Annotated in this window: 70 protein-coding genes (2 of these 70 running past the window's edge); 5 read left to right on the forward strand and 65 right to left on the reverse strand. The window is 35.5% G+C overall.

Going from position 1 to position 56,568, the window contains the following annotated elements:
- From JC2156_RS05670 to JC2156_RS05860, 40 genes are all read right to left on the reverse strand, one after another.
- A protein-coding gene (locus JC2156_RS05670; RefSeq protein ID WP_006845668.1) for a peptidoglycan recognition protein family protein crosses the window boundary here: on the reverse strand, positions 1-168 show its 5' end (the start). It extends 729 nt beyond the left edge of the window; the window shows 168 of its 897 coding nt (coding positions 1-168); it begins with the start codon at positions 166-168; its stop codon lies beyond the left edge, outside the window.
- Between the two features lie 12 nt (positions 169-180).
- Positions 181-690 carry a phage holin family protein gene (locus tag JC2156_RS05675; RefSeq protein ID WP_006845669.1) on the reverse strand — a complete coding sequence of 170 codons (510 nt, stop codon included), beginning with the start codon at positions 688-690 and terminating at the stop codon, positions 181-183.
- 15 nt (positions 691-705) lie between these two features.
- Positions 706-3,492: a pyocin knob domain-containing protein gene (locus JC2156_RS09050; RefSeq protein ID WP_006845670.1), complete on the reverse strand. Its 2,787-nt coding sequence runs from the start codon at positions 3,490-3,492 to the stop codon at positions 706-708.
- Positions 3,485-4,027, reverse strand: a complete 543-nt coding sequence (locus JC2156_RS05685; RefSeq protein ID WP_006845671.1) for a putative phage tail protein — start codon at positions 4,025-4,027, stop codon at positions 3,485-3,487. Before JC2156_RS05685 ends, JC2156_RS09050 begins: the two co-directional genes overlap by 8 nt.
- Positions 4,020-5,177, reverse strand: a complete 1,158-nt coding sequence (locus JC2156_RS05690) for a baseplate J/gp47 family protein (RefSeq protein ID WP_006845672.1) — start codon at positions 5,175-5,177, stop codon at positions 4,020-4,022. Before JC2156_RS05690 ends, JC2156_RS05685 begins: the two co-directional genes overlap by 8 nt.
- Positions 5,174-5,545: a DUF2634 domain-containing protein gene (locus tag JC2156_RS05695; RefSeq protein ID WP_006845673.1), complete on the reverse strand. Its 372-nt coding sequence runs from the start codon at positions 5,543-5,545 to the stop codon at positions 5,174-5,176. The genes JC2156_RS05690 and JC2156_RS05695 overlap by 4 nt, the downstream gene beginning before the upstream one ends.
- Positions 5,545-5,883, reverse strand: a complete 339-nt coding sequence (locus JC2156_RS05700; protein ID WP_006845674.1) for a DUF2577 family protein — start codon at positions 5,881-5,883, stop codon at positions 5,545-5,547. The genes JC2156_RS05695 and JC2156_RS05700 overlap by 1 nt, the downstream gene beginning before the upstream one ends.
- Positions 5,880-6,899 carry an XkdQ/YqbQ family protein gene (locus JC2156_RS05705; RefSeq protein WP_006845675.1) on the reverse strand — a complete coding sequence of 340 codons (1,020 nt, stop codon included), beginning with the start codon at positions 6,897-6,899 and terminating at the stop codon, positions 5,880-5,882. Before JC2156_RS05705 ends, JC2156_RS05700 begins: the two co-directional genes overlap by 4 nt.
- On the reverse strand, positions 6,896-7,600 hold the full coding sequence (locus JC2156_RS08600) for a hypothetical protein (RefSeq protein WP_006845676.1): 705 nt from the start codon (positions 7,598-7,600) through the stop codon (positions 6,896-6,898). The genes JC2156_RS05705 and JC2156_RS08600 overlap by 4 nt, the downstream gene beginning before the upstream one ends.
- Before the next feature lie 2 nt (positions 7,601-7,602).
- Positions 7,603-10,842, reverse strand: coding sequence for a tape measure protein (locus JC2156_RS08605; protein ID WP_006845677.1), 3,240 nt, complete (start codon positions 10,840-10,842; stop codon positions 7,603-7,605).
- A gap of 66 nt (positions 10,843-10,908) precedes the next feature.
- Positions 10,909-11,052, reverse strand: a complete 144-nt coding sequence (locus JC2156_RS08910) for a hypothetical protein (RefSeq protein WP_006845678.1) — start codon at positions 11,050-11,052, stop codon at positions 10,909-10,911.
- Positions 11,053-11,093: 41 nt separating this feature from the next.
- Positions 11,094-11,504, reverse strand: coding sequence for a phage tail assembly chaperone (locus JC2156_RS05720; RefSeq protein ID WP_006845679.1), 411 nt, complete (start codon positions 11,502-11,504; stop codon positions 11,094-11,096).
- A 14-nt stretch (positions 11,505-11,518) separates the two neighbouring features.
- Positions 11,519-11,968, reverse strand: a complete 450-nt coding sequence (locus JC2156_RS05725) for a phage tail tube protein (RefSeq protein ID WP_006845680.1) — start codon at positions 11,966-11,968, stop codon at positions 11,519-11,521.
- Between the two features lie 10 nt (positions 11,969-11,978).
- Positions 11,979-13,418, reverse strand: a complete 1,440-nt coding sequence (locus JC2156_RS08610) for a phage tail sheath family protein (protein ID WP_006845681.1) — start codon at positions 13,416-13,418, stop codon at positions 11,979-11,981.
- Entirely contained in the window at positions 13,418-13,570 is a 153-nt protein-coding gene (locus JC2156_RS08915; RefSeq protein ID WP_006845682.1) for a hypothetical protein, read from the reverse strand. The genes JC2156_RS08610 and JC2156_RS08915 overlap by 1 nt, the downstream gene beginning before the upstream one ends.
- 9 nt (positions 13,571-13,579) lie before the next feature.
- A complete protein-coding gene (locus JC2156_RS05735) occupies positions 13,580-14,011 on the reverse strand; it encodes a phage tail terminator family protein (RefSeq protein WP_006845683.1) in 432 nt (143 codons plus the stop codon).
- Positions 14,011-14,451 (reverse strand): HK97 gp10 family phage protein, encoded by a 441-nt coding sequence (locus JC2156_RS08615; protein WP_006845684.1) that lies wholly within the window; start codon positions 14,449-14,451, stop codon positions 14,011-14,013. Before JC2156_RS08615 ends, JC2156_RS05735 begins: the two co-directional genes overlap by 1 nt.
- Positions 14,451-14,840, reverse strand: a complete 390-nt coding sequence (locus JC2156_RS08620; protein ID WP_006845685.1) for a hypothetical protein — start codon at positions 14,838-14,840, stop codon at positions 14,451-14,453. The genes JC2156_RS08615 and JC2156_RS08620 overlap by 1 nt, the downstream gene beginning before the upstream one ends.
- A complete protein-coding gene (locus JC2156_RS05750) occupies positions 14,807-15,235 on the reverse strand; it encodes a head-tail connector protein (protein WP_006845686.1) in 429 nt (142 codons plus the stop codon). Before JC2156_RS05750 ends, JC2156_RS08620 begins: the two co-directional genes overlap by 34 nt.
- A 7-nt stretch (positions 15,236-15,242) precedes the next feature.
- Positions 15,243-15,695, reverse strand: a complete 453-nt coding sequence (locus tag JC2156_RS05755; protein ID WP_006845687.1) for an Ig-like domain-containing protein — start codon at positions 15,693-15,695, stop codon at positions 15,243-15,245.
- A gap of 65 nt (positions 15,696-15,760) precedes the next feature.
- On the reverse strand, positions 15,761-16,666 hold the full coding sequence (locus tag JC2156_RS05760; protein ID WP_006845688.1) for a hypothetical protein: 906 nt from the start codon (positions 16,664-16,666) through the stop codon (positions 15,761-15,763).
- A 15-nt stretch (positions 16,667-16,681) separates the two neighbouring features.
- A complete protein-coding gene (locus JC2156_RS05765; RefSeq protein WP_006845689.1) occupies positions 16,682-17,248 on the reverse strand; it encodes a phage scaffolding protein in 567 nt (188 codons plus the stop codon).
- Between the two features lie 136 nt (positions 17,249-17,384).
- Positions 17,385-17,567, reverse strand: a complete 183-nt coding sequence (locus tag JC2156_RS05770) for a hypothetical protein (RefSeq protein ID WP_006845690.1) — start codon at positions 17,565-17,567, stop codon at positions 17,385-17,387.
- A complete protein-coding gene (locus JC2156_RS08625) occupies positions 17,567-19,237 on the reverse strand; it encodes a minor capsid protein (RefSeq protein ID WP_081482763.1) in 1,671 nt (556 codons plus the stop codon). Before JC2156_RS08625 ends, JC2156_RS05770 begins: the two co-directional genes overlap by 1 nt.
- Positions 19,215-20,648 (reverse strand): phage portal protein, encoded by a 1,434-nt coding sequence (locus JC2156_RS05780; RefSeq protein ID WP_006845697.1) that lies wholly within the window; start codon positions 20,646-20,648, stop codon positions 19,215-19,217. The genes JC2156_RS08625 and JC2156_RS05780 overlap by 23 nt, the downstream gene beginning before the upstream one ends.
- A gap of 16 nt (positions 20,649-20,664) precedes the next feature.
- Positions 20,665-21,960, reverse strand: coding sequence for a PBSX family phage terminase large subunit (locus JC2156_RS05785; protein ID WP_006845698.1), 1,296 nt, complete (start codon positions 21,958-21,960; stop codon positions 20,665-20,667).
- A complete protein-coding gene (locus JC2156_RS05790; RefSeq protein ID WP_006845699.1) occupies positions 21,938-22,747 on the reverse strand; it encodes a terminase small subunit in 810 nt (269 codons plus the stop codon). The genes JC2156_RS05785 and JC2156_RS05790 overlap by 23 nt, the downstream gene beginning before the upstream one ends.
- Before the next feature lie 373 nt (positions 22,748-23,120).
- Positions 23,121-23,672 (reverse strand): YfbU family protein, encoded by a 552-nt coding sequence (locus JC2156_RS05795; protein ID WP_006845701.1) that lies wholly within the window; start codon positions 23,670-23,672, stop codon positions 23,121-23,123.
- A 337-nt stretch (positions 23,673-24,009) separates the two neighbouring features.
- Positions 24,010-24,576: a YfbU family protein gene (locus tag JC2156_RS05800; RefSeq protein ID WP_006845702.1), complete on the reverse strand. Its 567-nt coding sequence runs from the start codon at positions 24,574-24,576 to the stop codon at positions 24,010-24,012.
- 101 nt (positions 24,577-24,677) lie between these two features.
- On the reverse strand, positions 24,678-25,076 hold the full coding sequence (locus JC2156_RS05805) for a DUF722 domain-containing protein (protein ID WP_006845703.1): 399 nt from the start codon (positions 25,074-25,076) through the stop codon (positions 24,678-24,680).
- A 201-nt stretch (positions 25,077-25,277) separates the two neighbouring features.
- Positions 25,278-25,454 carry a hypothetical protein gene (locus tag JC2156_RS08920; RefSeq protein ID WP_006845704.1) on the reverse strand — a complete coding sequence of 59 codons (177 nt, stop codon included), beginning with the start codon at positions 25,452-25,454 and terminating at the stop codon, positions 25,278-25,280.
- A gap of 221 nt (positions 25,455-25,675) precedes the next feature.
- Entirely contained in the window at positions 25,676-26,128 is a 453-nt protein-coding gene (locus JC2156_RS05820; protein WP_006845705.1) for a hypothetical protein, read from the reverse strand.
- On the reverse strand, positions 26,097-26,564 hold the full coding sequence (locus JC2156_RS05825) for a RusA family crossover junction endodeoxyribonuclease (protein WP_006845706.1): 468 nt from the start codon (positions 26,562-26,564) through the stop codon (positions 26,097-26,099). Before JC2156_RS05825 ends, JC2156_RS05820 begins: the two co-directional genes overlap by 32 nt.
- On the reverse strand, positions 26,561-26,767 hold the full coding sequence (locus JC2156_RS05830; protein ID WP_006845707.1) for a hypothetical protein: 207 nt from the start codon (positions 26,765-26,767) through the stop codon (positions 26,561-26,563). The genes JC2156_RS05825 and JC2156_RS05830 overlap by 4 nt, the downstream gene beginning before the upstream one ends.
- On the reverse strand, positions 26,754-27,647 hold the full coding sequence (locus JC2156_RS08630) for a hypothetical protein (RefSeq protein WP_006845708.1): 894 nt from the start codon (positions 27,645-27,647) through the stop codon (positions 26,754-26,756). Before JC2156_RS08630 ends, JC2156_RS05830 begins: the two co-directional genes overlap by 14 nt.
- 13 nt (positions 27,648-27,660) lie before the next feature.
- Positions 27,661-28,122 carry a single-stranded DNA-binding protein gene (gene ssb, locus JC2156_RS05840; protein ID WP_006845709.1) on the reverse strand — a complete coding sequence of 154 codons (462 nt, stop codon included), beginning with the start codon at positions 28,120-28,122 and terminating at the stop codon, positions 27,661-27,663.
- Positions 28,115-28,810: a hypothetical protein gene (locus JC2156_RS05845; RefSeq protein WP_006845710.1), complete on the reverse strand. Its 696-nt coding sequence runs from the start codon at positions 28,808-28,810 to the stop codon at positions 28,115-28,117. Before JC2156_RS05845 ends, ssb begins: the two co-directional genes overlap by 8 nt.
- A gap of 13 nt (positions 28,811-28,823) precedes the next feature.
- Positions 28,824-29,642, reverse strand: coding sequence for a recombinase RecT (locus tag JC2156_RS05850; RefSeq protein WP_006845711.1), 819 nt, complete (start codon positions 29,640-29,642; stop codon positions 28,824-28,826).
- Positions 29,643-29,671: 29 nt separating this feature from the next.
- On the reverse strand, positions 29,672-29,926 hold the full coding sequence (locus JC2156_RS05855) for a hypothetical protein (protein ID WP_006845712.1): 255 nt from the start codon (positions 29,924-29,926) through the stop codon (positions 29,672-29,674).
- Between the two features lie 2 nt (positions 29,927-29,928).
- Positions 29,929-30,132: a hypothetical protein gene (locus JC2156_RS05860; protein WP_006845713.1), complete on the reverse strand. Its 204-nt coding sequence runs from the start codon at positions 30,130-30,132 to the stop codon at positions 29,929-29,931.
- Positions 30,133-30,247: 115 nt separating this feature from the next.
- On the opposite strand from JC2156_RS05860, the gene JC2156_RS05865 reads away from it, so the two are divergent.
- Complete coding sequence (locus tag JC2156_RS05865; RefSeq protein WP_006845714.1) at positions 30,248-30,631, forward strand: hypothetical protein; 384 nt, start codon at positions 30,248-30,250, stop codon at positions 30,629-30,631.
- Here the strand turns inward: JC2156_RS05865 and JC2156_RS05870 are convergent.
- The 3 genes from JC2156_RS05870 to JC2156_RS05880 are packed head-to-tail and all read right to left on the reverse strand — an operon-like array spanning position 30,599 to position 31,841.
- Entirely contained in the window at positions 30,599-30,823 is a 225-nt protein-coding gene (locus JC2156_RS05870) for a hypothetical protein (RefSeq protein WP_038241201.1), read from the reverse strand. The genes JC2156_RS05865 and JC2156_RS05870 overlap by 33 nt on opposite strands.
- Positions 30,823-31,584, reverse strand: coding sequence for a phage antirepressor (locus JC2156_RS05875; protein WP_006845715.1), 762 nt, complete (start codon positions 31,582-31,584; stop codon positions 30,823-30,825). Before JC2156_RS05875 ends, JC2156_RS05870 begins: the two co-directional genes overlap by 1 nt.
- 11 nt (positions 31,585-31,595) lie before the next feature.
- Entirely contained in the window at positions 31,596-31,841 is a 246-nt protein-coding gene (locus JC2156_RS05880) for a hypothetical protein (protein WP_006845716.1), read from the reverse strand.
- 258 nt (positions 31,842-32,099) lie between these two features.
- Here JC2156_RS05880 and JC2156_RS05885 point away from each other — a divergent pair, with 258 nt between their 5' ends.
- The 4 genes from JC2156_RS05885 (at position 32,100) to JC2156_RS05900 (ending at position 34,917) form a co-directional block, all read left to right on the forward strand.
- Complete coding sequence (locus JC2156_RS05885; protein WP_006845717.1) at positions 32,100-32,465, forward strand: helix-turn-helix domain-containing protein; 366 nt, start codon at positions 32,100-32,102, stop codon at positions 32,463-32,465.
- Positions 32,466-32,468: 3 nt separating this feature from the next.
- The gene (locus JC2156_RS05890) at positions 32,469-32,888 is read left to right on the forward strand and encodes a hypothetical protein (protein ID WP_006845718.1); all 420 of its coding nucleotides are present in this window, start codon (positions 32,469-32,471) and stop codon (positions 32,886-32,888) included.
- A gap of 59 nt (positions 32,889-32,947) precedes the next feature.
- Positions 32,948-33,694, forward strand: a complete 747-nt coding sequence (locus JC2156_RS05895; RefSeq protein WP_006845719.1) for a DUF5067 domain-containing protein — start codon at positions 32,948-32,950, stop codon at positions 33,692-33,694.
- A 152-nt stretch (positions 33,695-33,846) separates the two neighbouring features.
- A complete protein-coding gene (locus tag JC2156_RS05900; protein ID WP_006845720.1) occupies positions 33,847-34,917 on the forward strand; it encodes a site-specific integrase in 1,071 nt (356 codons plus the stop codon).
- Between the two features lie 273 nt (positions 34,918-35,190).
- On the opposite strand, the gene JC2156_RS05905 is transcribed toward JC2156_RS05900, so the two are convergent.
- From JC2156_RS05905 to JC2156_RS06010, 22 genes are all read right to left on the reverse strand, one after another.
- Positions 35,191-35,436: a type B 50S ribosomal protein L31 gene (locus tag JC2156_RS05905; protein ID WP_006845721.1), complete on the reverse strand. Its 246-nt coding sequence runs from the start codon at positions 35,434-35,436 to the stop codon at positions 35,191-35,193.
- A gap of 131 nt (positions 35,437-35,567) precedes the next feature.
- Positions 35,568-37,403 (reverse strand): translation elongation factor 4, encoded by a 1,836-nt coding sequence (lepA, locus tag JC2156_RS05910; RefSeq protein ID WP_006845722.1) that lies wholly within the window; start codon positions 37,401-37,403, stop codon positions 35,568-35,570.
- A 187-nt stretch (positions 37,404-37,590) separates the two neighbouring features.
- Positions 37,591-37,947 carry a 50S ribosomal protein L19 gene (gene rplS / locus JC2156_RS05915; RefSeq protein WP_006845723.1) on the reverse strand — a complete coding sequence of 119 codons (357 nt, stop codon included), beginning with the start codon at positions 37,945-37,947 and terminating at the stop codon, positions 37,591-37,593.
- Between the two features lie 160 nt (positions 37,948-38,107).
- The gene (locus tag JC2156_RS05920; protein ID WP_006845724.1) at positions 38,108-38,650 is read right to left on the reverse strand and encodes an NADPH-dependent FMN reductase; all 543 of its coding nucleotides are present in this window, start codon (positions 38,648-38,650) and stop codon (positions 38,108-38,110) included.
- Positions 38,651-38,783: 133 nt separating this feature from the next.
- Positions 38,784-39,737, reverse strand: a complete 954-nt coding sequence (locus JC2156_RS05925) for a 3'-5' exoribonuclease YhaM family protein (RefSeq protein ID WP_006845725.1) — start codon at positions 39,735-39,737, stop codon at positions 38,784-38,786.
- Positions 39,730-42,057, reverse strand: a complete 2,328-nt coding sequence (locus JC2156_RS05930; RefSeq protein ID WP_006845726.1) for an ATP-binding protein — start codon at positions 42,055-42,057, stop codon at positions 39,730-39,732. Before JC2156_RS05930 ends, JC2156_RS05925 begins: the two co-directional genes overlap by 8 nt.
- Positions 42,047-43,255 (reverse strand): metallophosphoesterase family protein, encoded by a 1,209-nt coding sequence (locus tag JC2156_RS05935; protein ID WP_006845727.1) that lies wholly within the window; start codon positions 43,253-43,255, stop codon positions 42,047-42,049. Before JC2156_RS05935 ends, JC2156_RS05930 begins: the two co-directional genes overlap by 11 nt.
- 96 nt (positions 43,256-43,351) lie before the next feature.
- Positions 43,352-43,690 carry a YlbF family regulator gene (locus JC2156_RS05940; protein WP_006845728.1) on the reverse strand — a complete coding sequence of 113 codons (339 nt, stop codon included), beginning with the start codon at positions 43,688-43,690 and terminating at the stop codon, positions 43,352-43,354.
- 12 nt (positions 43,691-43,702) lie between these two features.
- Entirely contained in the window at positions 43,703-45,847 is a 2,145-nt protein-coding gene (locus JC2156_RS05945; protein WP_006845729.1) for a transglycosylase domain-containing protein, read from the reverse strand.
- Positions 45,848-46,306, reverse strand: a complete 459-nt coding sequence (locus JC2156_RS05950; protein ID WP_006845730.1) for an arginine repressor — start codon at positions 46,304-46,306, stop codon at positions 45,848-45,850.
- A 200-nt stretch (positions 46,307-46,506) separates the two neighbouring features.
- Positions 46,507-48,324 (reverse strand): FtsX-like permease family protein, encoded by a 1,818-nt coding sequence (locus JC2156_RS05955; RefSeq protein ID WP_006845731.1) that lies wholly within the window; start codon positions 48,322-48,324, stop codon positions 46,507-46,509.
- Positions 48,325-48,347: 23 nt separating this feature from the next.
- Positions 48,348-49,097, reverse strand: a complete 750-nt coding sequence (locus tag JC2156_RS05960; protein WP_006845732.1) for an ABC transporter ATP-binding protein — start codon at positions 49,095-49,097, stop codon at positions 48,348-48,350.
- A 257-nt stretch (positions 49,098-49,354) separates the two neighbouring features.
- Positions 49,355-49,606, reverse strand: a complete 252-nt coding sequence (gene rpsT, locus JC2156_RS05965) for a 30S ribosomal protein S20 (RefSeq protein ID WP_006845733.1) — start codon at positions 49,604-49,606, stop codon at positions 49,355-49,357.
- 50 nt (positions 49,607-49,656) lie between these two features.
- Positions 49,657-49,926 carry a 30S ribosomal protein S15 gene (gene rpsO, locus JC2156_RS05970; protein ID WP_006845734.1) on the reverse strand — a complete coding sequence of 90 codons (270 nt, stop codon included), beginning with the start codon at positions 49,924-49,926 and terminating at the stop codon, positions 49,657-49,659.
- 152 nt (positions 49,927-50,078) lie between these two features.
- Complete coding sequence (holA, locus tag JC2156_RS05975; RefSeq protein WP_006845735.1) at positions 50,079-51,101, reverse strand: DNA polymerase III subunit delta; 1,023 nt, start codon at positions 51,099-51,101, stop codon at positions 50,079-50,081.
- The gene (locus tag JC2156_RS05980; protein ID WP_006845736.1) at positions 51,091-53,253 is read right to left on the reverse strand and encodes a DNA internalization-related competence protein ComEC/Rec2; all 2,163 of its coding nucleotides are present in this window, start codon (positions 53,251-53,253) and stop codon (positions 51,091-51,093) included. The genes holA and JC2156_RS05980 overlap by 11 nt, the downstream gene beginning before the upstream one ends.
- Positions 53,254-53,393: 140 nt before the next feature.
- Positions 53,394-53,951 carry a helix-hairpin-helix domain-containing protein gene (locus JC2156_RS05985; protein ID WP_006845737.1) on the reverse strand — a complete coding sequence of 186 codons (558 nt, stop codon included), beginning with the start codon at positions 53,949-53,951 and terminating at the stop codon, positions 53,394-53,396.
- A gap of 227 nt (positions 53,952-54,178) precedes the next feature.
- The gene (locus tag JC2156_RS05990; protein ID WP_006845738.1) at positions 54,179-55,069 is read right to left on the reverse strand and encodes a DUF4097 family beta strand repeat-containing protein; all 891 of its coding nucleotides are present in this window, start codon (positions 55,067-55,069) and stop codon (positions 54,179-54,181) included.
- A gap of 2 nt (positions 55,070-55,071) precedes the next feature.
- Positions 55,072-55,725: a DUF1700 domain-containing protein gene (locus JC2156_RS05995; RefSeq protein WP_006845739.1), complete on the reverse strand. Its 654-nt coding sequence runs from the start codon at positions 55,723-55,725 to the stop codon at positions 55,072-55,074.
- Positions 55,718-56,050: a PadR family transcriptional regulator gene (locus JC2156_RS06000; RefSeq protein ID WP_006845740.1), complete on the reverse strand. Its 333-nt coding sequence runs from the start codon at positions 56,048-56,050 to the stop codon at positions 55,718-55,720. Before JC2156_RS06000 ends, JC2156_RS05995 begins: the two co-directional genes overlap by 8 nt.
- Positions 56,051-56,245: 195 nt before the next feature.
- Positions 56,246-56,539: a DUF1292 domain-containing protein gene (locus JC2156_RS06005; protein WP_006845741.1), complete on the reverse strand. Its 294-nt coding sequence runs from the start codon at positions 56,537-56,539 to the stop codon at positions 56,246-56,248.
- Between the two features lie 2 nt (positions 56,540-56,541).
- Positions 56,542-56,568 carry the 3' portion of a DUF1292 domain-containing protein gene (locus tag JC2156_RS06010; RefSeq protein ID WP_006845742.1) on the reverse strand. The gene runs 267 nt beyond the window's last position, so only the last 27 of its 294 coding nucleotides appear in the window; the start codon falls outside the window, past its right edge; the stop codon is at positions 56,542-56,544.

The raw sequence follows: 56,568 nt of genomic DNA on the forward strand, positions 1-56,568 counted from the left end.
CGAAGTGAATGCTCCAGAGCCAACTACCCACGTTCCAATAGCTCCTTCTTTGCTGGTAGTAGCATTATGATGGATTACCACGAAGTCGATTGCTCGTGTTCGTAATCCACCATTATATACTGGTCGAGGGTCTAAACTAGTTGCTAAATTTGAAAATACTTCTGTCATTATTGTTTCCTCCTATTTAAATTTGTCGTCATCATTTCGACTACCATACGTTTGAGATACATTAATCTTTTGATCTTTTTTTGCTGAATTAGGTTCAGTTTCGATTTTGCCTAATTTAACGTGATACTCATCTTCAATAAATTTTTCTAGCCAATCTGGTGGATTATATCCAGCTAATTTTGCGTTGGCCAAGATTGATTTTACCCAATACCAAGCAATTAAAATGAAGACTAGGAAAGCAATTAGATCGAAAATAGCCGGGTTAAAATTAATCGCCAATCCAGCAATATGATCTGGCGCCAAAGATAATGGAATTTCCACAATCCAAATTAATACTGGCATCAGTGCCAATGGAATTGATTTAATTAATCCACCTAATCCGCCTCCACTTGTAATTGCTACACCTCGACGTCTTCGCCAAGTATTCGCAAATACTGTGTCAATCATCATAAATAAAAACAGGACCGTAGATTCCGTGGCCCCGTTTAAATTCATATACATTATTTTTAAAAATTGTTCCATTCTACTTCCCTTTGACTAATGTGTAGGATAAAAGCCACTCGTATCAACTCCCGCTGATATAGTGTAGTCCTTATCATCATTTTCTCTCAACGATAGCTGCTTATAATAAATATCTCTTGAATCTTTCTTTAATAAAAAGAATCCATGAAATCCCGATCTAAGTGTGACGCCCCCAATACCAGCCCATGAAGTCCATGGGATTCTAATATCATAAGGCGGAAGCGGTACTCCTGCTGGAATTTGAACTCCAGCTTTTTCACCACCATTACTTGGCGCCATGTGCAACGTTCCAGCAACTGTTACTCCAACCCCAGTATCAGTTACATGGAATTGAAGTGCATTAGTAGCTCCGAAAAAGTTTACAGAATACTCTTTCATAGAGAGTGCAGCATTTTTATGGACGGCATTTGGATCAGTGATAGAAATATCACTTGTTCCATTAAATGCAACCCCGTTAATTTTACGAGCTGTGGTTAATTTATCAGCACTTACTGCCTTAGTAGCAGTTGCAGCGTTACCAGTAGTACTTTGATTACCAGCGACATTCACACCAGGTAAGTTAATGTTAGCTGTTCCGTTGAATGAAACACCACCGATTGTTCTAGCTGTAGCAAGTTTTGTGGCACTAGATGCATTACCATCTAAGTTACCTAGCATATTTCCGTTAGAACTAATACGACTAACCCACTTCCCTGAATACCATTGTTGAAGATTACCTGAAGAATCAAACTGCCATGTTGCTCCAGTTGTACCTCCTGCATTATATCCAGAATGAATGATAACAGAGCCGTCGGAAGCTAGTAATAGTTGCTCGTTGCTAGGCCCCACATCTTTCAACGCAGCAGGTCTCGCTCCTCCTGCGTTCAAAAGATTCATGTAAGTTAGAACAGACTCACCTCCCCCAACCATTGTAGTTCCACCAGCACCTAATCCAAGCATATGTCCAAAGGAATCATACATTACCTGCAAAACAGGACTACCACTTTTTGTAGGATGCGTCGCATACATCAGAGTATTCATCTTGTCAGCTTCAAGAGCGTCAAAATAGATGGCCTGATGATTGATCATATGAAGATTATTTTCGAAACTCTTAACCCCTTTTATGGTCTCGTTACCATTTTTATGCACAGTATTTGTATCATCCCCAATCGACGTCCAAGACGACAATATTCCATTGTTAACTGTTGCTAAACTATGTTTTCCTAACTGATAGTCGTGAGCAACTAGAACCCCATTCTGTGCATTATATCCAGGAATGACTTCCAGAACCCAATAATTTCCAAATCCTGTAGGCTTGTTAGCTATTGCCATATTAGAGGCGGACCAACGACCTGACCATTTTGGAATGTCTGTAAGGATAGATTTTATATCAGAGAAGTTACCTGACATAGCCCTAGGAAAATCAAAAAGAACCTTGACCCAACGGCTCCAAGTCCCACCCGTATTATATCGAGTATAAGTATCTGAACTGTTGTAGACGCTTAAAGTTTGTTTAGTACCATAACCTGATTTAGTAGGCGTTCCATCATCATCAGCACCGTTTCTCTCTACTACCATAGAAAAAGCATACTTAGTTGGGCTATTCTTAAAAGTTGCCACAGTTGCATTTTGAGATGCATGATAAAATCCTAGCTTCACTATAGTATTCAAATCTGAATTAGAACTAATTGAACGTCCTAAAGGATCAGCCAAACCATCACTCCGTCCAGTACCACCGTTAGCAATAGGTAATACACCAGTAACTCCAGGGGTAACATTTGCTGTTCCGTCAAATATTGCTGTATTGGTTGAAGATAAATCAGTTCGAATATATCGCCCAGGATTTAATTTACTAGCACTCGGCGCATTACCAGTTGTATTACCAGTTCCACCATTAAAAGGTGTCAGTACACCAAATACACCAGGGTATGCATCTTCAGTGCCATCAAAATTTATTGGATTATTAGAGGCTAAATCAACCTGAACTTTACGACCTTGACTTAATTTATCAGCACTAGAAGCACTAGGTGTCTTACCATTATTTGTACCCGTTCCACCGTTAGACACAGGCAATATACCGGACACTCCAGGAGTTATATCAACTGTTCCATCAAATTTAGCTGCACTAGTTGAAGCTAGATTAGTTGTAATATTACGTCCGGTCAACAACTTAATTGCTGCTCCAGCTGTACCTGAAATATTTCCAAGAATCTTTTGAATGAACGTCTTAGGGCCATCAATAGATTGTTCTCCAGTAATTTTAACATTATTTTTATCAGCTTCTTCTAAAGCGGTTATTTTACCATCTTGACCAACATCTCGTTCATCTTGATGTTTTTTATAATCATCAAATTCTTCATGTAAAACTTCAACATTTGGATCAATTGTTGTATTAACAATAGCGGTATTGCTAATTACTATCTTAACCTTGAACGTATATTCAACACGCTCATCTGGTTTTTCTTCGGACATGTACCATGGATTTACAGCGGTTGTTGCAGCTGCCAAATATTCTGATCCATTGTACTCTGCGATTAAGTATAACGTATTCATTTGGTAAGCATCTTTTAGTCCGCTATTAGTAAAGTTAGCAGCAACAGTTATGGTATTTTGGTCAATTTTAATCATCCCTACCAGTGCACTTTGATTAACCTTGATTGTTCCAATTGCGCTGTTTGTTAAAGTTTGCAAATCTGATTGCTTATAAACATCAGATGACGCAATAATCCGTTTAAAAATAATTTGATTCTTTGCATTTGTCGCCGCCTGTTGGGCGTTCATTTGCATTTGAGTGATGTACCATTTGTTATAACTTTCAGCCATTGGTTTCCCCCTTATTCGTATTAATTCGGCTATACATTCCAGCCACACCAGTATAAATAGTTGTATTTTCTGAACTTTCTCCACTATTAATTGCAGTAAACGAAAGATTTGCAGGAAGCAAAGCCCTTAATAATGAAGTTAATCTTTTTGATGCTCCCATATCTGTCGAATAAAAATCGACATTAACTTTAAAATTAGGCCCATCTACAGTTAGATTTGCATTTATATTAAGTGACGTTAAAAGCTTTCTTAAGTATCGAATAGTAATTCTATTTGCAGGTAAAATTAAAGCCAAGACATTGTATCGCCTTGACTCCAAATCCATACTATTATCGCTTTTAATTCCAACAAGTGTTTCCCATACTCCGATCCCTTTTTCATCTGCCGTCATGACAAATTGATTAGCTGCTTGCTCCTCCATAACTACTTCAAGTTCATCAAGTATTGGTTGTTCAACCGATAAAATAGTATTCATTTCCAAAACTTCATCATAATATGTTGGCATTAAATCAATTAGCCTTATCAATCTAGGCATGTACAGTCACCTCACCAGTAATTGGAACTTCCTGCTTTTTAGCATCCATTTTAATAATCTCATCAACTTCCTTACCATTAATTAATACCTTTTGAACGTTGATAATTGAAGTTGTATTTTTTAAAATGGCAGCTGTTATTTGTGATCGATAAATTATCATTGTATAAATTCTAGTATCTGTTGCATTAGCCCAATTTAACTTAACTTCATTTTCTATATAATCCTTAACAGCTCCTTTAACCTCATTTGCCACATCTTCAGGATCAATCCCCGTCGCTGTTTCAATTGTAAGATCCACGGCTACTGCATGAATTTCAGGTGCAACAACAGTTACAGTATGGCCAATTGGGGCAATTCCATATCCATCGCCACTTAATTCTATCGGATCAAGTATCTCTTGTTCTTCTTTGACTAGAGTATCACTGGCAGGTTTTAAATCATTATCAAGGATCACCACTTTAACTGTCCCGCCACCATTCCAAGTTGGATAGATTTGAACAGCACCAATATCATCATTTTCACCAACAAATTTTAAATAATCCGCAACGTTTCCTCCGTATTCGGCAACGCTTGAATAATCCAAAATACGTGCTCGATAATCATCATCATTCTCCGCCTCTCGTGCTGGGACAGTAATTTCGATAATTTCAGCATAGCCTAATCCATTCATATTAGTTATTGGTAGAATTTGTCCAAGATAATAATTACCATTACCTCCAGCAGCTTCGGCTTCTAATTCAGCCTGACCATCAACAATATTTTCGCTAACTTGATAATAAATTAGTTCTGTTTGATCATTTGTAATTGACGAGAATCGAGTTCCAACTTCAGGATTATAAGGATTACCTTCCATGTCCTTAAACGATGCTTTGACCCTAGCTTTTGTAGCTATATTGCGAACAATTCCCCTCTCAGCGCCACGCCAATCTAATGCATCCCCAATTGCCGTTTGAGTGTAAGTATCTAGTAAAACATTCACCATATTGATGTTTTGTTCAGCAAGTGCCCAAGATACAGGAGCCAAAGCGTCATAAATAACAGACCCTTCACGAACGTCCATATTTACAGGAACACGTTCTAACATAATATCCATAAAATATTGAAAATTATGTTTTTGCAATTCACTTAATAAATCATTAGGCGTTGTCATTTACTAACCTCCGTTTCTTTTTTAAATTCACCAAAAATAGTAGTAATAGTCAGTTTAACTAACAAATCTGTATTACTTGTTTGTTCAATAGAATTGACAGAAATATCAATAATTCTGTCATCAACAGAAAGTGATTCAGTAATCATACGTTCCACTTCGCTTTTAGCATAATCAATTGGTTGACCAATTAATTGAAATACGTCAGTTCCGTATTGTTGACTAAGCCATGGCACTTCAAATCTCGGTGTTCTCAATACTTTATCGATCGCTTGGTTCATCGCCTCAGCTCCATCAGCAATCATGACAATTCGACCGTTAGAAACTCGATAAGTTCTTGAAGGTAATGGCGTTGTATCTAACTCAGACATTAAACTACCTCCATAATCACAAATCGTTGTCCACTAGAAACTCTAAGCATTCTCACTTTATCGCCACTTGTCATACCATTCCAAATTTTAACTGTCCCTTCAGCAAATTTATTATCTTCATCCTTAATTGGAATCTTAACGTTCACAGATAATGGTTTAGCCAACATGCTCACTTCTAAAAATTCAGCAGTTAATGTCATTCTAGAATCAACTAATATCTTTAACGGTGAGGTACTGATTACTTGGCCAAAAACTTCATCAGTATAATCAGTCTCTTTTCCACCTTTACTATTTAACTTTGACAACAAATAATTACCAGCATTATTTTTTTGGGTCATAGTAAATCAACCTCGATTTCCATAGTGTGTCCTTTGTCAAATGTATGTGTAACTTGTGTAGCAAACACTCGTCTGTTTTGACCAACACCAATAGCGTTAGTCGCATACATATCAACATAAAAAATCGTCCCTGCTCTAAAGCGCATGTCACCAATGGCACTTAGAGAGAACGATATTTTTTCCTTATTTTTTTCATTTAATAAACTTTTAGCCTTATCTAACATTTGAGATGAATTCGTATTGCTATCGGCATTTTCTGTCATAAATAATGGTCCGTATTTATCCATTGATTCATAATCACTAGCTGTTTTTGATGTACGTTGTTTTGTCTCTGAATCTTCATTAGTAACAGTGACTTGATTATACAAATCCTCAATATCGGCTTTAAATGTAAAATCAATTGCCCCATTTCTATCTCCAATTAACAGACCATAATCCAAATAACTAGCATCTTCATGGATCAACTTACCATACTCATCTGCATAAATAACAAATTTCCCATCATGATTGGCATATTCAATTGCTTTAGATAGCATATCGAAAAAAGTAACTCCATCAGATACTTCTGCCGGTGCAGCAGTCAAACTACTATGCCTTATTTCGTAAGGCAATCCTAATGTTTCAGCGATAGTTTTGAGGCGTTGACTAGATGTCGTCGCCCCCCAAACAATCGTACCAGTACCTTTTAAATAGCGCATATTGTCATATGCAGTGATAGCCCATTTTACATCATCCGATAACTCTCGAACGAATACTCGACCAGTAAATACCCGTTTACCAGCAAAGTCCATAGTAACCAAATCTCCACTGTTAGGAATATAGTTATATGAATATGATCTCAAGGTTGTGAATGTCAAAGTTGTGGCACCATCAATCGAATACTGTAACTTAACATCTGAAGCGTTCCGGATCATGTCCATATCTTCGTTATACGCTGAATTCCAAACAGTTAACCTAGTGATTTTTTCAGTAAAATGTGATTGTTGATTTGAAAAATAACCATTACTAACCATCATGCTAACCTCACTGATTCTGCACTGACCCAACCACGCCAACCACCATCCATCATCGTTACATGATATGGGTAGGCACGTCCGGGAGCCGTAAAGTTAACCTTTCTTGTAGCATTGGCTTCCGTTAATCCTGGCCCGCTTCCATATGAATCACGATGTAATTGACCGTTCACTATTACCACTGAACCCACTCCAATATTTCCACCACTTGATCTAGGATTTTGTACCTGCGTTGGTCTTGCATGTTGCGATTTTGGAACTGGAGCCTGAGTTAATATTAATGGTGCATAATCGACCCATTGTACTAATTTAAGCGATACGGTGTACATACCAGCCTGTTCATTAAGAGTTGGTTCATAACTCTCAATTGTAAATACATCATTGAAAAATGTATCTGTAATGACGAACCTAGCCACTTCATGATTTTCAAAAATATCATGTAACATATCTTGATATTTATTACCGCTATCCCATTCTAATCTAGAAGCCGTAATATATGACTTATTAGCCCGTAAATCTACGGGCAAACGAATATCTAGATCAATACGAGATAACTTTGTATTTCCAAGCCGTGTAATTTCGCCTAATTGAATAACATCAATTTGAGAATTGCCGGATTCTTTACTGTAACTAATCGTTTCAGGAACCATTGGCATCTCATGAACTGATCCATCTTTTCTAGTTATAAATAAACTAATTGCCATTTTTACCCCCTAGCAAAAGATAAATTACCGTCTTCTCTCTTCAGCAAAAAATCTTCTATTTCTTGAATCATTTGTTCAGTACTACGTTCAGGATCAGGCGTAACAACTTGAATCGCTCCCTTTTCAATAACAATTGAACTTGTTTTTGAATTTCTTTCATCATTTTGCACACTATTACCCGTAATAGATGTGGGCTTTAATTGTGAAGTTGACACACCAACCTCACTCGTCCTTGCACTAATACCTACATTGTATTGACTATTTAACGCTGTTAACTGTTGCAAGAATCCACTCAATGCATTTGTTGCTTGAATAAACCCGTTAGCCAATGTTGATCCAACATTTGTAACTTCTGCCATCTTATCAATTTGTGGTGCTGCCAATGTAGGTGTAGATACAGCAGAAGCTGCACTATATGCTTTTTCTGCCATATTTGTAGAACTTTTAGCAACCATTGAAGCTGATCCATCAATTCCAACGGCCATACCAGCGCCTACATAATAACCAACTTGATCACGCATTACACGAGATGGTGAGTGAATATGCAAGAAACTCTTAGCAGCATCAACGGCTGATTTTGCCATCTTTCCTGCCGCAGCAACAGCATCTCCAATAGCTCCCTCAATACCCTTAACAAATCCCATAACAAAATCTGTACCAGCACTTATTAAGGAGCTCCCAACATTTTTAACTGCATTAACAGCTTGGTGAATACCATTACTAACAGCCGTAACCACATTACTCATAGCCGAAGTAACAGCTGAAACAATTTGACTAAATATCGACACAAATGTAGAAAACATCATCATCACAGCAGTGGATACCATAGCAATAGCAGCAGCCGTAACCATTAAACCAGCGCCTAATACCATAAATCCAGCACCAGCAACCATAGCTCCTGCTCCGACAACCATTAATCCAGCGCCAAGTATCAAAGAAGCCACACCTAGCAATGTGAATTCAAGAACTAATACAATTGACATAGCCATCATAAGTATTGCTGAAGCAGAAAACATTACCATTCCCATTGTCGCCATCATTAAACCAGATGCAACCGTCGGTAAGGTAGCAGACATCATTGTTAGCCCAAGGGCAACAATCATAATGGTTACACCTACCAGTGCAATTCCAACTGCGAAAACCATTGTGGCAACTCCTAGCAAAACCATACCCACAGCTGCTATTGTTGCACCAACTCCAAGTATTAGAAGACCAGCTGATAAAACAACCAATCCAACACCAGCAGCTAATGCACCAACTCCGAATCCAATTGCAGCCAATCCTAATGCTGCTAATCCCAATGCGGCACTAAGTCCATATTGAGAAATTATTGGTAACTGAGTTGCCAATAACGCCATTCCAGCACTAGCTATTCCAACACCTATTCCAGCCATCAAAATAGCAGCGCCAAATGCCAACATTCCAATTGATGCAGCTGTTAAGGCAGGTCCAACTAATGCCATAACAATAGCTAATCCACCAATAACTACACCAAATGCTGCCATTGCAATAGCTCCCTGCGTTCCGGTTTGCGCCAATGGTGCCATAGCTAATGCCATCATAGATATAGCTAAACTAAATGCTAAAATACCAGTCATACTGGTCTGTAATTTTGTACCCATAGAGCCTAAAACTGCCGCCATAATACTAACTGCAGTACCAAAAGCAATCATTGCAATAGCACCTTGTGATCCCGTTTTAGACAATGGAGTTATAGCAGCTGCAAGTAATGCTAATGATGCAATTATCAATGCAATACTGGCTCCTTTCATCAATCCATTTAATCCATTTTTAAGACTATTTGTGCCTTTAGCACCATTTTTAAGACCACCAGCCATTCCCTCGGCAGCAGTCTTAGTAGATGACATAGCTTTTTTAAAACCTAAAAACTTTTTTACTAATCTGGCGATGCCAATTGCTCCGATAACTCCTCCAAGAGCTTCAAGTGCAAATCCGAAATTACCAAGCGATCCCTTAGATTCTGATAATTTACCAGCTAACTCACCAATCTTTTGAATGGCTTTATCAACAGCATCATGGAAAGGTTTTACATTTTGGTATGCATACATAAATGCGGTGGCCAAACCAACTATTAGCGAAATAATGGGGTGCTTCATAATTGCTCCCATCACCGTCGAAATACCAGACAAAGCTTTATTAAAAGCTAATACTCCTCCAGAAGCACCAATCAATACGCCAGCCACTGGGGCAGCGGCTTTTACAAATTTAAATATTCCACTTGCTAATGGAGCTATCCAATCTGAATGATCTGAGGCGTAATTAATTAACTTGCTAATAGTATTCAATACTTTATCAACGCCACCAGCTATTGCATCCCAATTCATATTTCCAATGGCGCTACCAATTGCCGACACTGCCTTAATACCAGCATCGCTAATCTTTTTAAATGATGGTTGTAATTTATTGGAAAGCTCTTCCTTGACACCATCCATAGCTTGGCCAACTGTTTTAAATTGAGTAGCCATTTTGGTGAAATCCTTATTATTTCCAGTTTTAGAAATTGCATCAAAGAAATCCTGTGTTTTAACTTTTCCATTCTGTATATCAGCAATTAATTCAGCAGCGGATTTACCCATGGATTTAGCAACAGCAGACATTCCAGCTGGAGACTGCTCCAACATAAGTTTAAAGTCTTCCCATGCAACCTTAGGCTTAGCAGCCATCTGAGTGGCCTGTTGACTCAACGTCTTCATTGCTTGTGTAGGATCTTCTGAAGCGGCAGCTAATCCACCAAAACCTTTAACTAATTTACCAGTATTCTTAGTTCCAACGGCGGCTAATTGTGCATAAGTCGACGCCATATCTGAAGCAGAATAGATGGTTTTAGTTGCATAATCTTGCATGGATGACTTAGCTTTGGCGATTTCTTTTGGACTCGCACCCATCTGATTCATGTTTCCTTCGAATGTTTGCCATGCCTTTGAAGAACTATTTAGCTCTTCAATCATTCCATGAATACCAGTCGTAACTAATCCAATACCTTTGGTAACACCAGACCCAATTATATTTGCTCCCAAAACGGACTTAAAAATACTACCTGTCTCATTGGCAGCTGAACCAACTTCATTAAGCCCATTTTTGGTTCCATTCATGCTCGATGTAGTACCTTTGCTAAAGGCACTCATTGATGATAATCCCTTTCCTAACGATGAATTAATCGATCCTAAAGTGTTTGTAAAATTATCAACCAAGCTTAATCTTGTTGAGACTTCTTTAGCCATTTAAACTCCTTTCTACAAAAAAAGAGCATGAGTAGGAACGAATATCCCTCCCATGCTCTTAGTTCGTTAATGATGTTTTACTTTTGATTTAGCTCTTTGCTCTTCTCTTTTTTGTTCTTCATCATGCCTTTGGAATCCAGCAATAATTAACGCCTTCTCCTCTACAGTAAATGAAAGCCATTGAGAGGGTGTCCAACCAAATTCAAACATTGCACGCCAATAATAATTAAACTCTAAACCAGAGTGCTTACTTATTTTTTTGCTTCGGCCACCATATCGTCAAGAGTTGAATTTCCACCACTGAAATCATTGATAGCCGTTGATAACGATCCATATTGTCCAGCAGACAGCATTGCTTGTAGCGTAGCATCTGGATCACCCATTGTTCCATAGTGTTCTTGAATTGTTGCATTGTTTAAGTCAGGTTCCACAACGGCTTCGCCGATTAGCAATGAAGACAAGACATCTCCATCAACCTCACGTTGCTTACCACGTCCTGTGGGGCGTTCTGCTTGCTTACGTAACTTATTAATACGAGTTGCAGAAATCTTTTTGATAATGAAATTTGGAAGCTTTTCAGAAACCTTTAACTCAACCGTTTCATCTTCTTGTTCAGGCAACAACCATGCTTCTAAGCTTACGTTCTTATTTTCTTCAGTCATGTTAATTCTCCTTATTATGCAAATGTTTGAATAATCTTATAATCGTCAAAGTTGAAATCAGTTTCACCTTCAAGGAAGCCATCATCAGAATTTAAGTTTCCGATTGCAGCTTGAGCGAAGGTTATTCCTATTAATTGAACAACCTGTTTTCCTGTATTTGATGACGTATCTTCAACAGTCATGGTAATAGAAATATCTGGCCAGATACCTGTTTCGTTATATTCGTTGTAAATAACCAAAAAATCACTAGAAACATGATAGAAATTAAGTGAACCCGTACCTTCAAGGCTAGTCAACTTATGTGCTTTCATGCGCCGTCCTAATAAATTAATTTCTTCGATATTACCTTCTATTTGTGCTTCTACTTCAGTCAATTCGGCAAGAGTTCTATTCTCACCATCAACCGTCATAATCATTAATCCTGATCGAGAATTAATTACATCACCAGGCTTTTTAAATGTCATATTGTCCTCCTTAGTTTGCTACTACATCCATGTAAAGCTTCTCCATGGCATCGGTTGGCGTCACAGCCAAGCCAACTACAACAGAATCTTTATCATTTCCTTGAGCAATTGTAATGTCTTCAACAGCAAAATCTTGAATAGCTTGTGCTGTTTGTAAATCAGTTAATTTTGTAGCAATAGCCGATTTGAACAGGTCACGTCCTTGGGAATTATTTGTAATTTTACCAATATAGTTATCTTCCCAATTAATCCGAACCCAATTAGCAATATCGTCTACAACACGCATTACTCGGTTCTTAGAAAATGCTTTTCCTTTATCATCAGTAAAAGTATGCAGTGAATTAATATCTTCCAGCACCTTCACAGCTCCACGAGAAGCAGTGAACAACATTTGACCATCATTGATAGCTGAAATTGCTTGTTCCTCTGTAAAACGAACATCCACATCAGTTGCCCCATTAACTTGGCGATACGTTAGCGATTGATTAGATTCAGCAGCAGCAGTCGCTCCAGCCACCCAACCAGCAGATTGAGCCTGTGTCAATTTCAAGTCGTTAAATACTAACGCATTTCCTAATGAAATGACTCCTTCATAATCTGCTTCAACTCCAGCACTTGCCGGAACAACCGCCATAACTTTACGACCCTGTTCATCACGCAATCGTTCAACTCCAGCAGCAATAACTCGATTAATTGACGCTTTATCAGATGAATTAGCGGCTACAACTACATTGAATTCATAAGTATCCATCGCCTTTTGGAATTCAGTAACTGGGTCCGCACCATCTCCTGTTGAATATTCTTGGATATTTACAGTGGCAGTTGTGTCACTTACTTCGTTTAAAGTAAGACTTGATTCACTGGTTTCAGCAGCGCCTCCACTCATTTGAATAGCTACCGGGGTAACCAAGTTTGAAATCATTTCCAAACCGTCGTCATTAATGTCAAGCTTTACCGTTGCTACTACAAAATTATTACCATTGAATTCAGATGCCTTACGTGCTGATTGTTTATCAATCAAAGCTCCCTTAAATGTAGTAGTAATGATTGCCTTTGTTGCATCATTCGCATCACTTGCCACAGTCACAGCTACATCATTACCAACGGCACCATTAAACTTAGCTTCAAATTTCCAAGGAATCGTTTCCGCAGTTCCAGTCGCTTTGACACCTGGATTAACGTTGAAAATTAATACCTTATTAGCATTAGCTAAAATCATTCGAATACCGGTCAATGCATCATCAGTTAAATCATGACCCAAGGCAGAAATAAAGTCAGTCCCTTTATTTACTTCTACAATTCCTTCAGGCCCCCAATTCAGACCAGATAGTAATGTCAAAACAGTTCCACGATCTCCATCAGACATTACTGGATTTTGCGCAGCAGTCCGTACGTTAATAAACGTACCAGGCAGTTTTTTATTTTGATCTTTCCAATTTCCACCAGCCATTAAAACATGTCCTCCTTAAATTCTTGTACCAACGCATCAGCTTCCGCCAATGTATATCGAATTCCATCCTGTAAAGCTAGTTTATATAAATCTCGCTTATAACCTGGAAATGAACTCATATTTACTAACTCATTGCGTGTATATTTTCGCATTAGTACCTCCTAATTTTTCATATTTGTATTAGTGCTCACTTCACCAGAAAAGTACGGATCATCAAATTTTGCCATCCTTGCACGAACTGTAAAAGTCACATGTAAAATATCATCAATTGTATTTGATTCAAGTCTAGATACATGAAAGGCAGGCGATCCATCTGCATTTATTAATGGATCAATCCCACTAATCAACGCTTCCTCCGTCTGCCTTAGTTCTCTTTTACGTTTTCCAGTTTCACTCTTAGGGAAATAAACAACATCAAATAAAAAAGCGATCATCTGTTCTGATGAAGGCTTATAAGTGCTTTCTATATTTGTTTGATTAACTACAAAAGTACCGACCATATCACTGGCATCGTCATGGAATTCATCTGATACCTTAGCATTTGGAATAATCTGCTTGATTGTAGTTGCTATCATTTCAGCGACTTCTAACATTAAAAATCCTCCAGCATGCTTGTTAATTGAGCCATTAACTTATCCGCTTCATCATCTAAATGTCGGGCTATTTCATCCATTGAATCTGTTAGCATAAACGCCCCATTCACCCACGGCTTAACTAATCTCTTACCCAACTCAGGAACGTATAACCCAACCTTTTGACGATGACCATATTCCACGAATGGTGCATATTCAATGTTATTAATAAGCATCAAACTCGCACCATTTGAAGATTTTTTAACTTTCTCAACAGCCCAACCACGTTTTAAAGTCCCACCTTTAGTAGGTGTTGCCTTTTTAACAGTTGTTAATGATTTATTACCAGCTCGTTGTAACGCTTCGACTGCTGTATCCAAGTTAACAATCTTTGATGATATTTTCTTAAAGTTATCAGCGTATTTTTCAAATTCAGAGTAATCAAAATTAGCACTACCCATTAATCTACCTCGTCATAAACGACTTGAATTTCTTGATGAGTAGCATACGATTTATAACCATGAGATGCCCGACGATAAGTAATAGCATTCCCATTACTATCCCTAATCTTAATAATCGCCCCTGCTGGGATTGTAATGTTATTAGAGGTGTAAATGACTGCATCATATTGTTGCATTGGTTGTGCTTCATTTGCGGTTGATTTAAGACCACTCATAGAAACCTTAGCCGGAATATTAGAATACAATTCTACTAATTCACTTCGATTATCAAAACCAACGTTTGTAGGTTTATCCACCTTTTTGAATACGCTAATCTTATCTCGATACATTGATTCAATCGAACTTTTAGCGTGCTTCATTGAGGAGGCAAGTCGTAAGGCATCCCCCATGGTTTGTCCACCTTTCTATATCTACGTAATGTTTGCTTAAATCCAGATACGGACAAAAAGTCCGCTCCTGAAATTTTAGATACAGCAGTTTGACTTACCGCATAAGAAACGCTGGTATCTCCCTCAGTAATACTCGATACTGGTCCAGAGTTTCGTTCTTCATCAGGTAATAGAATTTTATTATCCTGAATCCAACTAGTGATAACCATCAAAATATCCGGATATAGTTGCTCTGGAATATCCTCTGTAATCACATTCAAGTATGCAGAAACGTCAGTTAAAAGCTTCTTGATCAACATATCCAAGATAAGCTTATATTGATCATCAGTTTGACCATCATCAGCCTTTGGGTTCATAGATGTTACATTTTTAGTTAACTTTTCTACATCGATCATGTCTAACCTACTTTGTTGCTTCGGCAACAGTAACAGCTGTTTTATCAGTAAATGATCCATCTTCCGACGTACCAATTACATTAACAGTTCCAATTGCAATGGCTGTAATATTACCTTGATCATCAATAGTGGCAATCGCTTCATCTTCTGATGAATATGTGATGTTTTGATTGGTTGCATTTTCAGGAGCAACCTTACCAATTACTTGCTTAGTATCTCCAACTTTCATTGAAGCTGTCTTTTGAGACATCGTTACTCCAGTTACCGAAACATTGACTGGAGCTGCTGCATTAGTGGTAATATCAATCGAATTTGATTGAGCACCATTATCTCCAATAGTAGTAACTCCTGAATAAGTTGTTTCTGGTGAAAGTCCTGTGATGGTTACGTTTCCGTTCTCATCTGGTTCAAGATTAGAACCTAGAACTTTTCCAGTATTATCAGTAAATGTATATGACATTTTAGTCCTCCTTCACATTAATTATTGCCGTTGTATCAGTAACAGAATCCAAGCTTATACTCGGCTTACTTTGTGCTACTACTCGGCTTTAAAGATACCGCAATTCCGTCTTTTTCTTGTTCCTTGACGAACAAATCATGATATAAACGGTTTTGATAAAGATAACCATCACCTTGACCAACTTCTCCGGGAGCAAATAAGTAAATAGCATTTTCCTTAACGATAGCAATAACCGCTGGCTTAACCACAAATAAGAAATTAATTGCCTTAGCATCTGTTGCTGGCTTATAACCATCAGTGAAATCAAATCCATCAAAGAAACGTGATTCGTCCCAAACTTCAATCAGTTGAACACCATCAATAGATGTAATTCGAGATTCTAATGCAGTTTGTCCAATATTTTGATTGGTAATGTTGCGAGTGAATTCTTTTGAACGTTCCAACATATCCATCACTTCGCTAGAAACAAATCCAACAATATTTTGTGAACCATACTTGCGAATAGGTAAGATTGAAGCCTTTAATCGTGAGTAAACATTATCAACAGTTAAAGTTTCTTCAGTGCCGTGCTCTGCTTCAACCGCACTCTTCGCTAACTTAGCAAAACGATAGGCATCAATTTCCGGTTGAACATTTTCTTCAACAAAGGTCTTCGTGATATTCGCTGTTGCCAAATCTTGATTCGTCTCATCAACATCTTGCTTATCAATATAGAACTCAATATCTCGGTCTTGCTCCATGGTATAGACCTTTTTATCATTCTTAGCGGTACCAACATTAAACCCTTTATTACGATTATGATCTTTTAAACCTGATGTCGAGATAGTAGTCAAAGTAAATGACTTTCCCCCATTAACCAAATTAACGTTTGGTGATCCTAAAATTCCTGTAATCAATCCTTGATTGATCTTTTGATCAAAGATGTTGTCATCTTTAGTAATGTAATTATAATTTTTGTTACGATCTGCCATTTTATAAATACCTTTCTATTTTTGTTCGATGATACCTAATGCCTCTGCCATAAGATCAGTTGCACCTTTACCACCTTTACCGTCCGCTGGATTGCCACCCTTAGCGATAACTTCTCCTTCGAACAGATACGACTTAGTTTCTTGTAACCCTTCGATTTGCTCATCTAATCCTGATAATTTACCATCTTCACCTAATGCCACTTGGTCCATATCTAACAAAGCCTTAATATCATTAACATCACGAGCCTTTGTATTCGCTAATGCTTCTGATACAGCGCTGTTGAGCTTTGTCTTTGATAAATCTGCTGCTAACGACTGAGTATCCTCATCATACTTTGCTTGAAGCTCTGTATACTTATTACTCAACTCTTCGTTATCTCCAGCCTGCTTCTTTAGGTCCTTCATATCTTTATCACGACTTTTCAGCTGTTCTTGTAAACCATCACGTTCAGCAACAACAGCATCATAATCCGATTGAGAACCGGTTTTAGCAGTTTCAATATCTTGACCATTTGCATCCATGATCTGTTTAATAGTTTCATCATCAGTAATACCTAAGTTCTTCAAAAAATCACGTTTCATAACGTCCTCCTACGGTTTTTTACGCTAACCAAGCTAGATTTTAGTATGAAAAAAGAACCTTTTTACGACGTGTTCAGGTCAAGTGCAAAATAAAAGGCAGCTACAATTATGTAGTTGCCCTAATAAACTATTTTATTTAATAATCTTTATCACTACGCAATAAAGGCATAAATTCATTGTAACTATCAATGGCTTTTTGTGGAGCCTTATCAGTTAATTCGTAATCAATAAAATTACCATACTCATTCTCATTAGGAAAAGTATCAATTTCAACATACCAGTCTTTATTTTCTAGAAAATATGGTCTTGATAATGCCATTACAATTCCCTCAATACTTTCTTGAATGCTTCAGTCAATGGATTTCCATCACTTAGTTTCATTTCTGCATACATTTCTGCAAACCACTCACGTTTATTGTGCTTACCATATCCAGAAACAAACAGATCATTCAATTCTCTGCTCGTCATCCCAGTTTTCTTAGTAGCTTCATTATAAACCTTATCAAAAACGCCATCAATCCAATCATTACGATAAAATTTTGTATTAGGTAAATCTGGATTGTGTTTTTCAAACAAAACATTATGCAACACATGCCCCATTTCATGAGTTGGTATATAATTCAATGCTTGATTTTTTGGAATGTTCATCAGCCAACCAGCATCAATGTCTCCTTCGATAGCCTTACGATGAAGGTTCTTACGACCAAATCTCTTATTATTATAATTGATTTCCATCTTTGGATAATTCTTACCCCACTCAGTAACAGCGTATGATGTCGATATATCATCTTCAAAACCAACCTTTAGACCATGTTTAGCCACATAATCACGAATATTAGGATCTTCATTAGCCAATCTACGAGTCCTATTGATAGTATCTTTATACAACTTAGCAGATGTTTTACCCTTAATATGGGATTTCATATCAACAAAGCCTTTACCAAAATCACGTTCAGTAAATAATCCAACCTTATCCGACCATTGCTTGAAACTCATACCATCAATAATCTCACCTCTCCCAGTATCAGGATTGCGAGACCATCGCTTTTCATCTTTCACATCGCCATAATAAGGGACTGTTGTACAACGACAATTAGGGTGAATTAGTGGATAATCAACACCATCTTTTTTATTTTTAACATCATAAATTTTACCGTCTAATTTTGCGCATACATCACATGTATTAGATTCTAATGTCGCCAAATATTCATACTGTTCTACACCTGTTTCTTTGTATGAATCAAGAGTGGCTTGTTCGGCAATGTGTCCGTATTCAGTATTAATCAACCTATGTAAGTTAGTTTCTGAATAGTTTTTTATTACTGTGTTAACCTGCTTGGTAAGTTTGTCTACACCATATCCAAGCGCTGCACCTCTAGTCAAAGAATCAGACAACAGCTTAGGTAGAATACTTGTAGCGCTCTTCCAAATACGCTCACTGAAATTACTTCCTTGCCAATTCTGACTAATAATCTGTTTCATTTGCCGTTCATTTATCCTAGCAAAATCAGAAACTACAGCATGCTTATCTTTTTGAATATGAAATATATTTCGGTAATACGTATTTTCGTAGTTACGCCCTAACCTATCCCCTAACTTATTAGAGGCTTGTTCTGCTTTATTTGCCATGACGTTTCTCAGTTGTGTTTCTAAGGCCGTCATGCGACTAACTCGGCTCTTATAATATTCAGCATTTAATTCAGTGGTGTGCCCACCTTCTTTAGCCATTCGTTCCCATTCTTTAAGCGAGTATTTCCAATTACTTAATTCTTGGCCACGAAGCTCTTTTAATACCGAAGCCTTATCTAATTGCCCGTTAGTTCCATATCTATCAACAAATTCAGTTAAATAACTGCTCATTTCTTTCTGTGCTGATTTATAAAGGCGAGATAATTCTTTCTCCATCTCTTGTGAGTCAGAAATCGATTCCTTTTTAAGTTGCAAATATCGAAGCTTCCAATAATCACTATTCGCCATCTTCTTCACCATCTACAGAGGAATTATCTGGTGTAAATTCATCTTCTATTTGATCATTTTCACGATCTTCCAATTCCGTCTGCCAATCATCCACAATTGGATTAGATTTAGCTACCGCTTCCTTAGATGAAATATCAGCTAACTTAGAAACAATATCTGCATCCTCTGAACGATTTTGAATTGCTGTTCTTGGCCATGTCACTTTAATTTCAGCGTCATCCCCTTTACCATTTAAAGCAGTATTCAAAATCATACGAATAAGAGTTTTGAGAGATGACAAGAATTCACTTTCTGTATCGAGAACTTTCATCTCTAACGATCCATACATCATCTTCAACGCAACACCTGTTACCTGTGTACCCATAGCCATCTTATTTGGATCGTATCCTTGACCATGTTCATAAATCTTATCTCTGGTTAAGTCTAATAATGTTTTCCTTGCCTCAACTGGAATAGATATTTCTAATTTATCAACTCCACCTTTGCCATCTTCATCTTCTTCAACCTTAATAGCTTTATAGTCACGTAATTCAGACATGAATTCATCTAAATCAGTTCCACCATAATTAGTAAGAACCAAAAATACTTGTTGAATATCTTGAACGTCATTAACAAATCCGTTAAATACTAAGTCGTAACTATCAATTAACCCTTTATATTGTTGTAAATCAGGAGTGGCGTCCGCATTATTTCTAAATTCAATAAACGGAATTCCATTGAATCCATGTTTCATAACGTTAGTTGGTTCGCCTACTATTGCTCCAATATTTTCATCAGCATAAGTAATACGATTATTTAATTGAATTTGTTCATAATCTGCACCAGCTGGACGACAATAATATTGAACTTCTGTTTCTGTCCAATACTCGTCGTAAACAGTTTCTGCACCTTCTTCATTCAAACTAGTGTATGTTCTCCGTACACCCAGCAATTCATGATTAAGTGTATTCATATATATTGGAGTAACCTGGTCAACCGGCACTGGAGCCATCCTTAATTTTTTTGTACTTTGATCAAACCAAAGATGAAGCCATCCCCTACCGCCTAATGCAGCATCCTGAACCAATTGTTTAACGGTAGTTCCAAAATTATCTGGCAATAACTCTGTTAGCTTTTTATTTAAGCCTTCATCATCATCAATATCAAATGTTGGAATTGCACCTGCTAAATAATTCTTCTTTTGATTGACTAAAATGTGATGAAAATTAGAACTCACTTGACTATTCCAGTTACGCAACGGTGTATCGTCATTCTTAGTTCCATAAGCGCTTTCCTCTAAGTTATTAGTAATATCATTCTTATTATTGTAGTAGTCTGTACCTATCGAATATTTTCTATATATACTATCTTTCAACTGATTAGTTGATTTAATAACTAATTTAAAGGCTTTTAACTTTTGTTCTGGTGTCATTGGTAATTGCATTTAACGATCTCCTTTCCTACTTGAATACTGATACACCACCTTGCTTCTTAGGATTAGCAATCGTATATACAAAGTAACGGTCTGCGTCCATTGCGTGATCGTGTTCTTTAACTGGTTTATCTTCACCGTGATCTGCGGCTTTAACGTCCCAAATATATGATTGGAACTCTTTAAACGTGTTCTTAGCTACTGGCGTGTACTTGATTAATCCAGTATCGAGTGCATTCATCATGGCACGAATTCCATTGACCACATCATTCTTAGCTTTTTTAACACTGAATCCATTCTGTTTGAGTTCCGTTTTAAATGATGATGCTGCTGGGTCAAGAATGATCCGAACCTGTTGCTTATCCAAATCATTACGTTCATAAAACTCCTCCATATCTTCACGGAATTGTTTATCAGTACGTTGTTTGCTCTTCTCACGACCTGAATAATAATACTCATCTGTGTTGTACCAAACACCATCATATAAGCGCCATAATTTAAACACAGTGGCATTTTGTGTTCCATAGTCGGAAGATACCCAACTCTTTTCAAACTCAATATCACGGGGTAAATCAACAACCATTGTGTCCTTATCAAAGTTGTCATAAATAACACCCTCAGACATCACCCAAAGCCCTAGGATATATCGTTCATAGAATACTCCGGAATATAATCGTTCATATCGTTCTATGGTCTCTTCATCTAATGATGGATTATCATGCATAGTGAAATGAATTCTAATAGCATTCTTGTCCGTTAAATGGTCTATCCAGTCTTGTTTAAACCAATGATATGGTCCCTCTGGATTTCCATTGAACCAAAGCTTTGCTCCCTTAACAGATGTTCGAGTTGTTGCTTGATTAACAAAGCTCTGTGGCTGCAATACAACCTCATCAAAAAAGAAGCCCGCAGCAGTCAATCCTTGGACTAACTGATAAGACTTCTCATCTTTTCCACCAAATAAATAAAAATAATTTGTATGGCCATTCTTTGTTATTTCAATGTAATTTTCACTTCGTCGATCCTTTAGTTGAAATCCTTCTGACCTCAACATTTGAGTTAATGGACCAATAACATTTCGCCTGAGTGACCCGATTGTTTTACCAGCCATTCCAAAATTTTGGCCATTAAAGTTAAACATCCCCCACATAACGTAAGACAATGACATCACCACCGTTTTACCGGCACGAACTGATCCATCAGCAACAATCGCAAACTTATCACTGTATGGCGAAGCTGGCGCCCACCACGTTAATACTTGTAACTGTTTCTTTGAAAATGGTTGAAATTCAAATTGATAATTAAGTCTCGGTTTCGTCCTCATCGAATACTCCTTCTGCTGCCTTACCAATGGCATTGATCAAACTACTATCATTATTTTCATTTGGTCGATCCATTGCTCGTATCTCTTCAAGCAATCGCTCCTGCGCCTTAGTCTTATCAAACAGTTCAACAACAGGACCATCTTTACCAACAGTTATCTTTTTTATTAGCGTGGTATCAACATTTGTATCTGATTTTAATTGAACAAAGGAATGGTGCCTAATTATTGGATTATCATCGGTATCAAGTTTAGGCATTCCCTTCTCGTTCAAAGCCATCTCATCATGACCACCAAAATTAACATAACTTCCAACATCAGCAAATGCTTGTTTAGCTAGCTGAGAAATTAAATCATCTTCATCAACTGCAACATCTTTTAATCGAGCTGCTTTGATACGTTTGATAGCTGATCTGATGTTAGCATTTGTTAGCAATCGACTTCCATTAGTTCTAGCAGTATTGGAATCAACACTATAGGCATCCATGTATGCCTGTGTTGCATTAAACGATTTCAAATACCGCACCACAAATACATTCTGCTTATCCGTCAATCCGTATTCATCTAAATCATCAATAACATCTGCAACGTTATTTTGTGTTGCAACACTTTGCAACGTTTTTGATTTTGTTGCAACGCTTTTAGATGGGCCATCTTTATTATGTGTTGCCCATTTTCGTGACTTCCATGACCGAATAGTCGTAGGCTTAACGTCATATTTAACGGCAATATCTTTAATCTTCATACCCGCTAAATAATCTTGTTCTGCTTCTTTCCATTTTTCTGTCATGTCATATCACCACATCCTATCTTTTATTTTGTTCGTTCTGTTCATTAAGTTTTTTCTTATTATCTAATCGACCAATGATCTGGTTCTCTAATCGTCTATAATCTTGCTGTTTCATGGCTTCTTCCACACTTCAATTAACGATTTAATCATGATCTCAGCCATCATCACAATGATATAGATAAAAAATAGGGCTATTCCTAAACAGAACAGTCCTAATATGGTCAATGCCAATATACCTATGATGTTAAATAACATGTTTTCCTCCTACAAAAAACGCCTAACATTTGTCAGACGTTTAAAATATTTGGTTAATCACCAAATACCAACCAATATTTAATTACAAAATAAAAACGCCGAAGCGTTTTACATTTTATTAATAATTTAAAATCGTTCTTAAATACTCAACCTTATGATTATCAGCATCTGAAAAATCTGAATCTTTAACCAACTTATAATGGTCTAATAAGGCTCTTAACACTTGATCATCAAAGTGAGAATCTCCTTCCCAACCACGATCATCAATAAATTTGACAACATCGCTAAACCTACCTAAATCTCTAGTTATAAAACTATAAAAACCATAAGTGTCTTCATGACCATCAAATCCAATAAATCGTAGTTTACTGTCTGGCACATTTTGCCTATCAATTGGGTCTAGCTCATTATAAGTTGCATAAATGTCTCTATACATATTCATAACCTCAAGTACAAAACGCTTATCGGTTTCTGACATATTTTCATCGATTGAATTTTGCAAATGGGTATCCTCGAAAGACCAATCACCATAACCCATAACAAGACCATTCGCAGCAACAGAATAATGCTTTGATTCATCCTTATCACCATTTAATTGGGCTAACTTCGACATGATTTCAAATTGATTAATTAACAACACTCTTTGTTCATCAGTAAAATTAAATTCCATGATATCCTCCATTTTCTCTATTGATATGTTAATTATATCACATAGATAACATAGTCCATATTTTTATCTGATGACAATATAGTAGGTAAGGATTTGCACCTTACATGTTCAACACAAGGCTTTTTGAGTTGTGGCCACATCCCATCCAGCGTCGAACTACTGCTCTCTAACAGTTATAGCGTCTACCTATTCCGCCACTACTATAATCGAATAACCATGCACGAATTAAGTAACTAATTTTGAAAGGAGACTTACTTTTTGAATTATTCGATAATACAAATTTAACACCTTTTTTTACCCCAAAACGGACATCATTTTAGTGTACCGTTAAAAATTATTAATCTTTAATACCTAGTACATTCTTCAAATTTTGAAATTTGCTCTCATTTTCAATATGATTATCCATTATTTTTAAATAACGTTCTACCATGTCATTTAAGTTACCGTTAAACCCATGAGAATCTTCATCCCAATGATTGCTTTCTACGAATTCTGTAACGGTTTTAAATCGTTCCAAATCATCTGTAATAAATTTGTAAAACCCATACGCAGGCTCATGTCCATCAAAACCTTTAAATTCTAACTCACTTTTAGGAATTTTCTTTTTATCCTCTTCATTAAGTTCATTATAAACTCCATAAATATAATTATACATATTCATTACATCTATCACGTACTTTTGATCATTTTCAGTAATGTGAGTTTTACCTAAACTTTGTAAGTGTGTATTTTCAAATGCCCAATCATAACTATACCCCATCTGAACAGCAAATGAGGCATTTTCATAAGACTTCGATTCATCATGTTCTCCATCCAATTTTGCTAATTTTGCTAGTATTTCAAACTGATTAACTAAAAGTACACGTTGTTCTTCTGTGAAATTCAACTTAAATTCTTCAACCATGCTTGATTCTCCATTCTTTTCTATTTCAGAATCCTATGTCAGACCCTGTAATTTAATTATACCTAATATATTTACGCAATTCCAATTTATGGCTTTTGGAGTTAATAATTATTAATATTGTGTTCATTTATCAAATCCTTTAACTCATTGCACCAACGACGTCCTGTCCGCTCATCCACAAAATATGTCCATTCAATCGATTTCCATGATAGCTTATTTCGATACCGAGCAAAATAAACATTCTTGTGCTGATCATCAAACATATCAACTAAAACACCAATACGATCTCGAATATCCTTTAGTGTATTCATCTGATCATCATCTTCTAGCTTCATAAGAATACGTTCAACAACATTACTATATGAATTAACTGCTCTAATGTCACTATTTAGATCTAATTCCTTTTCGGGGATCCTTAAATCTTGTTCCCGCTGCTTAATTAAAATATCAAGCCTACCAGTAAAATAATCAGTCAATAACCTATCAATTTTATCAGCCATTTCCCCTCCCACTTTAATATAATTTCACCCTTTCATATTCCAGCCCATCAAACTTACTCTCAATGTATCGCCCATATTGAGGCGTGCTGAATACTTCTTTGTAGGCTTTGCGTAAATCATCTGTAAACGTCCAAACTCTCTTACCACTCATCAAATAGTGTTCTTGAAAGTAAAGACCATCTTTATTTTTATATACGTATTTCATAGCCCTAACATCTTTTCTAATTCGGCTATACGTTCATCACGTTCTTCTATCCGTTCATCACGTTCAGCGATACCATTTTGTAAATTACGTACTTGGTCTCTTAATCCAGCAAGTAATTTAGCTTGATTTTTAAGTTTCAATGGATCACTTGGAATTATGTTCGCTGTCATCATCAAACCTCCGATAATATCCTAATAGAGCCTTAAATATAAATGCAGTGAATATAAGCACCATCGCAAATAACAACAGTCCGAATATTGTATAAATATACCCAACCTTAATCAGGTCAATTGCTAGATCACCAGTTGTAATCACGAAGTACAGTGACATTGATATGACTACTGTCCACTCAATCATCATGTAAATGATTTTGATTAAGTTATATGCCTTATTTCTAAAATCCATCTTTTTTCCTTCCTAATTTATCAACACGTATTCCGTCGATATTAAATTCCTTGCCACTTCTTCTTAAACGAGATCTTATGCCATAAACTGCGGTCACTTTTATACCTAAATAATTGGCGACATCTTCTAAATTTCCTTTGAAAACGTGGCCTTTATACTTATCAACAACTTGATATATATAAGGGTTATCTGCGGTTGGACTTTTAGCTAAAGGTATCTGCATATCTTCTTCAGGTACTTTTGCTCGCTTCCTTGCTCCATCTGACAAATTAAACATTTGAGAATACAGCAATTTAATATTTACAAATCGTGGATCCTTACGAGGTAAACCACTTAATTTAATGTGTTGCCTTGTTAAATTTCTCCAAGCTTCTGTGACTTGCTTCTGTAACGATTCATGAGCATTTAGCTCACCCTCCGTCATGTATTTTGATTCGATCATTTTTACTTCCTTGCTCCAATTCAATTAATTCAACTTCAATACGTGGAACGCCATATCTTTTCTTAGCTTCAATATCGACAATTTGATTGTCATCATGCCATAAGATACCGTTCAATCCATCTTCAAATGCTTTAATGTAATTTGATAAATCAGGCTTAGTTACTGGGAACCATCTTTGCGCTTTAACAAGCATTTTCTGCCACTTTGGCATTGCCTTTGGTTCTTGACGATAAAAGGTTACTTCTAGCCTAATTGGTGCCTTCTCATCAAAATTAAGCATATCTTTGGCAAACTTTGCTCCAATTAAGCGCAATTCTTTTTTATAGTTAGCAGTCTTGATTGGATCATAGACTCTTACATATTTACCACGCTTAGCAAAACGGGGACGTTCTTGTTGCTGAGGTTCAATATCAAACGTATATTTTTTATGGATCATCCGTCATAACCGCCTGACTCAATGTTACCCACATAATCGTTATATTTATCATTCAAATCTGATATCTTTTCTAATAAATCCGGAATTACTGCGTCGCCAATGTACGTCATTGCTAAGTCCATAACGATTTCTTCATAATCAACAGACATCTCATCTTTATATTCTGTATGTTGTTCTAATTCAATCGAACTAAACTGTGGCATCGTTATTACCTCCACTTGAAATTGCTGTATTGATTTTATTTATTAGACCAGTTGAAAAGTAAGATCCAAATGAATTAAAGTCATTAAGCCGTTCTTTAGTGTGCTCTAATGAATATTTAGCGGCTTCTTCGATAATATTTAAGATCCCTTTATCAATGCCATAAGCTTGTTCTTTTAAAACGACCACAAAATTACCCTCATCTTTTAATCTACGCAATCTCCAGTACTGACCACTTAATGCTTCAATACATATGGAAGCTTGCTCTGGTGAATCAACTATAAAGTCGGATAACAGTTTCAAAGATAATTGTTCAATTTGAGATGTGTTTTCAAAAATTTGTTCAGGAGTTGGAAATTCGCGCTCGCGCGTCAATGATTTATTAATTTCCTCCTCCTCCTCATCTTTAATCTGTCCTGTACTAAACTTACCTATACTATCCTTACCTAACCTAACCTGTGCTAGAACTTTTCTAGACATTGGCTGACGAATTTCTAGAACTTTTCTAGAAGCGTCCTCAAATATTGATGTATCAGCATTTTCAATCAATTCATATCGCTTATTTATACTTCGAAGTTGTGATATTTCATATTTAGCATTTGTAATTGTTTTTTTAGATGGTTCAACTCGATTCATTGATGGCCACCCAGCAATAACTACATAACCTGTTTTAAATGCCAATACATATCCTTTAGCAATTAATAGATCAAATACATTATCTCCATACCCCAACATTCTTCTTAACCTCTTAGGATTAGAAACAAAACCATCATCGTCAGCTCTAACAACCAGATGTGAAAATAAATTTTGCGATTCTGTTGGCATATCTAGAAAATCATCGCTATCATAAACATCTAGACTTATCATTCTTCTTTTAGCCATGATTCACCACCTCTTAAAATGGAAGGTCATCATCACTGATGTCTACTTCTTGACCGCTTCCAAATGGATCATTATTGGCAACTTGTTGTGTGAACGGGCTTTGTTTATTAGCCCCAGTAGATACATTTCCCGTGTTGGTATTTGATGCCTGTGATTCAGCTCGTGTTTCAAGTAAATCAAAATTCTCAACAGTTACTTCAGTTGTATAAACTGTCTGTCCTTCTTTATTTTGATAACTTCCAGTTTCTAACCGACCACTAATGGCAACTCTTGATCCTTTATGAGTGAAATTAACGAAATTTTCTGCACTTTTAGCCCAGATAGTAGCGTTAATAAAATCTACTTCCTTATCCCCATTCTTACTTTTAAAGCGACGGTCTACTGCTATGCTAAATGAAGCCACCGCTGTTCCAGCTTGCGTATATCGAAGTTCAACATCTCGTACAATTCGCCCCACTAATACAACACTATTCATCTTTTCCTACCGTCCTTTCAGTTAAAAACACTTTCAATGGCTTCATCATTTCAACAACGTCTCTTCCTGAATAAATTCCATTCTTTAAATCGACGCTTTCTAAAATTTCCATGATTGTTTTCTTAAGTGAATCTTGTCGCCGTTCTTCAGCATCTAATTTGGCATTCACATGACTTAATTCAATCTCGTAGGCATCAACTTCACTTTTAATAAATCGACGTCCTTTACCATTAAGTTCATTTTTAGTAGTCCAATACTCTTCATTCTTAATCTCATTGGGTAACTTAACTTCGCCCATTTTCCATCCACGGCCTTCACTAAATGAATCAGCCTCTGCTTGTGCCTTCTCCATTCGTTCTTCCTTAATTTGATCAACGAATGGTCCAATGCGATTAGATTGATCTTCAATTAATTCATCAATTGTTTTATCAATCCAAGCAAGTTCTGGATATTGTTCCTCAACTTGCTGTTTGAACATCTTTACAACCTTTTTTCGGGCATCAGACACTTCTTTTTTATCCTTGCGCCATTTAGCCAATTTCTTCTTTCCAATCGACACAGCGGGTTTATTGTCAATCTCTAGCGGTACATCTGCTTGTAGCGCCATTAATTTATCTCTCAATCCATTAATTTGACCATCTTCGGACACGCCAACTACTGGATATACTTCTTGAATTGAATTAGTCATTATCTAGATCTCCTTATTTAAAGAATTCATCTGCTGCTGAAACTGTTTGCTCTTTTGGTGCTTCATTAGTTTCTTTTGCATATTCTTTAATCTCATCAACCATTTCATTTGTATCAATTTGTTGATTTTGATTAGCTTCTTCAACTTTTGGTGTTTCTGTTTCAGGAGTAATATCAATGGGCTTTGCTGTCCCTTCTGAAATATCACCATTCATATCCTCAGAAGCCATTGCACGGGTCATTTCGGACGACTTAGGAGCATACTGTAAGATTGACTTAAGTACAGTCTTTTGAGCCATAGCATCGAAGTCTGTAGACCACGGACCACTTTTGCTTTTAGAAAAACGACTACGATGTTCTTCAACCGCTGACTTAGTCCAATAATCAGCTTTTTTAAATCCATTAATTAATGTAAATTGAGCATAATACCCAACTACTTCTCCGGTTTCATCACCGTCAGTATGAAGTTCTTGGGAATATTTATCCCACCGTGGGTGTTCACCTTCATAAACTTTTACAGTCCCAAATGACTTCATTTGGCCTGAACGCATTGCTAATTGAACTAAACCCTTATACCCTAATTGAAATTGAGCCTGTCCTTTATATGGAACTAAGTAAGCTTCTCCGACAGTTGGTAATAAGCTAAGTCCTAATGCACTAGCTTTGGTCGCTTCTACAACAACTGAAGATAATGATGCATTTTCCAATGCTTTATTTCCCATAACAGATATTGCTACTTCACTTGCGAATGCCGCAGCATTTTTTCCAGCAGTAGTTTCAAACTGTGCTGCTACTTTTTCGCTTTTTAATTGTTTAACTAATTCGTTTGCCATGATAAAATTACTCCTGTATATATTTTTTATTAAGACTGATTAGCTTGGCCGCGATCAGTCTTTTTTTGTGTTTCGGGACGTTGGCTGAAAAAGTTGTACGCCTTTTCAGCTTCAATAACCGGATCAGTTTTCAATCTTCTTGATTGGCTAACTGAAATTGAATGACTTACTGCGGTTCGTTTTTCCAGCCATTCTTGATAATGCTTATCCTGGCGTGCTTCTCGAATGACTTGTGGTGCTTCAGCCAATATCACACCAATTGCTACACATATTGCATAAATCATATTTACAAGATCCCATCTTTAAATTTAATTACTTCACTTCGTAAAAATTTGTTCGGAGCAACTTCATGAACTGCTCTCTTGAATTGTGGTGAATATCGAATTAAATCAAAGCTGTAATATGTTTTTAATCCCAATAATTTAGCAGTTTGTCCGGCATTTAAAATAACAGCATCATCTGGTATAACCACATTTTTTAGCGTAGGCATTACATAGCCTCCTTTAATTAATTTTTATTTTAGTTTGAAGTATTTACATTTATTCATTTTTAAACACCGTTCTGATTTATAATTAATAGATAACATTAAGCAGGAGATATGCCTTATGGATTATTTAGAACTTTATAAATTGATACTCAGTTCTATTTCAGACAATAACGTTTCTAATTTTCAAGAATTAATAAATCTAACAGCAAATGATCCATCGATTCAAAAATATAGAGTTGAAAATAATGACACTAAAACAATTAACCTATTAATTAATGTTTCTAAAAATTTAATTGATGACGGTTATATAAATGGCAAATATATATTGACGAAAAGCGGAACTATATTTTATTTTGACGGACTAGCAACCTTGGGTTATGATTTTCTATCAACCGCTAGCAAACCTGGATTCAAAGAAAAAATAATCCAAGTTCTAAAAGAAGAAGGTGTTCCACTTAATCCTAATTCGCTATCTAAGGTTCTCTTTAAGCTTTTCCTCTGATATGGTAAGTGACTCAGCAAGAAATTTAACAGTAACTTCAACAGGACCACTTGTCTTCATGTCGTATGAAATTCCTATCATTGAGTCAAGCTTCAAGTCATCTATATACAAAGCTTTCTCGGTCTCTACCAATTTAGGAAAATGTGGTAGAGTTTTTTTGTATGTTTCTAACAATCTATTTTCTTCACTCATTACATTACCTCCATATCTAATTCCGTTTGGTCTGCACCTAGAAACTTATTAATAAAGTATTGCTGACCTTTTCCGGTAACTTTAGGTGTTTTCTTGATTACATTTACTCCATCACCATTGATATGAGATGACTCTTTAATCTCAAACAAGCCTTGTTCCATAGAACGTTGAGTTGGTGAGTTATAATCAGCTCCATTTCGGCGAATTAGATAGCCTTTACTACGCAACCATTCAAATAGTCGACGCCCACCCATATCAATCCCATTTTGTTTTAACAGCTTAGCTAGATCGCCAACTAATATTGATGTATTACTTGAAGTAACTGCATCAGCAAATATAGCTTTAGGTTTCATCTCAGCATTCTGTTCTGCTAGATCAGCAGATAAACGTAAAGCTTCTGGTAGAGTTTGCGGAACATTGAACTGTGGTTGCATTTGATATCCACCAGTCTTACGAATAGACGGAAGAACTTCCGATGTAACCCATTTTTTGAATCGTTTGGCTGAATCAAGCTTTGATCCAAAAATTAATGAATAAACACCAGATTCGTTAATTGCTACAACTGTCTGTTCACGACCGATGGAGTCACGAATCGTTACCCCACCTTTTTCTTCATTATCAATGTGGTCAGATAAAGCTTTTCTTGTGTTTTTATATCCCAAAACTTCAGCCACATCTTTACCAACGAAATATGGTTCATTATCTACCGTTACTGTTCGAACGTTTGATTGTTCAAAATTAAATACTTGTACTTCGTTCATTACTTTTCTCCTTAAACCATGACCCAGTTTTCACCGGAATAACCTACATAATTAAAAATTTCATTCAACTTATCAAAGGCCGCACGACCATGTTTCTTTCCATTAATTAATTCTGAAAAGCGTTGATCACTCATACCCACATCTTTGACTAATTGCTTACGGCTATTACTGCGTTGACGATAACCATTCATATTAAGAAATGAACTGAAATCATCAATAGCTTGGTAAATTGTATTTTTTGCTTCTATCATTGGCATCTGTCACGCCTCCTTTTTGTGTAATTTTTCAAGTAATTATTGCAATAAAATTGCACTTAGTATACAATTAATGCATACGAAAAAGAACAAATCAAACCTGCTATATTAACGTTCCCGACCAAAGTTACATTAATCATTGCTTGTTTTTTTGTTGCAATTGTTACTCGATAAATTAAGTATAGCACAGAGTGCACATAAATCAACTTTATTTTTGCACTAATTATACTTTTTAACCAAAAATGCAAAAGGAATGGCTCTATGACAACATTTGAAAGAATTAAAAAAGCTGCGAACTTACGAAAAATGAGTTTAAGAGAAGTAGCTTCTGCTTCTGGAATGAAAAGCGAAACTGCAATATATAGATATAATCAAGGAGTCAATCCTCGTGAATCGACATTGCGTGCTATAGCTGAAGTTCTCAATGTCTCAGTAGACTACCTATTAGGAAACACTGATGAAATGATGCCTAATAAAAAAGCATCTTCCGATCCTACAGAGATTGATTTAGATGCGGCATTAGAAAGTAAAGGTGTCGTTATGCGATTCCAAGGTAAAGAATTATCAGATAAAGCGAAACGAGGTATATTGGATATCATTAAATTAGTAGATGGTGACGAGGATTAATATATGGAACTTGAATTATTGGAAGAAGCAGTTGATAAACTTATTCGTTCTCAAGATATTGAGTTATATTATGCTGAATACGAATTTAACGACCCAGATACTGTCGTAATTCGCGAAAATAAACCAGCAATTATTATAATCAATATTAATTTTGAAACAAATATACCCATCGTTGCCAGAAAAAGCCACGAGTTGTCTCATGTGATTTATGGTAGCGACGAGCCATCTGTTTACAATTTTTCAATTGGACTAAGAAATGAATCTGAAAAAATTGCTAATAAAGGCATGGTTAATATACTGGCCAAGTTAGCGTTTTATGAAACGCCATTAGAATACCGAAGCCCTTATAAATTTATGGAAGCTTTTCACTTCCCTACGTTAAGCTACGAGAAAATGGTTATTGAAGCTATAGAAAATGTTTAATTAAGTTTGTGAACACATGTGCTAAGCATCCACACTAAAAGGCTCTAGGAGTAGGTATTATGGAAAAACAACAAGAAAAGAAAGTATTAGGGATAATCGCAACTGTTTTAGGAGTCATTGCACTACTTCTATCATGGATGCCAATCGTTAATAACTTTGCTGCTGTTTTAGCATTTATTGGTTTCATCTTAGGAATTATTGCACTTATTGTTAATAGAAAGAATAAAAAGACACTATCGATCGTTGGAACAATTTTGTCAGTGATATCTATCATTATCGTTATTGCCACTCAAGGTATGTATACAAAGGCAATTGATAAATCTGAAAACAGCGTTTCAAGTTCGTCATCTAGTGTCGAAAAAGTATCAGATAAATCAGCTTCAGATGATACTTGGACATTCAAAAATAATATTTTTGATGCAGGTAATATGACCTACAAGATAACTAACACAGAAATAACTGATGGGGCTGGAGATCCTGGAACGAAAGTATTAGTTATGTACATGGACGTAACTAATAATTCCGATAAAGAAATGGATCCATCAAATTTGTATATGGTTATGCACGCATATCAAAAGACTGATACCTCTAACGTTAATTTAAATCCAGGTACAGTTGCTCTAAACGATCAGGCTGAAAGTCCAGTACAAACAGAAGAAGATGCAATGAATAACAAGTTATTACCAAAAAAGACAACACAAGTGGTAGCTGTATATCAATTAGAAAATACAAATGATATTAAAGTTGAATTTTCTAATTCAGACTTTAAAACTATTGGAACAAAAATATATAAATTTCAACAATAAATAAAAAACGCATATCCCCAACTCCGCAAAAAGTAAGGATATGCGTTAAAGAAAAAGAAACTAATAATTAGCTCTTTCTGTTATTTATTATAACAGACCTGAGCATGTCTTTAAACTGCTCTTAAAACTATCGAAAGGTTAGGTTTAAATTAATGTCGGTTAGAAAAACTGGTAAAAGTTGGACAGCATTCATGTCTTATAAGGAAGGAGATAAAACAAAGCGTAAATCAAAAGCTGGATTCAGAACAAAAAAAGAAGCTGAATTATTCGAAGCCGAATTTATTTCTGTTCATAAAAACGGAAATACAAACGGTTCTAAATTATCTTTGTTTGTAGATTATTTTGATAATTGGATGGCCAAATATGAACAATCTGGCGTTGCAAGGCAAACTCTCATCACTCACTACACCGCTCAAAAAATAGTTCATGATCGATTGAATACCTACACAGTAGAAGAAATTACCAAGACTGTTTTTCAACGCTTTCTAAACGATTATTCGATTGATCATGCTAAGTCAACAGTTCGAACGTTATCTGTTAACGTGGGTATGGTATTAAAAGATGCCTATTCTGAAGGGCTAATTAAATCTGATCCAACTTTTAGAATTAAATTAAGCGGGTCAGAATCAAAAAGTAAAGAAACTAAATTTTTAGAATTATCTGACTTTAATAATATGATAGACCACATTGAAAAATATCCACTTAATAAATGGTTATTTGCAATTTATACAACTGCTTTATCCGGAATGCGCATAAGCGAAACACTTGCCATTACTTTGAATGATATTGACGAAGAACATCAAATAATAAATGTAACTAAATCTAAAACTGCTCATAGACCTTTTGAATTTGTTAAGCCCAAAACTAATTCATCCATACGTAGAATAGAAATGCCCAATAAATGGTTCATTCAATTAACTCGCTATATCGATGAATGCTCTCCACTAGATGAACATATTTTTGGAGAAACAACAGATACAAAAGTCATTGGCAAAAAATTACAATCATTACTAGAATCCATAGGATCAGCCAAGATCATTTCACCTCATGGGTTAAGACATACTCACGCGTCGGTTTTGATTAGTAATGGTATTGATATTAACTATGTTTCAGCTCGCCTAGGTCATTCAAACGTAACGATAACTCAAAATGTTTATAGTCATTTACTTGATTCACATAGAAAGATCGAATCAGAAAAAACAATGAGTATTTTTGATAAATAACCGATTCCATTATTACTCACTACTATCGTGCATTCTAACGTGCATGTAATTATTAAAAGCCCGCTGTGGCGTGCACAATATCATGCATATTACGTGCATCATTTATTTATGGAGATATTAAAATGGCTAAAAACCGTGCATCTAACGTGCATGATAATTTGGAAAACATTAGAATTAATAATATATTTTTTAAATTATTTTTATTTTTTAAGCAAAGAAAAACCCTGATATACCAACGTATTTGTTGGAACATCAGGGTTATCATAGGCTTAATTAGTTCTTAAGACCATATTTCTTATTAAACTTGTCAACAGCTCCGTCGGCTTGAGTAAACTTAGCCTTACCAGTGTAGAATGGGTGTGAGTCTGATGAAGTTTCAACACGAACCATTGGGTAAGTTGCTCCCTCAAATTCAGCAGTTGCGTCAGTCTTAACAGTTGAACCTGCTAAGAATTGAGCTCCAGTAGTAGTATCAACGAATACAACGTCGCGGTATTCTGGGTGAATTCCTTCTTGCATGATGTTTCTCCTTATAGCCCTGATCCATCTTGGAAACAGAGTCAGATTTATTAACCAAACTATTATAACATATCAGCCTTATGTACAAAAGCCTTATTCATAAGTATCAACAGATCTTTTTATAAATAAATTTAACTTTTGGTACTGTCATCGTCAGTTTTTAAGACTGCCATAAATGCTTCTTGTGGCACGTCCACAGTTCCAACTGACTTCATTCGTGCCTTACCCTTTTTCTGTTTATCCAACAACTTGGCTCTTCGATCTGGGTCACCAGTATGAATTTTAGATGTAACATCTTTTCGATAAGCTTTAATCGTGGAACGCGCAATAATTTTAGAACCGATCGCTGCTTGAACCGGAATTTCAAAATTACGACGCGGAATTAAATCTTTTAACTTTGTCGTAATAAAACGCCCACGCTCCTGTGCAAAATCACGATGCACAATAAAACTCAAAGCATCCACCCTCTCACCATTCAATAAGATATCAATCTTTACCAACTCAGACTTACGATATCCAATTAATTCATAATCTAATGAGGCATATCCACGCGTTGTAGACTTTAATGTATCAAAAAATTCGAAAATAACTTCAGACAACGGTAAGAAATACTTTACGTTAACTCGATTTGCATCTAAGTAATCCATCGTATCGAATTCGCCTCGTTTTCGCTGAGCCAAATCCATAACTGATCCAACATATTCATTTGGTACCATGATTTGGGCATGAACAAACGGTTCTTCAATATATTCGATTTCACCAGCATCTGGCAATTCAGATGGATTTGCAACCTCCACCATCGTACCATTTTTAAAAAATGCATGGTACGTTACAGCAGGGGCGGTTGTGATCAAATCTAAATCAAATTCACGTTCCAAACGTTCTTGAATAACGTCCATATGTAACATTCCCAAGAAACCAGTTCTAAAGCCAAATCCTAAAGCCTGGGATGTTTCAGGTTCAAATTCAAGAGATGCATCGTTTAATTGCAGTTTTTCTAAAGCCTCACGTAAATAATTATATTTAGAATTATCAGAAGGATATAGTCCGGAATAAACCATTGGTGTCATTGGTTTATATCCATCAAGTGGTTCATCAGCTCCATTATCTACAGTAGTAATTGTATCTCCTGGCCGAGCATCTTTAATACTTTTAATCGAAGCTGCCACATAACCAATATCTCCCGCCATCAAAAATTCACGTTTAATTGCGTGAGGTGAATTTACACCAACTTCGGTTACTTCATATTCAGCCCCAGAGTTCATAAATTTGATTTTATCCCCTGGTTTAACTACTCCATCTTTAACACGAACTGTTAAAATGACACCTTTATAAGCATCATATGTTGAATCAAAAATTAAAGCTTTTAAGGGTGCTTCAATTTCACCACCAGGAGCTGGTAATTTGTTGACAATTTGCTCCAACAATTCAGGAATTCCAATTCCTTTCTTAGCAGAAGCTAAAACTGCTTCAGATGCATCTAATCCAATTACATCTTCAATTTCTTGACGAACTCGTTCTGGATCAGCAGCTGGCAAATCAATTTTATTAATCAGTGGCAAAACTTCTAAATCATTATCCATTGCTAAATATACATTTGCCAATGTTTGAGCTTCAACTCCTTGAGCAGCATCAACCACTAAAATCGCTCCGTCAGCGGCAGCTAGTGATCTTGAAACCTCATAAGAAAAATCAACATGGCCTGGAGTATCAACAAGATGGAATATATATATTTCTCCATCATTAGCTTGATAATGTACTTCCACTGCATTCATTTTAATTGTAATTCCACGTTCACGTTCTAAGTCCATGGTATCCAATAATTGGGATTGCATGTCTCTTGATGCAACTGTATGAGTTGCCTCTAAAATCCGATCAGATATTGTGGATTTCCCGTGGTCAATGTGCGCAACAATACTAAAATTACGAATATGACTTTGGCGCGCTTGCATTTCTTCTAAATCCATTATTTTAATGCGCTCCTTTATGTTTTAATGTTTCCCTTATTATACTAAACCATTTGTAAAACTGCACTGATCTTTCCGATATTATCTCCAAATAGCTCACTAACTTTTCATAAAATCCACATATTATTGATTATAAAAAAAGAAAAGCCGCCCAAAAGGGTGGCTTTTCTTAAGCTGCTGTTTTAAATTAACCGCGACGGGCTTCCTTAATACGAGCTGCTTTACCGTGCAAAGCACGCAAGTAGTACAACTTGGCACGACGAACGCGACCATGACGTACAACTTCAATCTTATCAACACGTGGTGAATGTAATGGGAATGTACGTTCCACACCAACACCACTTGAAATCTTACGTACAGTATAAGTAGCTTGAATTCCAGCTCCCTTACGCTTGATTACAACACCTTCGAACAATTGGATACGCTCGCGTGATCCTTCGACGATACGTGCGTAAACCTTAACTGTATCTCCGGCACGGAAATCAGGCAAGTCTGAACGTAATTGTGACTCAGTTAACTTTTCTAACAATGCATTTTGACGCATATCAAATCTCCCAATCGACATTCATTAATCATCCGACCAGCGGAATATCGTTAATATGGTTTTTTAAACCATTGATAACTATAACAATAACTTAATAAGATTTCAAGTCAAAACATAATAATATTTAAAAGACACTTAGTTCTCAAAAAAATATTATAAATTAATTATTTTTAACAAATGTATCAAATTGGCTTGCTACACCGGCTAAGAACTTTTTTGTATCCTCGTTGGTAATATTACCCTCGTCGTCACTTAAGCTCGCAGTATTTCCAATATACATCTCTGGTTGTGTCATGATTTTCATGTTTAAAAATTCAATTGTTTGTCGTAAGGTATGATTAGCTAAAGCTCCACCAATTCCAGAAATTGATTGAGAAACAGGTAATACTGCCTTACCATCCCAAACACTTTCTCCCCAAGGACGTGATGCAATATCAAGAGCATTCTTCAAAACAGCAGGTAACCCTCGATTATACTCAGGTGTAACCATGATGAAGGCATCTTGAGCTGCCACTTGTGCTCTAAACTCTGTAAAGCTAGCTGGTGAATCAGCATCAAAATCTTGATTATAAAATGGTAAATTCCCGATTTCTAAATAAGTTACTTCAGCATCAGCTGGTAACCCTTTTACTAAACCATGTGCCACTCCTGCAGAAAATGAATGTTCACGTAATGAACCAATTAATACCCCATATTTAGCCATTTCAAAAGTCCCCATTTCGATTAATTTTTATTTAAAGCTAAAATTGCTACAAAGCTGATTAGAACACCATTGCAACCGTTTAACTTATTGAATTAATCATAGCATTCAACTTACAAAAAGTAAATATAGTTTTTTAATTTCCCATCGGACGATAAATTGAACGATTATCCAAGGCCCAGTTTCTTCCCGAAAATTCTCCTGGATTAGTATCATCCAAGGCATTCGTAAAGCTTTGAAGATTAGCATCCAACTCATCCAACTGATGCAAAACATTAGCTTCTTGAACTAGTGGTCGAACTGGTGATCCATACTCCAATTGACCATGATGTGCTAGCACCACATGCCGTAACAGTACTAAATCTTCACTAAATAGATCTAATTTTAATTCTTGGGCGGCAAGTACAATTTGTTCATCGATTAAAACAATATGGCCAATTAAATTACCTGGCACTGTGTACGTAGTTGCAATCGGTCCTGAGAGTTCAATAACTTTTCCCAGATCATGCAGCAACGCCCCAGCTAATAATAAGCTTTCGTCAATTTGTTCATATTGTTTTGCCACACTTTGAGCAAGACGAGCGATAGAGAGTGTATGATAGCCTAGCCCTCCAGCAAACGCGTGATGATTTGATTTTGCTGCTGGATAAGCAAAAAACTGTTCATGATATTGATTCAATAGGAATCTTACAATTCGTTGCCAAGTGGGGTTAATAATCTTAAAGATTATAGTATTAACCTCTTCTTCCATCTCTGCCGCTTTCATGGGACCACTAGGTACAAAGTCAGCTACGTTTTGAGGTTCACCGACTTGTGCTGGCCGTATTTCTAAGAATTTTAATTGAGGTTTATCCCGATAAGATTGTCGAATTCCTTTAACAAAAACAACTTGTCCAGCTTCTAATGCTTTAAATTCCGCTTCATTAGAATCCCATTTCATCCCTGAAATTTCCATTGATCGATCAGCAATAGTAATTGCTAAATATGGTTTGCCACTATTTGTAACCCTTGAATCGATTTGTTTTAATAAAGCAAACATTTGAATATTTTCGTCCAATTGATAATCTTTTAATTGTTTTTGTTCATTCATAGTCCTCACCCCGTTCCGGATTTGATAAATTTATAATATTATTTTCTTTAATTTGATGAGCCGTAAAATAAATTACTTGATACCCATCAACTACAAACTGTTTTAATATTTTAATTAAATTAGCCCGCCGTTTAGCATCAAAATCAACAAAAGCATCATCTATTAGAATTGGAAACTTTGCTGTTGAGTCCATTTGCTGAATAAAGGCCAAACGTAATGCTACATAAATCTGTTCTGCTGTTCCCTTAGATAAATCAATTAAATTAAATAGTTCACCTTTTGCATTTTTTGCACGAATAAGCGTTTTCGTGTATTTAAGCTCAATATAGCGTCCTTCCGTCAAAGACTGTAAATATTCACTAGCTTGCTTCATTAACTGCGGTAACCGTTCCCCAATTGTTTGATTTAATATAGATTGAACCCATTGACTTAGTACTTTATCAACAAAATATTGTTGTAGATCTTCAAAAACCCGTGTTCGTTCGTCAGCTAATTGTTGGCTCAAATATTCTAAACTATCATCTTTTTTAATTTGTCCCCATTGATATTCCAATTGTGTCAAAGACGCTTGTTGTTGATTAATTTCATGTAGCATTTTTTGTTGATCTCTAATGCGTTGGTCATCATCCGGAAGCCCTTCTAGTGACTGTCTATCAATGTCCTTCAGTTGCTCATTCAATAATCTTTGTTTTTCTAATAATTCTTTGGTTTGTTGATCCTCAATTTGCCGTTGTTCAAATTCTGACCAAGACTGTAAGCCGAGTTTTTTCAATAATGATTGCATAGTAGCTTGTTGCTTCAATCTTTTAGACTGTTCTTGATCAAAATGCTGTTGCTTTAATTTAAGTTCTGACAATTTCAAACGCCGCTGATTATGATTATCATCTTGTCCAAGCCATGCTAAAGCTTGATCCAATGGTATGATTTGTCCTTGTATATCTTGTAGTTTTCCCTGATCAGTTGCAATGTTATCTTTGAGAATCATTTGTTCTCTGGCATCACCTTGTACTAAATCAACCATCTCTGGCTTCCAATGTTGATATTCAGAATCAATCTCAACTAAATCAAAATTGGGTACAGAAACGCTTTGTACATGTCCATATTGCCATACAATTAATCCTAATCCAACAATTATAAAAATGCTTGCACCACTAATTTGTTTTAGTAACAAAAGTAAAATACCCAAAATAACAAAAATAATTCCTCCTAGCATCATGGGCTTTAAGAATGGTTCATTACTAATAGATTGGGATGCCTGAAACGCACTTAATTGCTCAGTACTCAAAGGCTTAGGTAAGTTGTCAACCTGCCACTTACTTCGCAACATTTGTAATTGTTGCTCATCATCTTGCAGATTCTTTTCAAGTTGTTGCTTTTTAGAAGATATATGCTCTAATAATTCCAAATTACGATCAGCTTGATCCAATTGACTTTTAATTATTGAAGGCGTTTCGGAATGCCCATCCGTATGGATTTGAAAATTTAAAGCTGTAATTTTCCGTGATAATTCTGGTTCCATCATTTGTTGTCGATTTGATAACTGATCATCCAACTGTTGCAATTGTTGTAAGGCGGGACGATACGCAGCTAAATCACTTTGATTTGCAGCCCGTTTTTGTTGCATTTTTTGTTGTTCCTGTAGGGCATTCAAATTTTGTCGTCGTTGATTTAATTCTTGTTCCAATTCTAATAAATTAGGACTTTGAGTCAACCGCTGCTGATATTGTTGTTCAAGCTGATTTAAGTGGGATAAAGCCTGATTAATCGGACGCTTAGCCGTTTTGGTACGTCCCATTTGCAAAGCCGCCGTCTTATCTAAATCTGTCGCAACTTGCATCCATTCTTCGGCTCCAGGTGTAGCAATACTTCTTAAATGATCATTAAAAGAATCAGGGCGCAAATTAAAAATTGCCAATAACGCCTCTTGATCAAAACTATAAATGGCATTAAATAATTCAGACGTTAAAGGCACCAATATTTCCTGTAGTTTTTTCTCGGGATTGTCATATTCTTTTTCGCTATCTAAATCAGTTAATGTCAATTTTGATTCCGTTCGGCCTATACGAGTTATTCGATAATCTTGGTTATGAACATTGATCGTTAAATTTCCACCATAAGTTCCCCCTACCAAATTTTCAAAAGTTTTTTTCTTGCTCCCTCGTGCAGTTGGAAAACCAAATAAGACGCCACTAATAAATTGATGCAAAGTAGTTTTTCCGGCCTCATTTAATCCATAAACCACTTGAAAATCGTTTTCAAAATCAAAATTGATCTGTTGGAATTGTCCAAAGCTGTTAATTTGCGCTTGTTTAATCCACATCCTGCACACCTCCTTGGATCTTTTTTAATTTTAACTGAATCTTATCTTTGATTTCAGTCAGATTATCTGGATCTATCAACAATTCAAAAACAGTCGAGTTATCAACTAAATTTAATCCCATTTCAACTAAATGGTCTACTGTAACCAATTTATCTAACTCTTTTAAATTGCGATCTGCTGATAATTCTGGCATCGTCATCATTAATTGTTGAGCTTTAGTATCCAATTTATAAATATACATTTGATCATCTGGTTGGAATTTACTTTTAAGTTGCTGGTAAAAGGCATTTGAATTCACCATTTGAAGTTGTTTTTGATTATCAACTGTTAATTTTAATTGAATTAACAAAAAAACATGTTTCTGTGGTTCAATTGTACTTTTCACTAATTCAATCAAACTCGATGCTTGTATTTCTTGATCCGCTTCTATTTTTAAATTAATTGTCTGCCATACAATTGGAGCACTTGATACAAAAGTTGGCTGCAATTGATGATTTTCATCACTTTGCACTAAATAAAAACCTTTTAGGCCATCTTCCTTATGGTTTAAGCCCTGCAAGCTACCTGAATAGCCAATAAAAGGTTTTTCTTGCAAGGTTTGACGAACATGAATATGTCCCAAAGCCCAATATTGATAATGTTTGGCATTTAAATCACTAATTTTAAAAGGTGCATAGTCATCCCTACCAACTGTTCCTAATGCTCCATGATACATTCCAATATGATAATCTTCAGTCTGCTTCATTGGGAAATCATCCGTCATATTTTCATTAATATGACGAGCATTGTAACTAAAACCAGAAACAGCAATTTGTTCATTTTGATTTGTATTAAAAAGCAATGTTTCAACGCTAGTTCCTAGGATATGAACATTTTTCGGAAATAAGGGTGTATCTTCAACTGATTTTATAAAATCATGATTTCCATAGCTTAATACAACTGGGATACTTTTTTCGTGCAACCGTTCAAATTGTTCCATCAAAAATAATTGAATTCGTGGATTTAATTCATTGGTATTATAAACATCCCCAGGTAGTAAAACCAAATCAACTTTTTCTTGTAACGCCATATCAATTAAATGACGGAAAGCATCTAATGTTGCCCGCTGTAATTTTTCAACCAACCAATTAGGAATATCGCTTAATCCAATAAACGCATTTCCTAAGTGTACATCTCCTGCATGAATAAATTTAACCATTGTTTATATACTTTATTTATACTTTCTAAAAATATTTTTGGTAATAAAAAGGAGGAATGTTCTCACAACCTCCCCCCTTTTTTGACATTTAATAATTTACTTGTATAGTTCTGCGATTGGCTTAGTTACAATTTCATTAACCTCTTGCAACAAGTTATTCATTGCTCCTTCAGCAGCCATCAACTTCTTCAATACATCTGATGTATCCATATCAGCAGCCACAGCTTGCCAGCTTTTGATTTGGTCTTCACTAGGCTCTGTACCACCTTGAATGGCAGCTTGCATTGTTTGTTGTTCTGCTTGGAATCGCTTAAAGATTGCTTCAGCTTCCTTATCAGCGTGCATTTCATTTAATGCTACTTGTAATGCAGTATATTGTTCTGTTTTAACCAAATCACTGGCAACAGCGTTGACATTATCATAAATATTAATCATTATGTTTCTCCCTTAAAATCCTAAGTTATTTCTTAATCCATTCCAAACCGTTTCAGCACCTTTTTTAATTGTACTTCCGGTCTCTTTCAATCCTGATGTAATGTTACCAGTAATACCACTAATATTATCAGAAATTTGGCTATTTGTACCATTAAAATTCAAACTATCATTCGCAATTTGTGTTCGGATACTTTTAACCTTAAATGAAGTTTGTGCTGTATTCGGAATAATTTGCTCCAACGAACGTTTCATCAATGGCCCAGCCGTTTGATCTAAGCTTGAAGGTATCACTGATCCATTATCGTTTCCTGTCCAAGTTACATTAACAATATCTGGTGTATATGCAACCGCCCAGGAATCAGTGGCTTCGCTAGTCGTATTATCGCTATCAGTTTTACTACTAAACTCAGTCGTCCCAGTCTTACCTGCCACTTGATACCCACTTGGATCAGCAGCTACACCGGTTCCATTTGTATAAACACCCATCAACATACTGGTCATTTCATTCGTTACCTTAGTTGACCAGAGACGAGTTTTCTTAGGCTTCACCGTATTGACTAGCACACGTCCACTGGCATCTTCAATTTTGGTAATAAAATGTGAGTCTGACATAGTTCCGCCATTAGCAAAACTTGTATAGGCCTGAGCTAATTGTAATGGTGACACTCCCTTGCTCATACCACCAATAGTCATCGCATAATTCTTATCATCCTTCGTCAAAGGTAGTCCGGCCTTAATTCCAGCCTTATATGAGGTATCAATACCGATCTTCTCACTCAACCAAACCGCCGGAATATTATATGATTTTTCCAAAGCTTCATACATTGGCACATCTTCAGTTGTGATATTAGAAGCATTATGCGGTGAGTACTTATTTGTACCAAAAGTCATCTCATGATTTGGCAACATTGAATCATAAGAATAACCACGGCTCAATGCTGGAGCATAATCTACAATTGGTTTAATTGTTGAACCAGGCTGCCGTTTCATTTGTGTTGCACGGTTAAATCCACGGAATTCATGTGCTCCACGTCCACCAATTACCGCTCTAACACCTCCAGTTTGTGCATTTAGCACTACTGTAGCCGCTTGTGAACCCACACCAATTGGGTTCAAATATGAATTAGCATAATCATTTTGTAAATTGGTCTGATCATCTTGATTCATATTTGTATAAATTTTATAACCATTTTGCATAATATCTTGTTCTTTTAAGTGATATTTATTAATCGCTTCATCAATTACAGAATCAAAATAGTATGGATATTCATAATTAGTACTAGTAACTTGATAATCATCAGCCCCAATACTTGTCTGCATCAAATTCGTAGCAGTTGCTTGATCCATTTTTTTATTATTCACCATGTTTTGTAAAACTTGATCTCTACGATTTTTAGCGGCTTCAGGATGCTCTAATGGATCATAGCCATTCGGTGATTGAAGCATTCCTGCCAACATAGCCGCTTGTTTCTCATTCAATTGACTAGCATTGATACCAAAGTATTTTTGAGATGCATCTTGAACTCCCCAAACTCCTTCACCAAAATAGGCATTATTTAAATACATTGCCAAAATATCATTTTTAGAATAGACATTTTCAACCTGAACTGCAAGAAATAATTCCCGTATTTTCCGCGTTATATTTTGATTTTGAGTCAGGAAAGCGTTCTTAACTAATTGTTGGGTAATCGTTGAACCACCAGACAAGGCACCAGAACTTGAAAAAGTAATTTTGTGCCAAATGATTTTCAAGGCAGCACGCGAAAGTCCCGTAACCGAAAAACCATATTCATGATAAAAATTACGATCTTCTGTAGATAAAACCGCAGTAGTCATATTCGAAGAAATACTTTTGTAGGATACAAAAGTTCCTTTACCACCAGCTAATGACCCCGCCTTATTTCCACTAGCATCATAAATTTCAGTTGTACTCTTTAAACGCGTTTTCAAATTCGAAACATCTGTTGTTTTAGCCTCAAAGGTCCCCATGATACTAATAACAAAAAACAGGCTTAAAAAAGCCACAATAATCCATCGATTAATTTGGAAACGGTACCAGACCGGCCCCAGCGTTTTATCCCAACGATGATTCAGATGGCTAAAACGTTCCTGAAACCAGTTATGTATTTTTTTAATTCTTTCTAAAAAATTATTCATTTATTCAATCCATGTTATCAATTTATTAATCAAACTATCTGATGCTGCTTTAGATTTGCATAATACATGAATGGTATCATGTCCTGCAATCGTTGAAACAACTTCATCAATTTGATTTGCATCGATCAAGGCTGCTAAGCGATTTCCACTCCCGGGCGTTGTTTTGACCGAAATAATAAATTCAACTTGTGTAGCTCCGGTTGCCATCGTCTTAACTCCCTCGATAACTAAGTTAGGCGTTGTCTCTACATTTTCTAGTAAGACTTGATATCTATTTTGTCCGTGCTTATCAGCTCGCCGTACGACCCTCAACTCTTTAATATCCCGAGAAATCGTGGCCTGAGTTACCTCATAGCCCATTCGTTCCAAAGCTTTCATTAAATCTTCTTGTGAATCGATCACTTGATGGTTCAAAATATCTAAAATCAATGCTTGCCGTGCTTTCTTCTTTAAGGCCATGAGAATCTCCTCTACACTTTAATTCAGCTACGCTTAACATTATATCGCTTTATCATATTTCCACGAAATTATTTTTTCTAAATATATCATATCATTCATATATTGAAGCACAAAAATATTGGTGATTAAAAAATGGTATGAAAGATACCTTAAAATGGCCTTTAACCATCTAAGTAATTCTCATACCATTTTACACTTATTTACTTCGTTAAATCACCCTTTAATACTAATTTTTGGTACATAACTACTGTAATTAAGTAATATATCATATAAAAAAGTCCCATAATGACAATCGGAATCCAAATTTGATGATACGGACGAGTCATCATCATCTTAAACATTTGTAATCCAAATAAAACATGAATTAACCCTACACCAGCTGGAATCGCAAACAGCCAACCTAATTCTTGCGCGATCGATTTTTTAATAACCTTTTTTTGCGTTCCAATTTTAAGAAGCATTTGATAACGACGTCGATCATCTTGCGCCCCAGATAGAATCTTAAACATCAAGGTACTTGCCATCATGGCTAAGAATGCACTCCCTAAGAAGAAGCCCATAAATTCTAACCCTTTAGCCATCTCGCCTATTTCTTGTTCCCCTTTATAGCGACTTAGATATTGTTCACCATTTAAGTTATTATGTTTAATTTCCAGCTGGTCTAACTTATCCCATATCTTCGAATATTGATGAAAATCATTTGTTTTAACAACTGTAGTAACTTGAACTGGTTCCTTAATTGTGTTGAATTCATTTTTAGTCAAAGTTTCAACCGATTTCAACTTAGATAAATCAGGATTCATAAAATATGGATACAAATCGTTTAAAACCATTTGCCATGTGTTTGATAATTTTTTGACTTTTAAATCTGTCTTTTCAGGTACAAAATTTTTACCATCCATTCTAATTTTTGGCACATGTAAAGCTAAATCATCATCTAAATAATATACTTTTTCGCCCATAACTTTATATTGATAATTAGTCATTTCAGACTGCATATCACTATTTTTTATCAAATTTTGCTCCTCTTTACTTGCGTTATGTAAAACAGCATCATAATAATAATTACGATCATTTACAATTGCCAAATTACTCTTAAAACCCAATCCAACTGTTAGACTTCCCAACGCCATCGCTAGTAAAATCGTTACTACCGCTAACATTCTCGCATATTGACCCATCCGAAAGTCAATTTGACTTAATGTAAATGTCTTTAATTGTTTTGAAATAGTTTGTGGTCGTGCTTTGATCCAATTAATAATTTGCGTAACCACAACAAGATAAACAAAATAAGTTCCAGCTGGAATTGTAATCAAACCTGTAATAATTACATTTAATTGCATTTTGCCATTACCAACTTGGTATAACGCATAATATCCAATTGCCAACAATCCTATTGATAAGATAAATAAAGTGAATCTTTGAGGAGCTTTAATTCTAACCCGCTTAACCCGCTTTTCACCTTTTAATAAGTCAATAACTTTTGTTTTTCCCAAAATTAATCCATTAAAAATTGCTCCTAAGATAAATAAAATAATAAAGAAAATTACTGTAAAACTAAAAGCTTGTCCACTCCATATTTGAAAATGTGGAGCCTTGAAATCTAAAATTTGAATCAATAGATGGCTAACCAATCCAGTTAATCCAATTCCAAATCCAATTCCAGTCAACAGTGATAATAATCCAACTGAGAATGTTTCACCAAACATAATTTGAATGACTTTGCTTTTTTTAGCACCAAGCATAATATACATTCCAAATTCGCGTTGGCGCATCGTTAATAAGAACGAATTAGCATACATTAAATAAAAAATTGTAATCATCCCTAATAAAACGGATCCTAATTGAAAAATAGTTGGCAAAACACTAAGCGAAGAGCTGGAATGAATAAATGATTTATTAGTCGCAACCGCTTCAAACATATAAAATATTGCCACCGTCAAAACTAATCCTGAGAATAAAACAATATAATCACGAGCTCTTTTTTGAATCCCTGATAAAGATAATTTTAGTAACATTTTTACAAACTCCTAATTCAATCTTATTGTAATTGTGAGACAACCTTTAAAACATCTTGATAAAATGATTCATTTGATTCTTCTTGACCCTTAACTAATTCTTGATAAACTTGACCGTCTTGAATAAATAGAACCCGATTGGCGTAGCTGGCACTCATAGCATCATGTGTCACCATCAAAATCGAAACATCCTGTTGCTGATTCATTTCTTGCATCGTATCTAGAAGACTATGAGCATTTTTTGAATCTAAAGCCCCAGTAGGCTCATCACCCAAGATAATGGATGGATTATGAACTAAAGCCCGTGCAGCAGCAGTTCGTTGTTTTTGTCCTCCAGAAATTTCTTCTGGATAACTAGATAACAAATTTTCAATCCGTAATAACTTAGCAACGTGTTGAACCGCTACCTTAATCTTACCAGCTGAGGTTCCTTGTAGAGATAACGGTAATGCAATATTTTCTGCCACTGTTAAATTCTCCAATAAATTAAACTCTTGAAAAATAAAACCAATTTTTTGTGAACGGAATTGAGCTAACTTATGACCTGATAAATTAGCGATAGATTCACCATCAATGACAATTTCACCAGATGTTGGCGTATCTAAGGTTGATATTGAATTCAACAGAGTTGACTTTCCTGATCCTGAAGCACCCATTATAGCGATGAATTCACCTTTCTCCATCGAGAAACTTAAATTTTTTAAAGCCTCATATGACTTTTCACCCTTTTTACCATAAATCTTGGAAACATTTTTAACATTTAAAATATTCATTTTTAGACTCCTCTAATATTGTTTTTTAAATAACGCTATATGTCGTATAATATATCACCTCTATATACTATATACGGTATGATATTATGTCAACCCCTTATTATCTTTTAGTTTGGCGTTAATCTTTAATATTAGACTTTAAAGGAGTAATTTATATTATCGCTATACAAAAAAAGACTGGAATAATTTCATTCCAGTCTTTTTGATAAAATTTAGATAAAAAACACCAACTAGCAAAAGCTAGTTGGCATTAATTATTATTTAAGCAAAGCAGCCAAACGTGACTTATCACGAGCAGCCTTGTTCTTTGCAATCAAACCCTTTGAAACAGCACGGTCAAGTGCTGATGAAGCATTTACATATAATTCTTGTAAATTGTCAGATCCAGCTTCAACAGCTTTACGGAACTTCTTCACTTCAGTACGGTATGCTGAACTTTGGGCGATATTACGCTCGCGTTGTACTTTGTTCAAACGAGCACGCTTAATTGAACCTTCAATAATTGGCATGTCTATTCTCCTTTGATGATTTATGTCCTACTATATTTACGCGCTAAAAATTAACGACGCAAACCAAGCTTAGCGATTAAGTCACGGTAACGAGATACGTCATTGTTACGTAAGTAACGTAACAAATTACGACGGCGACCGATCTTCTTCATCAATCCACGTTGTGAATGGAAATCATGCTTGTGTTCAGACATATGCCCGTTCAATGAGTTGATGTCAGCAGTTAAAACTGCAACTTGTACTTCAACTGAACCAGTATCACCTTCGTGACGTGCGAACTCCTTCATGATTTCTGTCTTTTTTTCTGCAGAAATTGCCATTGGAATTTTCCACCTTTCATAAATAAAATGTCACCCTATTCTACGTAATCCGACGGTGATCCGGGAAAACGGAGAATAAGGTCGTGTGCTAAATTGCACTTAATTATTGTATCTTATCGTGTCATAAATAGCAAACTTTTCATTAGAAAGAATTAATTATTACTATGTCCGACTTTTAACATAAATAGTTCAAATAACAATTCTGGATCTCGCTGTGTGGTCTTAATTTGTTGCTCCATATGAACTAATTGTAAATATGTTTTCGCCAGTTGTTGATATTGAAAATTTTGAACCGTTTTTCGAGCTAATTTAATTCGATAAGGATGGATCCCCAAAGCCTTAGCTGTACCTTGTTCACTCATAGTAGAAGCTTTAACTTGTAAAAGTAGTCGGAAGTGACTTGTCATCGCCCCTTGCAATCGCAATGGCTCTTCTCCATTTAAAATTAGTTGATGATATAACAAAACTGCCTGATTAACTTTAAAATTGATGATTAGATCAATCAAATCAAAAACACTATCATTTAATGTTTTAGTTGCCGTTGCCTGAATCATTTTTTCACTAATTTCTTTTTCAGGTATCGCATACAAAGTTACTTTTTGTAGCTCTTGCATAATTTGCGATAAATTTAAATTAGTTATTTGAAATAACCGTTGTAACGCCCCTGCTGTAATCGTAAATCCTTGTCCCTTTAATCTAATATCAACAATTTTTTTAACATCATTTTCAGACAAATTACCAAAAGATAAATGAACGCTTTGTTCTTGTAATAATTTAGTGATCTTTTTTCTGCGATCCAACTTTTCATACGGAGCCATCAAAACCAAAGTGGTTTGTGGCTCAGGATGTTGTAAATAATCTAATAATTCCTCAGGATTATGATCCAGCTTATTTTTAACTTGTTCTCCAGTTAAGATATACGTATTATCAATTATCACGACCCGACGTTCACCAAAAAACGGCATTGATCGGGCATCATCCAACGCATTTGACAAATTTTGTTCTCTAAGATCATAAGTTGCGAAATTCATTGATCGCTCGTCTTCAGGGATCATATTAACAAATATTTGATGTGCTTGATCCATTAAATACTGATCAGTACCTTGCACCAAATACACAGGTGCAATTTTACCTGCGGCAACATCATCTTCAATTGTTTTTAAATTAACTGCCATCTAACTGCGTCCTCCACCAAAACCATTTTCTAAACCATGTATATGATACCATACCATTTTTTTGCGTATTAAACACAATAGTTGGCTCCTGATCTAACTTTTTCATGGTTTCTTCATGCGGATGATGGTAACGATTATTAACACCAGCCGAAATCAACGCATATCTTGGTTTTAATTGACGAATCCAATTTGAATGTGTACTTGTATTGGAACCATGATGTCCCAATTTTAATATCCCATTTAAAGGCAGTTGGTATCGTTCTAATATTTTTAACTCACCCATTTGATCTAAATCACCTGTTAAAATCAGCCCTAGGCTTCCACACTGTTTAAACAACGCTATAGAATCCTCGTTTTTACCGCTACCAGATTTCATAGGATGTAAAACATAAAAAGAATTTAGCAATGTTGCAGGCGCTTTGATCGTTTCAACTGATATATTTGAAGGTGCCACAAATTTTTTAAACGCTTTCGTTTTTTCCATTCCCTGTGGAATAATAATGCGTCTAATTTTAATATCACGTGCTAATTCTAATAAATTACCAATATGATCATAATCTTGATGTGTCAAAACTACTTGATCAACTTGAGTAATTCCATGAGCCCACAAATTAACTGCTAATTCCTTAGCCTGATAATTTTGCTTTGAATTTTTCCAATTAAACTTACCTCCCACGTCTACTAATGTAGTAGATTTTAAAAATGGTTCTATAATTAAAGTCGCATCCCCCTGACCAACATCAAAAAATATTACTCGGCCACATGGGTTGACGAAAACATAGCCCCAACTAATAAAATAGATTACCAATAAAATTAGAATCCATTTCACTTTATATTCTACTAAAGCGATTATTGTGATCGTTAAAATAATTATCAACCAAATATCATGAATAGCTGGAAAATTTAACATACCTGGTAAGGTATCTCCTAATTTGATCCCTATTTTAAAAATATAAATGATATAGTCACAAAAATTAGCTAACTCCATCTGCTGAAAGCAAAAAGCACCAACCCCGATTAAAATTAATGGAATAATAACCCATGTAAATAAAGGCACAGCTAATATATTTACTAATAACGCAACGGGGTGCCATTGATGTGTATAAGTTATAATTATTGGAATAATAAGTACTCCCAAACAAATGCTTTGTTTCCATGCTGGTTTATCCTGGAAAATAATTAACCCCAAAGCTAATAAATAAGACAATTGTCCCCCCATCGTCTGTAATATTCCAGGTTCAAACAATAAGCCCAAAATAGCTGTGATGCCCCAAGCATCAATTGGAGCTAACTTAATTAGATGTACCTCTGACCACAAATGCAAACTAGCTAATAAGATAGGCCGAATTAAAGAAAGTACACCTCCCGCAAATATCCATACGAAAATAAGACCAAATTGTAGCCCCAGTAAATTAAATTCAAGTGGAACTCTTAAATTACGCCCAACCTTTCGCCATAACTGGTAAAAAAGCATCACTTGAAAACCCGAAATACTAAATAAATGAACTAACCCCAATTTCTGAATCCCAGGGTTATCATCAAAAAAGTTTTTCCGAGTATATCCTAACAATAATGTTTCGCTGTAATCTCTAAGCGATGATGGTAGTTTTTCAAACCAGCATACTAAATATAAATGTAATTTTTCGATTTGATTAACCAGCCATGATATCCCTGTTAATTTTGTTCTTTGAATCAGTTTTATTTTTGTAAAATTAAAAACATAATTAATATTTCTCTGTTTTAAGTACTGTGCATAATCAAAACCAAATTGATTTCTTTTAGTTTGTGCCTTAAGCAATTTTCCAGAACCTGTTATTGAAATTTTATCCTGATTTTGTGGGGTTAACTTCGAATAATCCAAATCTTTTTGTTGCCAAGCAACGATAATGCTTCGACCATTTAATTCACCGAAACCACGCCAACCATATTCCGTCTGTTGAATTTTATTTGGATGAATTTGAATTGTTACTTGTTTTTTATTCAATTCAATTCTATTTTCCAATTTATGCCTTTGCCATCCACCAATAAAACATATTATGATACAGATCAAAATTGCTAAAAGCCAATCAAAACAATTTCGATGTTGCCGAATTAAAATAAAAATACACCAAATTTCAGGAATTAATAATGACCAATGCTGCCAAAAAAACATTCCATGCAAACAAATAATAATTAAGCTCAAATTAAACCAATACCCGGTCTGCTTCAAATGTAAAGTCGTTCTGATAATTTCATGTATGTTTTTTCACCAATTCCTGAAATTTCTTGCAGTTCCTTTAAATTTTTAAATCCTTATTTTTTATCCCGATAGGCTATAATTTCAGCTGCGCGTTTTGGACCTATGCCCGGTATTTGTTCTAGGTCGGATATACCTGCATGATTCAAATCAATTTTATCCGGTGTTGATTCATTATTATCATTTACCTTCATCTGATCCATTCCCGGTAAAGGATATTCTGATGGTATAGCTTCTTGACCTTCAGGGACATAAATAACTTGACCATCTTGCACTTTTGCAGCTAGATTAATGCGCCTCTGATCAACCTTTCCATTACATCCCCCTGCACGATCTAAAACTGTTTGAACCAGTGGAGGCTGTTTAAAATAATAAACCCCCGGATGATATACTGCACCTTTAACATCAACAACCCATTGTTTTTCATGATGCGCCCCATTTGAAGGGTTCATCGTTTTTAATTTTACTGAACTATTATCCTCTTTTATCTGAAACGGAGCATTTTTAGAAATATCACGCTGATCATAGAAATAAAGCATTCCTAAAAGGGATATAAGAATAATTACACCAAGTCCAAAATACATTCGATAGCGTTGTATGAAATATCTAATCATAAACTCTCAGCCCCCTATATCCAAAAAGAATCCAACATTTTAAAAATGTGTCATTTACGCTTAAATTTAAAATAAATTATTTAACCCTATAAGACTAACCTTATCCAAATAAAAAGAATTAATATAATTATTTACGTTGATATCACTATCTTTAAATTTTTATCACACAAAAAAAGGCTGGGTAAAATCATCCCAGCCTTTTTGAATAATTGAAAAGTTCAATCATATTAATAATTATCCGAATATTCTCGAACTTCATCCTTAGCCACGCGAATTGATCCGTAAACATTATGAACCGTTAATTTATTATTTTCATCATTACCAATTGTGCTCTTCTCAAGAACATCATCTCCATGATGTTCTTTTTGAGTAATAGCATTATCGTAATCAATGGTTAAATCCCCATTTTCGACTTCCAATTGAGTTTGTAAATTATCATTTAACTTAGAAAGGACGATTGATGAATCGCGAACCCAAATTTTATTTTCTCCCGTAAATTTCGTATTAACGGTCCGAAGCGCTCCTTCATCATTGCGCAAATCAATATTATTAAATTCGCCATCTATTAACCGGATTCCACCATCACTATTCGTCACTGTGCTTTGATTAAAGTTAACGTTGTTCAAAATAATTCCAGCATTTTCATTTTGAATTTGAACTTTTTCATCAACCTTTAAGTGATTGATTGTTAAAGCGCCATCACTCATCATAACCTTTAATTCACTTAATGGATAATCTTTTGGCACAGTTAAAGTAATATAAGAATTTTCGTGGTTAAATCCTATCCCCGCAAACTCAAAACGGCTTGAAATAATTGACATTTTATCATTATTTTGATCAACCGTTAATTTTTGTTGATCAGGTAATTTTGTCTCTAATTTAAATTTATTCCCACGTTTAATTTCAACATCTGCGCCTTGAACTTGTAAATTAAGCTTTTTAAAATCATTAATTTGATAATCACTTCTTTTTTGATATTTTACAATTTTAAAACCATGATTATAGTTCACATTATCTAACTTTTGATGATTACCATACCAACCGATAAATCCTATGATAACTCCAATAACCGTAGCAATAAGACCAACAATAAGGACTGTTCGTAATTTTTTATGCATTTTTACGCTCCTTTCCGATTTAATTCAGGACGGCGCTTCAAAGTCATACCTGCAATCCATTTAATAATACGATAACCGATCCAACCGATTCCATAAACAATCCAAATAACTACTGGAATACTGATCACAACTAATCCCAATGCGGCAATTCCTGCTCCAATTAAAATCAAAGCCATCATTAAACCTTGTGACATTACACCAAAACCAGCGGAAATCATAAAGCCACCCGCAATAGCAGCTCCAATTAACAATCCAGCTAAGGCAAATATAATACCAATCACAGTAATGATTACAGCTACAAAAGCAAAAATCAGAACTAATGCCACTGGAATCAAAATTGGTGAAGCCAATACCCCCAACAAGATTAACCAAGCTGCATTCCAAGGGTTTTTCTGTTCTTTTTGATTACGTCGATTTCTGGGACGAGATTCTTCAGTATCTTCGTCATTTTCCATCCACCCCATCGCATAATTTGCATTAATTTGACGCGCTAAATTTTTTGGACTACTAAATTCTTTATAAATTTCATCAATTGTCATACCAGAATCTAGAAATAATTCTTCATAATATCGATACGTATCACTACGTTCTCCATCTGGCATTGGTGCTAGATAACGATCAAAAGTTGCTAAATATTCTTCAATTTCACTATGCATCCGTTCCACCTCCGTTTTCTGTTGATAGTAATAATGTGTCAACAGCGCTACTAAAATCACGCCAAGTTTCCTTAATATTTTGTAAACTTTCTTTACCAGTCTTTGTGATTTGGTAATAACGTCGATTTCGTCCTTCAAAAGGTTCATCATAAGTCGTTAACATTTGATCTTTTTGTAAGCGACGCAAAACTGGATACATTGTTGATTCACTAACATTTAGATATTGCTGTACTTGCTTGGTAATTGCATAGCCATATAGATCTTGTTCATCTAATAAAGCCAAAACTGTTCCATCAAGGATCACAGTAGGTACTTTAATATTCATATCGACTTCCTTTCTTTATTATACTTCATATAGTATGACCTTGATTTAATAGTATACGACATATAGTATATAGTCAACTTATTTTTTAGATATTTTATAGAAATATTTTGATTTATATTGTTACAAAAAAAGCCCAATATTGAAGGTAACAGAGAGATAATTAAATCTTTCCACGTTCAGCATTGAGCTTTTATATTAATTATTAATTTGTGGATCTTCAAAGAAAGTATTGATCATTTCAGTAACCATATCCCACTCTTCTTCAGACTCAATTGGTAACAAAGCATCCTCATTAGCGGTTTGATCTTTATCAGGTGCATAAACATATGCTTGAATTTCAGCTTCACCATCTAAGTTATTCACATCACCATAATATAAAACGATATATGTTTTATTAAAGTTAGTACTTTCCGTAAAACGAAAAAGTTCGTGAAACTCAAATTCACCAGAGGCATCTTCAAAAATGAAAACTTGGTTGTCGTCGTTCATTTTTATTCCTCATCCTCATTCTCTTCAAG

Source organism: Weissella koreensis KCTC 3621 (assembly GCF_000277645.1).

Excerpts from the sequence above, each read along its gene's own strand:
- JC2156_RS05930 (WP_006845726.1), bottom strand. The coding sequence starts at position 42,057 with ATGTGGATTAAACAAGCGCAAATTAACAGCTTTGGACAATTCCAACAG.
- JC2156_RS05955 (WP_006845731.1), bottom strand. The coding sequence starts at position 48,324 with ATGTTACTAAAATTATCTTTATCAGGGATTCAAAAAAGAGCTCGTGAT.
- JC2156_RS05795 (WP_006845701.1), bottom strand. The coding sequence starts at position 23,672 with ATGGAATTTAATTTTACTGATGAACAAAGAGTGTTGTTAATTAATCAA.
- JC2156_RS05920 (WP_006845724.1), bottom strand. The coding sequence starts at position 38,650 with ATGGCTAAATATGGGGTATTAATTGGTTCATTACGTGAACATTCATTT.
- JC2156_RS05755 (WP_006845687.1), bottom strand. The coding sequence starts at position 15,695 with ATGTCATATACATTTACTGATAATACTGGAAAAGTTCTAGGTTCTAAT.
- JC2156_RS05940 (WP_006845728.1), bottom strand. The coding sequence starts at position 43,690 with ATGATTAATATTTATGATAATGTCAACGCTGTTGCCAGTGATTTGGTT.
- JC2156_RS05875 (WP_006845715.1), bottom strand. The coding sequence starts at position 31,584 with ATGAACGAAGTACAAGTATTTAATTTTGAACAATCAAACGTTCGAACA.
- JC2156_RS08605 (WP_006845677.1), bottom strand. The coding sequence starts at position 10,842 with ATGGCTAAAGAAGTCTCAACAAGATTAAGCTTGGTTGATAATTTTACA.
- JC2156_RS05690 (WP_006845672.1), bottom strand. The coding sequence starts at position 5,177 with ATGACAACGCCTAATGATTTATTAAGTGAATTGCAAAAACATAATTTT.
- JC2156_RS05825 (WP_006845706.1), bottom strand. The coding sequence starts at position 26,564 with ATGATCCATAAAAAATATACGTTTGATATTGAACCTCAGCAACAAGAA.
- JC2156_RS05705 (WP_006845675.1), bottom strand. The coding sequence starts at position 6,899 with ATGATGGTTAGTAATGGTTATTTTTCAAATCAACAATCACATTTTACT.
- JC2156_RS05890 (WP_006845718.1), top strand. The coding sequence starts at position 32,469 with ATGGAACTTGAATTATTGGAAGAAGCAGTTGATAAACTTATTCGTTCT.
- JC2156_RS05725 (WP_006845680.1), bottom strand. The coding sequence starts at position 11,968 with ATGACATTTAAAAAGCCTGGTGATGTAATTAATTCTCGATCAGGATTA.
- rplS (WP_006845723.1), bottom strand. The coding sequence starts at position 37,947 with ATGCGTCAAAATGCATTGTTAGAAAAGTTAACTGAGTCACAATTACGT.
- JC2156_RS05860 (WP_006845713.1), bottom strand. The coding sequence starts at position 30,132 with ATGCCTACGCTAAAAAATGTGGTTATACCAGATGATGCTGTTATTTTA.
- JC2156_RS05870 (WP_038241201.1), bottom strand. The coding sequence starts at position 30,823 with ATGAGTGAAGAAAATAGATTGTTAGAAACATACAAAAAAACTCTACCA.
- JC2156_RS05900 (WP_006845720.1), top strand. The coding sequence starts at position 33,847 with ATGTCGGTTAGAAAAACTGGTAAAAGTTGGACAGCATTCATGTCTTAT.
- JC2156_RS05855 (WP_006845712.1), bottom strand. The coding sequence starts at position 29,926 with ATGATTTATGCAATATGTGTAGCAATTGGTGTGATATTGGCTGAAGCA.
- JC2156_RS06000 (WP_006845740.1), bottom strand. The coding sequence starts at position 56,050 with ATGAATATTAAAGTACCTACTGTGATCCTTGATGGAACAGTTTTGGCT.
- JC2156_RS08920 (WP_006845704.1), bottom strand. The coding sequence starts at position 25,454 with ATGATGACAGCGAACATAATTCCAAGTGATCCATTGAAACTTAAAAAT.
- JC2156_RS05925 (WP_006845725.1), bottom strand. The coding sequence starts at position 39,737 with ATGAATGAACAAAAACAATTAAAAGATTATCAATTGGACGAAAATATT.
- JC2156_RS05995 (WP_006845739.1), bottom strand. The coding sequence starts at position 55,725 with ATGCATAGTGAAATTGAAGAATATTTAGCAACTTTTGATCGTTATCTA.
- JC2156_RS05950 (WP_006845730.1), bottom strand. The coding sequence starts at position 46,306 with ATGGCCTTAAAGAAGAAAGCACGGCAAGCATTGATTTTAGATATTTTG.
- JC2156_RS05765 (WP_006845689.1), bottom strand. The coding sequence starts at position 17,248 with ATGAAACGTGATTTTTTGAAGAACTTAGGTATTACTGATGATGAAACT.
- JC2156_RS05895 (WP_006845719.1), top strand. The coding sequence starts at position 32,948 with ATGGAAAAACAACAAGAAAAGAAAGTATTAGGGATAATCGCAACTGTT.
- JC2156_RS05990 (WP_006845738.1), bottom strand. The coding sequence starts at position 55,069 with ATGCATAAAAAATTACGAACAGTCCTTATTGTTGGTCTTATTGCTACG.
- JC2156_RS05695 (WP_006845673.1), bottom strand. The coding sequence starts at position 5,545 with ATGTCTGAGTTAGATACAACGCCATTACCTTCAAGAACTTATCGAGTT.
- JC2156_RS05980 (WP_006845736.1), bottom strand. The coding sequence starts at position 53,253 with ATGTTTTTTTGGCAGCATTGGTCATTATTAATTCCTGAAATTTGGTGT.
- JC2156_RS05935 (WP_006845727.1), bottom strand. The coding sequence starts at position 43,255 with ATGGTTAAATTTATTCATGCAGGAGATGTACACTTAGGAAATGCGTTT.
- JC2156_RS05985 (WP_006845737.1), bottom strand. The coding sequence starts at position 53,951 with ATGATTAGATATTTCATACAACGCTATCGAATGTATTTTGGACTTGGT.
- rpsO (WP_006845734.1), bottom strand. The coding sequence starts at position 49,926 with ATGGCAATTTCTGCAGAAAAAAAGACAGAAATCATGAAGGAGTTCGCA.
- JC2156_RS05720 (WP_006845679.1), bottom strand. The coding sequence starts at position 11,504 with ATGACTGAAGAAAATAAGAACGTAAGCTTAGAAGCATGGTTGTTGCCT.
- JC2156_RS05945 (WP_006845729.1), bottom strand. The coding sequence starts at position 45,847 with ATGAATAATTTTTTAGAAAGAATTAAAAAAATACATAACTGGTTTCAG.
- JC2156_RS05805 (WP_006845703.1), bottom strand. The coding sequence starts at position 25,076 with ATGGCTGATAAAATTGATAGGTTATTGACTGATTATTTTACTGGTAGG.
- rpsT (WP_006845733.1), bottom strand. The coding sequence starts at position 49,606 with ATGCCAATTATTGAAGGTTCAATTAAGCGTGCTCGTTTGAACAAAGTA.
- holA (WP_006845735.1), bottom strand. The coding sequence starts at position 51,101 with ATGGCAGTTAATTTAAAAACAATTGAAGATGATGTTGCCGCAGGTAAA.
- JC2156_RS05820 (WP_006845705.1), bottom strand. The coding sequence starts at position 26,128 with ATGATCGAATCAAAATACATGACGGAGGGTGAGCTAAATGCTCATGAA.
- JC2156_RS05960 (WP_006845732.1), bottom strand. The coding sequence starts at position 49,097 with ATGAATATTTTAAATGTTAAAAATGTTTCCAAGATTTATGGTAAAAAG.
- JC2156_RS08625 (WP_081482763.1), bottom strand. The coding sequence starts at position 19,237 with ATGGTGAAGAAGATGGCGAATAGTGATTATTGGAAGCTTCGATATTTG.
- JC2156_RS05865 (WP_006845714.1), top strand. The coding sequence starts at position 30,248 with ATGGATTATTTAGAACTTTATAAATTGATACTCAGTTCTATTTCAGAC.
- JC2156_RS08910 (WP_006845678.1), bottom strand. The coding sequence starts at position 11,052 with ATGTTTGAATTTGGTTGGACACCCTCTCAATGGCTTTCATTTACTGTA.
- JC2156_RS05830 (WP_006845707.1), bottom strand. The coding sequence starts at position 26,767 with ATGCCACAGTTTAGTTCGATTGAATTAGAACAACATACAGAATATAAA.
- JC2156_RS05675 (WP_006845669.1), bottom strand. The coding sequence starts at position 690 with ATGGAACAATTTTTAAAAATAATGTATATGAATTTAAACGGGGCCACG.
- JC2156_RS08610 (WP_006845681.1), bottom strand. The coding sequence starts at position 13,418 with ATGGCTGGTGGAAATTGGAAAGATCAAAATAAAAAACTGCCTGGTACG.
- JC2156_RS08600 (WP_006845676.1), bottom strand. The coding sequence starts at position 7,600 with ATGGCAATTAGTTTATTTATAACTAGAAAAGATGGATCAGTTCATGAG.
- JC2156_RS05885 (WP_006845717.1), top strand. The coding sequence starts at position 32,100 with ATGACAACATTTGAAAGAATTAAAAAAGCTGCGAACTTACGAAAAATG.
- JC2156_RS05770 (WP_006845690.1), bottom strand. The coding sequence starts at position 17,567 with ATGGCATTATCAAGACCATATTTTCTAGAAAATAAAGACTGGTATGTT.
- JC2156_RS08915 (WP_006845682.1), bottom strand. The coding sequence starts at position 13,570 with ATGCGAAAATATACACGCAATGAGTTAGTAAATATGAGTTCATTTCCA.
- JC2156_RS08615 (WP_006845684.1), bottom strand. The coding sequence starts at position 14,451 with ATGGGTAGTGCTAATTTTGATTACTCTGAATTTGAAAAATACGCTGAT.
- JC2156_RS08620 (WP_006845685.1), bottom strand. The coding sequence starts at position 14,840 with ATGGGGGATGCCTTACGACTTGCCTCCTCAATGAAGCACGCTAAAAGT.
- lepA (WP_006845722.1), bottom strand. The coding sequence starts at position 37,403 with ATGGATTTAGAAGAAATGCAAGCGCGCCAAAGTCATATTCGTAATTTT.
- JC2156_RS05905 (WP_006845721.1), bottom strand. The coding sequence starts at position 35,436 with ATGCAAGAAGGAATTCACCCAGAATACCGCGACGTTGTATTCGTTGAT.
- JC2156_RS05750 (WP_006845686.1), bottom strand. The coding sequence starts at position 15,235 with ATGATCGATGTAGAAAAGTTAACTAAAAATGTAACATCTATGAACCCA.
- JC2156_RS05780 (WP_006845697.1), bottom strand. The coding sequence starts at position 20,648 with ATGCAATTACCAATGACACCAGAACAAAAGTTAAAAGCCTTTAAATTA.
- JC2156_RS05850 (WP_006845711.1), bottom strand. The coding sequence starts at position 29,642 with ATGGCAAACGAATTAGTTAAACAATTAAAAAGCGAAAAAGTAGCAGCA.
- JC2156_RS06005 (WP_006845741.1), bottom strand. The coding sequence starts at position 56,539 with ATGAACGACGACAACCAAGTTTTCATTTTTGAAGATGCCTCTGGTGAA.
- ssb (WP_006845709.1), bottom strand. The coding sequence starts at position 28,122 with ATGAATAGTGTTGTATTAGTGGGGCGAATTGTACGAGATGTTGAACTT.
- JC2156_RS05800 (WP_006845702.1), bottom strand. The coding sequence starts at position 24,576 with ATGGTTGAAGAATTTAAGTTGAATTTCACAGAAGAACAACGTGTACTT.
- JC2156_RS05685 (WP_006845671.1), bottom strand. The coding sequence starts at position 4,027 with ATGCCTAGATTGATAAGGCTAATTGATTTAATGCCAACATATTATGAT.
- JC2156_RS08630 (WP_006845708.1), bottom strand. The coding sequence starts at position 27,647 with ATGGCTAAAAGAAGAATGATAAGTCTAGATGTTTATGATAGCGATGAT.
- JC2156_RS05760 (WP_006845688.1), bottom strand. The coding sequence starts at position 16,666 with ATGGCAGATCGTAACAAAAATTATAATTACATTACTAAAGATGACAAC.
- JC2156_RS05735 (WP_006845683.1), bottom strand. The coding sequence starts at position 14,011 with ATGTTAGAAGTCGCTGAAATGATAGCAACTACAATCAAGCAGATTATT.
- JC2156_RS05790 (WP_006845699.1), bottom strand. The coding sequence starts at position 22,747 with ATGACAGAAAAATGGAAAGAAGCAGAACAAGATTATTTAGCGGGTATG.
- JC2156_RS05880 (WP_006845716.1), bottom strand. The coding sequence starts at position 31,841 with ATGCCAATGATAGAAGCAAAAAATACAATTTACCAAGCTATTGATGAT.
- JC2156_RS05785 (WP_006845698.1), bottom strand. The coding sequence starts at position 21,960 with ATGAGGACGAAACCGAGACTTAATTATCAATTTGAATTTCAACCATTT.
- JC2156_RS09050 (WP_006845670.1), bottom strand. The coding sequence starts at position 3,492 with ATGGCTGAAAGTTATAACAAATGGTACATCACTCAAATGCAAATGAAC.
- JC2156_RS05700 (WP_006845674.1), bottom strand. The coding sequence starts at position 5,883 with ATGACCCAAAAAAATAATGCTGGTAATTATTTGTTGTCAAAGTTAAAT.
- JC2156_RS05845 (WP_006845710.1), bottom strand. The coding sequence starts at position 28,810 with ATGACTAATTCAATTCAAGAAGTATATCCAGTAGTTGGCGTGTCCGAA.